This is a genomic window from Nocardiopsis metallicus (genome assembly GCF_014201115.1).
Taxonomy (GTDB): Bacteria; Actinomycetota; Actinomycetes; order Streptosporangiales; family Streptosporangiaceae; genus Nocardiopsis; species Nocardiopsis metallicus.
In genome coordinates this window covers 4299683-4355753 of the sequence record NZ_JACHDO010000001.1, presented here as the reverse complement: position 1 = coordinate 4355753, position 56071 = coordinate 4299683, and the positions used below count along the sequence as shown (strand labels likewise).

Here is a 56071-nt window from a genome sequence, read left to right as displayed (position 1 = left end):
GAGCCGCCGCAGGGGTGGGGGCGGCCCCCGTAGGGCCCTGGGGCGGCGGGGCTACTCGTCGAAGTGGATGTCCCACTTGACGTCGCTGCCTTCGACGGAGGTCACCGTGACGGTGATGTGCTGGGTGGTGCCGTTCTCGATGAACTGGCAGCCCAACTGGGCCCCGACCTCCGCGAGCAGGTGGGTGTCACTGCAGACGAAGTTCTCGGGGGAGTGGCCGGCTGCCTCCAGTGCCGGGGTCGACTGGTTGATGACCTCCGTGTTGCTCACCTGGCCGTTGTTCGCCACGGCGGAGGAGCCGTCCTGGACTTCGGCGGCGTCGCCAGTCGGGGCGTCGTCGACCTTGACGTCCCAGTTGACGTCGGAACCGTCGACCTCGGTCGTCGTGACGGTCACGCCGAGGCTTTCGCCGCCGTGGGTGAGTTCGCAGCGGATCTCGGCGCCCACCTCCGCGGGCAGGTCCTCGGAGCAGGTGAAGTCGTCGGGGGTCTCGCCGACCTGTTCGGCCAGCATCGCGCTCGACTTCTCGGCGACCTCCGCGGCATCGACGGCCCCGACGGCGTCGACGGCGTCGGCGGTGTCGACGGCCTCAAGGTCCCCGACGCTGAAGTCGAAGGAGCAGCCGGTCGCCAGCAGGAGGGGAAGCGCTCCCAGTGCCAACCCGGCGATGATTCCATGGCGTCTGAACTGCTGCATTGCGGGCTCCTAGTGTTGGTGGACTGTTGCCGCAAGGATGGACGCGGGTCATGGTGCGCGGGTTCCGAAGACCGAGGAGCTGAGATGTTTTTGTGGCTTTATGTCTTATTTGTTCACTCGGTGTCCGTGAAGGAACCGCCTGCGTCACGGGTCTTCCGTTCACAGGCCCCGCGAGGAGACCCAGGCGGGGCGCCGCCGGGCGGCGGCGGTTCCCGTGCGCCGCCGCCCGTTGCCGTTCAGACCGCTCAGACCACCCCGAAGACGAAGCCGCCGGGGGAGTCCAGGTCGTCGCCGAACAGGAACTGGCGGGCGGAGAGCACGAACTCCTCGCGGCTGATGTAGCCGTCACCATCGGTGTCCACGTGCGAGAACCGCTTGCGCGCGTCCTCCTCACGGGCTCCCAGGGCGTTCGTGTACACCAGGAACTCCTCCTGGCTGATCCGGCCGTCCCTGGCCTCGTCCAAAAGGTCGAACACGGCCTCCGCCACGGCCTCGGCCGCGTTCGAGCGGCTCCTGTCCTCCGCAGCCGAGTGCATGGCCGCCACGAACCGGTCCCGGTCCAATGGCTCGTCCTGCGAGGCCTGGGCCAGCTTCTGCCATAGGGACTCGTACGCCTCCCGGACGGCCTGGGCCCTGGGCTCGGACGCGGCCAGGCCGTAGCCGGACAGGTAGCGGTCCACGAGGCGCTGGTAGTCAGCCCAGGTCACCGTCTTGTCGCCGTCAGTGTCCAAGGCGTCGAAGAGATCGCCGAACCTGGCGGCGATCTGGGGGTTGGTGCTCACGCGGTCCTCCTGGAATCGGGGCGGGCCCTTCCCGCCCCCAGACTTCAGAGTCCCAGGTCCCGGAAAAGGTTCCCTTTCAACCATTGCTAGCGAGGAATCCCGGTCGTTCACGGCTGGGAGGAATCGCTCCGCCCCTTGGCCTGTAAAGCTTCAGCGCCAATGGTGTTGCGGACTGTGGGGAGTTTTCTAGTTCTGCCACACCCGCCGGGGTGGTTCGTTAACGTGTTCGATCATGAAGGTCGTTACACAGGTGAAGCTGATCCCCGACGCCGCTCAGGAGGCGGCTTTGTGGGAGACGCTGAAGCTGTGCAACCAGGCAGCCAACCACGCTTCCCGACGCGCCCACAAGAGCGGCGTGAAGGCCAAGGCGCCGTTGCAGCGCCTGGTCTACGGCGAGCTCAAAGCGATGGGGTTGTCGGCCCAGCCCGCGATCCACTGCGTACGCAAGGTCGCTGGGGCCTGTGCCACGTCGAAGGCCAACCTCAAGGCCGGGAACCACGGCCCTGAGGGGTCCAAGCGCCGCACTCGGGTGGAGAACTCGCCGGTGCGGTTCCGCAAGGACGCCGCGCAGCCCTTCGACGACCGGTCGCTGTCCTGGCAGATGGACGCGCGCACCGTCTCGATCTGGACGGTGCGGGGGCGGATGAAGGGTGTGCTGTTCACCGGTTCCCCGGAGCAGGTGAAGTTGCTTGCCGAGTACCGGCAGGGTGAGTCCGACCTGGTCCGACGCGGTGGCAACTGGTATGTGTACGCCACGTGCGAGGTTCCCGAGGCCGATGAGTACACCCCCGAGGGGTTCCTCGGCGTCGACCTGGGCATCGCCAACATCGCCACCACCTCCGACGGGACCCTCTACTCCGGTAAGCGCATCAATCATGTCCGGCACCGGCACCGTCATCTGCGCCGAAGGTAGCGGCACAAGGGCACCAAGTCGGCCAAACGGGTGCTGCGCCGGTTGTCGGGCCGGGAGAGGCGGTTCGCGGCCGATACCAATCACCGCATCGCCAAACGCATCGTGACCGAGGCTCAACGCACCTGTCGCGGCATCGCCCTGGAGGATTTGGGTGGTATCCGCGAGAGGGCACGGCTACGCAAGCCCCAGCGGGTCACGCTGCACTCCTGGTCCTTCGCCCAGCTCGGGTCCTATATCGCCTACAAGGCGAAACGGGCCGGGGTTCCGGTGGTGTACGTGGATGCGGCCTACACCTCGCAGGGGTGCAGCGAGTGCGACCACGTCGACAAGAGGAACCGGACCAACCAGGCCACCTTTGTGTGCACGTCGTGCGGCTTCGCTGAGCACGCCGACGTCAACGCAGCCCGCAACGTCGCCAAGCGCGGTGTGGTGGGTTGGGCAGTGAGTCACGCTGCCGACGACGCGGCCTGAGACGTACCCGCCAGGTAGGTGTTAGAGCTGCAAGCTCGGTCCTTCAGGACCAATGCCGCGTAGTTAGGCGGTGGACTGAGAGGGCAAATCATGGGTTCCTGCTGGTAGGCGCCATTCCGGTGCGAGTCTGTACAGGCCCCGGCCAACTTTGCTAAGAAGACCGTCCTTCGCCCACTGGCCCAGTTGCGCGCAGAAACTGCGGTAGTGATCGATGCTGAGACTGCGCGCGATCTCCTTCGAACTCCAGGTGCGCTGACCGGCTGTTCGTAGGAGCTGCAGGGTGCGGTCTCGACGGCCCTGCCTGCGCCCGCCAGGCGAAGGCGGCGTGGAAGCGCAGGTAAGACCCCTGGGGTCCGCGCCGGTCTGCGCGGTGTGGACCGTGATAGCCAGATGGATGATGTTCCGGCTGCTCAGTGGGCGTTCCTCAGTAGAGTTGCCTCGGTAGCGGGAGGTGTAGGCCTTCACCCGGCGGGCGCTGAGGCGGGCACGACGTCTGGGCAAAAGACCGGTCATGACCGCGTGGGTGATTGTTGCGGTGCCGGGAAGGCAGGACAGGACGCCCTGTGCGGTGATGACCTGGTTGCGGGCGGCCTCAAGGGCGACGGTGAAACTCGCACGGTCTGGATCGATGGAGGCATCGGTGTCAGTGGCCTCGACCATCGCGCGTCGTAGCGCCTGGTAGAGAGCGAGTTGGGCCCAGATCTCCTGCTGCAGACCAAAGGGGTCCTGCGAGCGCAGGACGAGTCCGTCGAGCAGAGTGTGCCGCAAGGCGTAGAAGGCAGACTCCACTTCCCAACGCTCGTGGTACAGGCGGATCAGGGTGGTGGCAGGATCGTGTCGGTGGTCTAGCAACGTGGTGGCCAGCCGGTACCTGCTGGCGATTCGTTGCCCGTCCTGGCAGGTGGCGGTGATGTCCGCTTCGATGACACGCAGGGTCAGACCGTTGATCCGCGTCAGGTAGGAGCCGTCGGGCAGGGGTGTCATCACTGCGGGGGTACGGCGCCCGTTGAGGCGGATCAGTAGTTGGGCCCGGGTACCGGCGACCTGGGTGAGGAAGTCATCGGAGTCGAAGCCGCGATCGGCCAGCAAGAGCATGCTCGCGTCGAGAAGGGGCAGCAGGCGTCTGGCATAGCCGCGTTCACCGCAGCTGGTGGGGCCAAAGACCGCACCCAGCAGGCTGCGGGTACCGGTCTCACACAGGGCCATCAGCCGGAGCATGGGGTAGCCGTCCCAGCCGTTGGGGCGTAGTACCTTGCCCAGCCAGCCTCGCACGCGTAGCTGGTCAGGGGCTTTGATGGATGAACAGCCGTCCAGGGCCACGGTGCGCCAGTGGCGGTAGCTGATCCCGGGTGTGCGTGGTCGGCCGACAGGTCCGGCCAGTGTCTCAAAGAGCAGTTTCAACGGGGCTGGGCTCAGCCGTCGGCGCAGGTCCCGCAGCCCTTTTTCCGAGGGGCGGGCGGTGCCCGCAGACTGTATTCCGGCCACCAGTTTGTCCCAGACCCTGGCGTATCCCAGTGAGGGGAAGAGCGCCAGCGCGAGCAGGAAGTACACGCCAACTCGTGAGGGGAGCTGCCGGAGCCGCTGTTGGAGGTGGTTGGTTCGTGCTAGCACGTCATCGACGAGTTCGAAGGGGATGTGCTGGGTCAACTCGCCCAGATGCCCTGGCGCGAAGATGCCCTCGGCTGTTTCAACGACACGGGTGGACACAGAGATGGCAGACTGGTGTGGCAACGGGACCTCTTGTGTGAGCGGTGATGACCTTGGTCGGTATCACTGCGTCTATCAGGGGGTCCCGTTCCTGGTGTAGAGGGGGTGCTCTGGCGGTGGGTGTCCGAGTTGCTTTGATGGATGATCGCCTAACTACGCGGCATTGCCTTCAGGACCGAGAAGTTGACATCCCCAGGTGACCCGGTTCTCTGAGGGCTCTGGTCTCCCGGGTGACCCGAATCGGGTGGAACCAGATCGAACCGGGGCGATGGCGGGGCGACCGGGCTCTCGGTGCCCGGTGGCGCTGCGCGTGAGGGCCGGGCGTTCACGCGGGTAGGGGACAATGTCGGGCGTGTCGGTGACCGGAATCCCTCAGGACGGCGGGGCGCCCGTGCGCGCGGGTGTGCCCGAACACGGGCGCGTGCCCAAGTACTACGCGGTGCGCATACGGCTCACCGAGCTGGTGGACGGCCTGCCCGAAGGGCGTGTCCTGCCCACCGAGCGCGAGCTGGCCGAACGCTTCGGCGCGGCCCGGGAGACCGTCCGCCAGGCACTGCGGGACCTGTTCCTGGAGGGCCGCCTTCGCCGCCGGGGGCGGGGGACGGTCGTGGCCGGGCCCAAGCTCGAACAGCCCCTCTCCCTCACCAGCTACACCGAGGGGGTGCGCCGCCAGGGCCGGTCCCCGGGACGGACCCTGGTCGACCTGCGCAGGTGGCCGTGCCCGGCTGGACTCGCGGCCGAGCTTGACCTGGCCGAAGGGGAGCCGGTCTGGCACATGGAGCGGGTGCTGTGGGCCGACGACGAACGCGTGGGGTTGGAGTCCACCTACGTGGCCGTGGAGCGCGCGCCCCGGTTGGACACCGACTTCGACCCCGACTCCAGTTTCTACGCCTACCTGCGGGAGCAGGCGGGCGACGGCTTCGCCAGCGCCGACGAGCGCCTGGAGACGGTCCTGGCCACCCCGCGCGAGGCCCTGCTCGTCGGAACCCCGCCCGCGCTGCCCATGCTGCTCATCCACCGCCTGTCCCGGGACGCTCAGGGCCGTCCGCTCGAACGCGTGCGCTCCCTGTACCGGGGGGACCGGTTCAGTTTCACCACGCGTCTCACCGCTGAGTGAACCAGGAGGCCTGGGCGTGATCTTTGATAACGAATGAATAACGTGTCTGGTCCAAAGTTTGAGGGCGGTTCACCCGCGCTTCCCTCCCGGGCACCGGTCGCTCCACCCTTCCCCACCAGGCTCGAAGACATGAGAGTGATCATCGTCGGCGCCGGGGTGCTCGGCACCATGCACGCCTGGCAGGCCGTTTCCCGAGGGCACGAGGTCGTCCACCTCGAACGCGAGGCCGCCGCGCGGGGCGCCTCCGTCCGCAACTTCGGCCTGGTCTGGGTCAGCGGCCGCTCCAGTGGTCCGGAGCTGGAGACCGCGCTGCGCTCCCGCGAGCTCTGGGAGGGGATCGCCGAGCGCGTTCCCGACCTGGGCTTCCGCCCCTCCGGTTCGCTCACCGCCCTGACCACCGAAGCCGAGCTGGCCGTCGCGAAGGCCGCCGTCCAGGGCCCCGACGCCCAGCCGCGTGACCTCCGACTCCTCGAACCCGAACGCGTCCGCGAGGTGAACCCGGCCCTGCGCGGCGAACTCCTCGGCGCCCTGTGGTGCCGCCGCGACGCCCAGGTCGAACCCCGGGTGGCCCAGAACGCCCTTCAGGCCGAGCTCGCCCGCAGCGGCCGCTACACCCTGCTCACCGGCCGCGAGGTCCGCGACCTGCCCGCGCCCGGAGCCGTCCGCGACGACAACGGCCAGACCCATCAGGGAGACCAGGTCGTGCTGTGCACCGGAGCCTGGCTCGGCGGACTGGTCCGCGAACTCGTTCCCGAGCTGCCGGTGCGCCGGGTCCGCCTGCAGATGATGCAGACCGGGCCCCTGGGCGAGGCCCTGACCACTTCCGTCGCCGACGCCGACAGCTTCCGCTACTACCCGGCCTACCAGGGCCCCGAGTTGGACGCCCTCAACGCCGGACAGCCCCAGCCGCCCACCGCCCGTGAGCACGCCATGCAGCTGCTCATGGTCCAGCGCGCCGACGGCTCCCTCACCATCGGCGACACCCACGAGTACGAGCACCCCTTCTCCTTCGACACCGTCGAGGACCCCTACGAGCACCTCGCCCAGGTGGCCGAAGGCCTCCTCGGCCGCCCGCTGCCGTCGGTCCGCCGCCGCTGGGCCGGGGTCTACGCCCAGTGCACGGGCACCTCGAACGTCGTGCACCGTGCCCCCGTCGCCGACTCCGCCTGGCTGGTCACCGGCCCCGGCGGACGCGGCATGACCTGTTCCCCCGCCATCGCCGAGACCACCGCAGACGAACTGGACTGGTGACCATGACCGCGAACCCCGCCGCCTCCGAGAACCCCACGAACCCCGTGACCACCGAACTCGTGGTGCTGGACATGGCCGGGACCACCGTCGCCGACGGCGGCCTGGTCGAGCGCGCCTTCCAGGCCGCCCTGCCCGACTTCACCACGGCCCAGCTCGACTACGTGCGCGCCACCATGGGCGAATCCAAGATCACCGTCTTCCGCCACCTCACCGACCACGACGAGAACCGTGCCCAGCAGGCGAACATCGCTTTCGAAGCCGCCTACGCGCGCCTGGTCGACGAGGGCCACTGCGCCCCGCTGCCCGGCGCGGAGGACGCCCTGCGCGGCCTCCGGGACCAGGGCCGCACCATCGCCCTGACCACCGGTTTCGCCCGCGACACCCAGGACCGCATCCTCGCTGCCCTGGGCTGGGAGAACCTGGTCGACTTCACCCTCTGCCCCGCCGACGTCGGCGGACGCGGCCGCCCCCACCCGGACATGGTCCTCGCGGCCGCTCTGCGCGCCCAGGTTTCCTCGGTGGCTGCCGTCGCCGTCGCCGGTGACACCGCCTCGGACGTGCGCACCGGCCGCAACGCCGGAGCTGGGACCGTCGCGGGTGTCCTCACCGGAGCCCACGACACCGCCGCTCTGAGGGCCGCCGGGGCCACCCACGTCCTGGACTCGGTGGCTGCCCTGCCCGACCTGCTCGCGGCGCAGGAAACCCCCTAACCGCGCAGGAACGCCTTTACCCGACGGTTGATGTCCGCGTCCCCGTGGGCGAGGCCGAGCTTGGCCATGATGCTCGCGGTGTGCTGGGCACGGGGAGTCACCCCCGTCCTTTGGTAGCGGCAGCCTTGCCTTCCGTCCACCTCCGGCCCGGATGGCACCTCTGGCGTACCGTCCTGTTCGTCCAGGTTCTAAGGTCGATCCTGACAAGGATGTCTAGGACAAGGACGGCTGATGGACGCGCGTGCCTACATCGAGGCCCACGGGGACGAGTTCCTCACCTCGCTCAAGGAATGGCTGGCGATCCCCTCGATCTCCGCCGACCCCGAGCGCCACGACGACGTGCGCCGCTCGGCCCGCTGGCTGGCGGACCACCTCACCGAGACCGGCTTCCCCACGGTCGAGGTCTGGGAGACCCCCGGGCTGCCCGCCGTGTTCGCCGAGTGGCGCGCCGCCGACCCCGCGGCGCCCACGGTGCTGGTCTACGGCCACCACGACGTGCAGCCGGTGGACCCGCTGGAGGAGTGGGAGACAGAGCCCTTCGTCCCCACCGAGCGTGGCACCTCCCTCTACGCGCGCGGGTCCTCCGACGACAAGGGCCAGGTCCTCTTCCACGCCCTCGGTGTGCGGGCCGCCCTGGCCGCCTCCGGTGCGGACGCCCCGCCGGTCACCGTCAAGCTGCTGGTGGAGGGTGAGGAGGAGTCCGGGTCCGTCCACTTCGCTGAGCTGATGAAGGCCAACCGCGAGCGCCTGGCCTGCGACGTCGCGGTCATCTCCGACACCACCATGTGGGCGCCCGACACCCCCTCCATGTGCGTGGGCATGCGCGGCGTCACCGACGTGGAGATCAACCTCTTCGGTCCCGGGCGCGACCTGCACAGCGGTTCCTTCGGCGGTGCGGTGCCCAACCCGCTCAAGATCATGAGCGACCTGCTCTCCGGTCTGCACGACGCCGACGACCGCGTCGCGATCCCCGGTTTCTACGACGGGGTCGTCGAGGCCAGCGCGCAGGAGCGCGAGCTCATCGCGCGGCTGCCCTTCGACGAGGAGGAGTGGCTGGCCACCGCCGCCTCCACCGCCGCGCGCGGGGAGAAGGGGTACAGCACCCTGGAGCGCGTCTGGCTGCGGCCCACCGCCGAGATCAACGGCATGTGGGGCGGGCACACCGGCGCGGGCGGCAAGACCATCGTGCCCCGCTCCGCGCACGCCAAGATCAGCTTCCGCCTCGTGCCCGGCCAGGAGCCCTTGGAGATCCAGGACCGGGTCCGCGAGTACGTGGAGGCCAACACCCCGGACGGCATCACCGCCGAGCTGGAGTTCGGCGGCCCGGGCGTGCGCGCCTGCGCCTCCGACCTGTCCTCCACCGCCCTGAAGGCCGCCCGCTCCGCCATGGGCCGCGCCTTCGGCAAGGAGGTCCTGTTCACCCGTGAGGGCGGCAGCGGCCCCGAGGCCGACATCGCCGACATCCTCGAAGCCCCGCTGGTGTTCGTGGCCGTGGGACTCAACGAGGACCGCATCCACGCCCCCAACGAGAAGGTGGAGATGCCGCTGCTGCTCAAGGGCGCCGAGAGCGCGGCCTACCTGTGGGAGGAACTGGGCGCCGCCAAGGACGCCTGATCCCGCACATCCGGTACCGTCGCCTACCGCTCGCGGCCGCCGTACGCTGGCGGCGGCCGCGCCGGTTCCGGGAACGGGAGTGCGCGAGGGCCCCGCGGGCGTTAGACCTTGAGGAGAACCTCAGAACCGGAAGGTCGCATGGAATCCGAAGCCACACCCCTGCTCGCCCGCTCGACCGTCAACCCCGCCGGACACCGGCGCGGTGACGACGACTGGCTGGCCGCGGCCTGGGCGGACCCGAACACCAGGGTCCTGGTCCTGGAGGGCGGTGAACCCGGCAGCTACGGCTGGAAGGCCCTCATGGCCAAGCAGTCCCGCGCGCTGGTCACCACCGGTCAGACCCGGGAGCTCGTCCTGCTCGACCCCCACCACGCTCCTGCGGGCGAGCGGTACCTGCTGGGCAGCGACGGCGAGCGCGCCTACTTCGCGGTCCGCTCGCACCAGGACCTGGAGCCCAACCCCGTCGCCGAACCCGCCTCCCTGCGCGAGGTCGGCGCGGTCCTCAACGACCACGACACCGGCCTGTTCACCCGGGCGGTCGCCCTCGCGAACTGGAACGCCAGCCACGGCTTCTGCCCGCGCTGCGGTGCCCGCACCCGGATCGAGAAGGCCGGCCACGTGCGCGTCTGCGAGGAGGAGGGCACCGAACAGTTCCCCCGGATGGACCCGGCGGTGATCATGCTGGTGCACCGCGAGCGCGACGGTCAGGAGGAGTGCCTGCTCGGCAACAACCCCAACTGGGACGCGCACCGCTTCTCCGTGCTGGCCGGGTTCGTGGACGCGGGGGAGTCCCTGGAACAGGCGGTGATCCGCGAGGTGGCGGAGGAGGCGGGCGTGGTCGTCGAGGACCCCCGCTACCTGTCCTCGCAGCCCTGGCCGTTCCCGCGCAGCCTCATGATGGGCTACACCGCCCGTGCGGTGGGCGAGACCGAGCGGACCGACGACGAGATCGCCGAGACCCGCTGGTTCACCCGGGCCGAGCTGGCCGAGGCCGTGCACTCCGAGGAGGTCGTCCTGCCGGGGCGGCTCTCCATCGCCCGCACCCTGATCGAGCACTGGTACGGCGCGGAGCTCCCGGGAGGCTGGTAGACCGAACCCGGAGCCGTCACCGCCCGGGGCCCGCGTGGCCCGGGCGCGCCCGAACCGCGGGTCGTCCGTCCCCCCCGAACCGGACGTCCCGCGGTGCGTACCGGTCCTGCCGCCGACCGGGATCGGCCGGCCCGGCCCCGGTCCTATCCCGTGGTCAGCTCGTCCGGGAGGACGGTCAGGGGGCTGGTGCTGCTCTCCACCACGTCCTGGGCCAGTTCGGCGACCTTGCGCCCCCGGGACCTGGCCGAGGAGCGAAGTCTCTCGAACGCCTCGCGGGGCGGCATCGTGTGCCGTTCCGCGAGCACCCCGATGGCCTGCTCCACCACGACCCTCGAGTGCAGCGCGTGCTCCAGCTGCGTGATCGTGTGCCGCAGCCGCTCCACTTCCGACGCCCCCTCCGGGGCGCGGCCCGGAGCCTGGGTGCGGGGTCTGCCGGTCCCCGCCTCGGCGGTGAGCAGGTCCGCCAGGACCATCGCACTGACCAGGTCCGGCGTCTCGTGCCCGTTCTGGTCGGTGCCCACACGCCACCCGTTCGGGGTGCGGCGCACCACTTCGACGTCCACCGTGTCGGTGACCGCTACGTCATGAGACCTCACGTCGTCCCCCAACTCAACACTCCCCGTCATCGTCCGAGCTACGGTGTCGGCCGCGCCGCCGGTCGGAACCCGGGGGTGTCCGCCCCCTGGGGGGGAGGGGACCCGCCGCGCGGACCGCAACCGTGTGCGGTCCGCGCCGTTCGTCCTAGGACAGCTCGGCCAACTTCTTCTTCACCTGAGCGAGCGACGGGTTGGTCATCGCCGTTTCGTCACTGAAGACCACCGTGGGGACCGTCTGGTTCCCGCCGTTCACCTTCATCACGTACTCCGCGGCCTCCGGGTTCTCCTCGATGTTCACCTCGCGAATCGCGATCCCCTCGCGGGAGAGCTGGCTCTTGAGGCGTCTGCAGTACCCGCACCAGGGGGTGCTGTACATCGTGAAAAGTTCGGTGCCCGTACTCGTCATCTCGCTCACGTCTTTCAGGTCGACGGTCATGGTGGGGGGTCGGTTCCCCAACTCTCAACACCAAGGGGGCCTCACCGCTTCCCATGACCGTGCGACACAACGTGGGACGCCTCACAGGGGCGACTGGTTCTGGAATGTCTCGCTCAGCTCGTTCGCCCAGCTCGCGCACCCCGCGTGCCCACGCTTGTCCACAGCCTGGCGCATCCGCTCCCGGTAAAGACCGATACTTGAGAGACTGTGCGCCCACGGCCTGACAAGAGTCCCAGAGTGGCACGACGGTCCAGGGCCGTTCCAGACCGTTGTGGTCGTCTTGGCCGATTTCGGCCGTCTGGCCGATCGCAGCCGAAACACCGATCACACCCGCCCCGACCAGATGCAGGAGCACCATGGACCCCGACCGCGTCCTGGAGGGACTGGACCCGGAACAGACCGAGGCGGCGCGCGCCCTACGCGGCCCCGTGTGCATTCTGGCCGGTGCCGGAACGGGGAAGACCAGGGCCATCACGCACCGGATCGCGCACGCCGTGGCCAGCGGGGTCGTCTCCGAACAGCAGATCCTCGCGGTCACCTTCACCGCCCGCGCGGCCGGGGAGATGCGCGGACGCCTGCGCTCCCTGGGCGCCCCCCGGGTGCAGGCCCGCACCTTCCACGCGGCCGCGCTGCGCCAGTTGGGCTTCTTCTGGCCACAAGTGGTCGGCGGAGAGAAACCCACCCTCATCGACAGCAAGCTCTCGGTGGTGGCCCGCGCCGCCAACGCGGTGGGGCTGCAACCGGACCGGCTCGGGCTGCGCGACCTCGCCAGTGAGATCGAGTGGGCCAAGGTCACCCAGGTACGCCCCAGCGACTACGACAAGGCCGTGGCCAAGGCGGGCCGCCAGGCGCCGATGACCACCGGCGAGGTCGCCCGGGTCTTCGAGGCCTACGAGGAGCTGCGCAGCGAGCACAACCTCCTCGACTTCGAGTCCATGCTGGAGCTCACCGCCGGGATGATCAACGAGTACCCGGCCGTGGCCCAACGGGTCCGCGACCAGTACCGGTACTTCGTCGTGGACGAGTTCCAGGACGTCAACCCGCTGCAGAAACTCCTCCTGGACGCCTGGCTCGGCGACCGCGACGACCTGTGCGTGGTCGGCGACCCCAGCCAGACCATCTACTCCTTCGCCGGGGCCACCCCGGGCTACCTGACCGGGTTCGCCAACCGCTACCCGCACGCCACGGTGGTCCGGCTGGTCCGCGACTACCGCTCCACCCCGCAGGTGGTGCGGGTGGCCAACCACGTCATCGCGCAGGCCAAGGGCACCACCTCCGCCAACCACCTCACCCTCCAGGCGCAGCGCCCGGACGGGCCGGACCCGCTCTACCAGGAGTACGAGGACGAACCGGGGGAGGCCACCGGCGTCGCGCGCAAGATCAGCGTGCTGCTGGAGGACGGCACCCCCGCGAGCGAGATCGCGGTGCTGCTGCGCACCAACTCGCAGTCGGCCGCCTACGAGCAGGCCCTGGCCGACGAGGGCGTCCCCTTCACGGTGCGCGGCACCACCCGTTTCTTCGAGCGCCCCGAGATCAAGCAGGCCGTGCACACCCTGCGCGGGGCCCGGCACGGCGCGGCGGGGGAGACGGCCGAACCCCTGGTCGCGACCGTGCGGAGCCTGCTCTCCCAGATGGGGCTGACCGACACCGCCCCCGAGGGCTGCCAGGCCCGGGAACGCTGGGAGTCGCTGTCGGCTCTGGCCCAGCTCGCCGAGGACATGGCGGCCAAGCCCGGCCCGGACGGCGGCCAGGCCACCATGGCCGCCTTCGTCGAGGAGCTCGAGACGCGCATGGCCACCGAGCACGCGCCCGGGTTCGAGGGGGTGACCATCGCCTCCCTGCACTCCGCCAAGGGTCTGGAGTGGGACGCGGTGTTCCTGGTCGGCCTCACCGAGGGCATGATGCCGATCATCTACGCCGAGACCGACGAGCAGGTCGAGGAGGAGCGCAGGCTCTTCTACGTGGGGGTCACCCGCGCCCGGTCCAGCCTCGCGATGTCCTGGTCCCTGGCGAGGTCACCGGGGGGAAGGAAGACCCGCAAGCCCTCGCGCTTCCTGGACGGGCTGCGCCCCGCCTCGCCCTCCACCGCCAACCGCCGTGACCGACGCAAGGGCGGGGTCGTGCGCTGCCGGGTCTGCTCGGACGTGCTCTCCGACACCACCGAGCGCAAGCTGGGACGCTGCCTGGACTGCCCGTCGAACTACGACGAAGCCCTGCTGGAGCGGCTGCGCGACTGGCGCAGGCAGACCGCCCAGGAAGCGAAGATGCCCGCCTACGTGATCTTCACCGACGCCACCCTCCAGGCCATCGCCGAGCAGGAGCCCTCCAGCGTCTCCCAGCTCACGGCCGTGTCCGGGGTGGGCCCGGCGAAGCTGGACCGTTACGGTGAGGCGGTACTCGCGCTGGTCGCGGGGCGGGACCCCGCGGAGGCGGCCGCCGGTGAGACGGACGCCGGTGACGGAGAGGACGAGGATGAGTGAACACGACGCCGAGCGCAGCGGGCAGTCCCTGTCCGACCTGCTGAGGGTGCTGGACCTGGAACAGATCGAGGTCAACATCTTCCGCGGGATCAGTCCGGCGGAGGGGCCCCAGCGGGTCTTCGGCGGCCTGGTGGCGGGGCAGGCACTCGTCGCCGCGGGCCGGACCGTGCCCACGGACCGGTACGTGCACTCCCTGCACGCCTACTTCATCCGGCCGGGCGACCCGACGGTGCCGATCGTCTACGAGGTCGACCGGGTCCGTGACGGGCGTTCGTTCACCACCCGCCGGGTCGTGGCGATCCAGCACGGCAAGGCGATCTTCACCCTGTCGGCCTCCTTCCACAAGGAGGAGCCGGGGCTGGACCACCAGACCCCGATGCCGGACGTACCGCCGCCCGAGGACCTGCTCAGCACGCGCCAGCGGCTGCGCGAGGCGTTCGGGAAGGTACCGAACTTCGTCCAGTGGCACCCGATCGAGATGCGTCCGGTGGGTGCGATGTCGTTCGAGGCCGAACGCGATCCCGACCTGCGCACCTCCACCAACCCGGTGTGGTTCAAGGTGGACGGCAAGCTGCCCGACGACCGTCTCACACAGGTGTGTCTGATGACCTACGCCTCGGACATGACCCTGCTGGACACGGTGCTGCTCCGGCACGGCCGGTCCTTCGCGGGCATCGCGATGGCCAGCCTGGACCACGCCATGTGGTTCCACCGCCCGTTCCGCGCCGACGAGTGGCTGCTCTACGCGCAGGAGTCCCCGACCGCCCAGGGCGCCAGGGGACTGGCCCGGGGTCTGGTCTACACGCGTGACGGACAGCTCGTCTGCTCCGTGGTGCAGGAGGGCATGATCCGCGTGGTGGACGCCGAGGGCTGGGCCTAGGCAGGACGTCCTGGGAGTCCGCCGGGGGTTTCACCAGGCAGGACACCGAGCAGCCGTTCGGGGAGGGTCCGGCAGTGGGTTGGCGAACACTGCCGGGCCCTTCGCCATTCCCGGAAAGTTTTGGCCGGATGCGGACGTTTTCGCAGGTCAAAAATAGGTTGCCGATTTTCGTGGCCGCCCCGTAGTGTGTACCTCGTCGAAGTGACCGCTCTCGGTGCAGGTGCAAGACCCTGTGCCCGACTTTGAAGGAGGTGCCCGATCAAATGAACACGACGGAGATGAACCAGATGAACTCGTTGAAGCCAAGGAACCACGGTTTCGCGTCTGCCGCTGCCGCTGCCTGGCAGCTGTTCCCGACCCGTGTCGTCCCGGGTGCCGACCTGAGCGGCATCACCACCATCGGCAGTCGCCCGAGCACCGAAGGCGGCACCTGTGTCCTCGGCATGGTCCGGCTCGTCGGAGCGGGCTTCGTGTCCCAGGGGACCGGTGTGTCCACCGCTGGTGTGATCGGCGGACTGCGTCACGAGTCCGAGCTTGCCCTTGATCGCGGCAAGTTCACCGGTGGCGTCAACGAGGCATCGCACGAAACCCCGCGCCGCTATGGCGCATCGGGGGAGTGTCCACGGAGGATTCCGGCCTAGAGCTACACAGGCCGAGATTTTCAACCGTGGCCGCGGACCCCGACACAGGGGCCGCGGCTTTCTTTGTATCTCCGCAGGCTCTCCGTCCCCCAGGGACGAGGGAGAAGGCGGCGGCATCGCAAGTCCAGGTCCCGCACCGGGCCTGATCCGGTGACTGAACACCGACCGCGTTGTACGAACGATCAAAGATCTTGGAGGGCACCGATGCTTGCGTCGGTCCTGGAAACGCCTCAGCTGGGCGAGGCCGAAATCCCCTGCCGTATGGAGCCGGACCTGTTCTTCGCGGAGTCCCCCGCGGAGGTCGAGGAGGCCAAGGCGATCTGTGGGGCCTGCCCGATCAGGGAGCAGTGCCTGGCGGACGCGCTCGAGCGGCGCGAGCCGTGGGGCGTCTGGGGCGGGCAGCTGCTCGTCTCCGGTCAGGTCGTGGCGCGCAAGCGCCCGCGTGGCCGTCCCCGCAAGAACCCGGCCCCGGTCGCGGCCTGACCGCCCGGAACAACCTGAAGCCCCCGAAGCACCCACGAACCGAAGGACTCGAAGAACGATGATGCAGGAACTCATGCAGATGGTGGAACGCTCCGACGAGGAGCCGCGCGAGCGTCAGATCAGACGGCTCGGCGCCCGACAGCTCCGAGCCCGCCAGCGCGAGGAGCGCCGTGCGGAGCAGGCGATCATGGAAATCGCGTGGTCACGGCTGTGTTGACCGGGCCTGAGCGCCAAATGACGCGTGCTGGGTGAACACTCGAGGCCGGACGGCGGTCTCCTCCCGACGGGGGGCTCGCCGTCCGGTCTCGTTTGTGTAACCAAAAATGCGGGAAGAGGTCGAATCAGGCCCCGATACGGCCCCTCTCACCAGGCAAAAAACCGCCCTGGTCAGAGCTGAATCCGCTACACAGGGGAGTTTCCCGTCCTGAGAGCACTCCTCGGACACCGCGCTAGACAGATGACATTTCGGGACAACGCACACCTGTTCGTGAGAGCTTCGCTCGGCTACCGTAAAGTTCGTGCCCTCGAACACCAAAATCGAGGTACGACGCAGTCCTCGTCGCCGCCGCACCGTGTCGGCCTACAGGGACGGGGACACCACGGTCGTCCTCGTGCCCGCGACGTTCTCCCGCGCAGAGGAAAAGCGCTGGGTGGACCAGATGCTGCAAAAACTCGAGGCGCGCGAGGGCCGCAGACGCCCCGGCGACCGTGAGCTCCACGAGCGCGCGGTGGAACTGGCCGAACGCTACCTGGGCGGTACCCACCTGCCGGACAGCGTCCGCTGGGTCGACAACCAGAACTCCCGCTGGGGCTCGTGCACCCCGGACACCCGCACGATCCGCATCTCCCGCCGCGTCGCCGGGATGCCCGCCTGGGTGGTGGACTACGTCCTGGTCCACGAACTCGCCCACCTGCAGATCCCGCACCACGGCCGCGACTTCTGGGACCTGGTCCGCCGCTACCCCAAGGCCGACCGCGCCCGCGGCTACCTGGAGGGCTACAGCGCCGGAAGCCGCTCCGAATGCGACCACTCCGGCTCCGAAGAGGAACTCGAAGCCGACGAAGTAGCCCTCGAAGAGTAGCCCTCCACCCGGTCAGGTCCTGTTCTGCCCCGGTTCCGGATTCGAGCCGCCTGACGGCTTCGTGCGGGCGTTGTGCGTTCGCCGGGCCGCGGAGCAGGTAGTCGGTCTCGTCGTGGGACTCGCGCTCGGACAGGACACCCACCACCAGGACTCGCTGTGCGCGCGAGCGGGTAGGTCTGCGAAGAATCAGTGGCCGGGCCGGCCGAGTTCGTTCTTGGCCTCGTTGGCCTCGGCGGCGACCCTGCTCAGGGTGAAGGCGCTGACCAGCAGCAGCACGACGACGAGGACCGCGTAGTAGAGGGTGGTCCCGCCCCACTCACCCGTGACCGCCGCGCGGCCCAGGACCGCGAGGAGCAGCAGGCCCAGGAAGGCGCAGACGCCCTTGCCCAGGCGCAGGGAGCGTTCCTTCTGCTGGACCTTGGCCCGGGCGACCTCGTCCGGGCCGATCAGGCCCGCACGCTGGTCGGCGAGCAGGCGCTCGGCGGCCTTGCGCCCCCTACGGGCGAGGAGGAACACGGCCAGGCCGCCGAGCATGCCCGCCACGGTGATCAGGGACACTACGCGGGCCTCGGGTCGCTCTGCCCGGCTCTGTCGGCGCGGACCGCCCGTGCGGCGGTGCGGACCAGGTCGCGCACGACGTCGTCGCTGGGTTCGGGCAGCTCGTCCACCGGGAACCAGTCGAGCCCTGCGGACTCGGCGGGGTCCACGACCAGCACCGCGTCGGCCGGGGCCAGGGCCGCGTACTGCACGTCCAGATGGAAGCTGCCGCCGCCGCACGGTACCGCGTGGCGGTCCAGCCGCACCGGTGCGGGCAGCAGGGTCAGCCCCCGGATGCCGGACTCCTCAGTGGCCTCGCGCAGCGCGGCAGCGGCCAGGGTGGCGTCCTCGGTCTCGCAGTGGCCGCCGGTCTGCAGCCACATCCGGTGGACGCGGTGCAGCACGAGGGCCACCTTGGAGCCGTCGGCGGAGATGATCGCCGAGCTCGCGGTCAGGTGCCCGGGCAGGCACGTGCGCCACATGGCGTCCGGGTGGGCGTCGAGGTGGTCCAGGTAGGAACGGCGGAGTTCCTCCTGCCCGGCGTCGGGCGCGGTCCACGCGCCCAGCACCGCCCGGGCGTCCGCGTGCAGTGTCACCTAATCGCCGTCCTTCTTGTCCTCACCGGACTTGCCTTCGGCCTCGCCGGGCTTGGGCTTCTCCGAGCCGTCGGGTTCGGTCAGTGACGAGATGTCGAAGTCCGCGCCCTCGAACTCGCTCCGCCCGTGCACGAAACCGTCCGGGTCGTCGAGGTCGTCGCCGGTGGGCATCAGGTCCGGGTGCTGCCAGACGGCGTCCCGGCCCTCCACGCCCCGGGCCTCCTCCAGCGCGGACCACAGGGCTCCGGCCTCGCGCAGGCGGCGCGGGCGCAGTTCCAGGCCGACCAGGGCGGCGAAGGTGTGTTCGGCGGGACCACCGGTGGCGCGGCGGCGACGGGTGGTCTCGGCCAGGGCGCCGGACTGCGGCAGCCGTTCGGAGACCGCCTTGGCCACCACGGTCGCCACCCAGCCCTCGATCAGGGCGAGGGTGGTCTCCAGGCGGGCCAGCGCGGCCTTCTGCTGCGGGGTGTCCTCCGGCTGGAGCAGGCCCTCGGGGCCCATACCGCCGGACATCGCCTCCTGGAGGGCCTCGGGGTTGGTGAGATCGATCTCGCCGAGCTTGTCCTCCAGACCGCTGACGTCGAAGGACATCCCGGCCGCGTACTCCTCGACCAGGCGCGAGACGTGCGAACGCAGCCACGGCACGTGCGAGTACAGGCGGTGCACGGCGGCCTCGCGGGCGGCCAGGTACAGCCGCACCTCGTCGTCGGGGATCTCCAGGCCCTCACTGAAGCGGGCCACCCCCGAGGGCAGCAGCGCGGCATTGCCCTCACCGGCGAGCGGCAGGCCGATGTCGGTGGTACCGATCACTTCCCGGGCGAGCTCGCCGATGGCCTGACCGGCCTGCTGGCCGACCATCATGCCGCCCATCTGCTGGATCATGCCCAGCAGCGGACCGGCCATGGAGGCCATCTCCTCGGGCAGGTTCTGCCCCATGGCCTGGACGGTCTTGGCGGTCAGCGGGTCGCACAGCTGCGCCCACGAGTCCATCGTCTTCTCGATCCACTCCGACCGGCTCCAGGCCTGGGCGGTCTGGAGTCCCGAAGGCAGGTCGGTAGCCTGGTCGAGCCACAGGTCGGCGAGGCGCAGCGCCTCCTCGATCCGTGCGTAGTCGGCGGGCGGCACACTCGGGTCCCCCTTCTGGGACACCGCGTGCCGCGCGATGTTCTTGGCCATGTCCCAGTTGATGCCGGACGCCGAGGACGTCTGGCCGGCCTCGGACGCACCGGGGGCGGGCTGGGACGACATCATGTCCGCGAACTGGCGGAGCATGTTGGCCATCTGTTGCGGATCGCCGAACGGGAAACCGTCCGGCATTCCGGAGTCCCCCCCGCCCGGGCGGCCGCTGCCGGCACCCGAGCCGGAGTCGCCAGAACGGCGGCCGGACTCGTCGTCGGGATCGTTCGGCATGCTGAAACCGAAAGGCAGGTCGCTCACAATCAGACCTCAGGCAGGATTAGGTTTGGTCTCCACTGTCACGTTAGCTGGGAGTCGCCCGGAGTGAATACCGAAAGCAGCCAGGTTCGCCCAGAGCACAGCCCCCCGGATCCGGCGGGCATGGTGGTGGCGGTCACCGGTGCCGCCTCCGGAGTGGGCCGACTCCTCGTGCAACGCCTGGCCACGCCAGAAGGTTCCGTGGCCGCCCGCGAGGTCGTCGCGATCGACGAGGAGTTCGCTGACCTGCGCGGAGTCACCTGGCGGATCGCGGACGTCAGCGATCCGGGGCTGGTCTCCCGCCTGGGCGGGATCGACGTCCTCGTGCACACCGCGGACGACCGGTCCCTGGACAGCAAACCCTCGGAGCGCCGGGCGCACAACGTCCGGGCGGCCCAGACGGTCCTGACCGCCGCGGCGGCCTCCGGGGTCCCGCGGGTCATCCTCGTCACCAGCACGATGGTCTACGGCGCCGTCCCCGACAATCCGGTCCCGCTGCCGGAGAACGCCACCCGCGTCTCGGACAACAGCGAGGGCCTCATGGGTGACTTCGCCGAGGTGGAGGAGCTGGCCGAGCGCGCCCGCCGGGCCCATCCCGGGCTGAGCGTCACCGTGGTGCGGCCCGCCCCGCTCGTGGGGCCGGACCTGGACACGCTGCTGAGCCGGCACTTCTCCGCGCCGCGGCTGCTCACCGTCAAGGGCCACGAACAGCGCTGGCAGTTCTGCCACGAGGACGACCTCGCCTCCGCCCTGGCCTACTGCGCCCTGCACGGGGTCACCGGTACGGACGGCGTGGTCGCCGTGGCCAGCGAGGGCTCCCTGTCCCAGGGGGAGGTGGAGGAGATCGCGGGGATGAAGCACTTCGAGGTGCCCGCGAACCTCGCCTTCGGCGCCGTGCGCCGCCTGCACCAGGCCCGCATCACCCCGGCCGCCGCAGGTGAGATCAAGTTCCTGGTCTACCCGTGCGTGGTGGACTGCTCGGCCCTGCGCGACGCGGGCTGGAAGCCCGGCCACGACAACGAGTCGGCGCTGATCGCCCTGCTGGAGTCCAAGACCGGAAAGCACGCGATCGCCGGGCGCAGCCTGGGCCGCAAGGAGGTCACCATCACCGCCGCCGGCGCCGCCGGTGCGGCGGCCGCCGCCATCGGTACCGCGGCCGCCATCCGGCACCTGCGCAAACGCGGGAGGAGCTGAGCGGGCGATGCTGCGAGTCGCGAGGTCTATGCGGCTCTGAACTGCTCGAACATCAGAATTTTTGGATGATCGCACAGGTGGGGTTCACGTGCGGGAGTGTCGTGCACGGGGCGCCTTGATACGGTTCCCACGTGGAACAGATCACTCTCGCGGCCGTACGCGACACGCCCCTGTCCGTGGACGAGGTCCTCGCGGCGGTGACCGATCCCAGAGCCGGCGGTACCGCCGTCTTCATCGGTACCGTGCGCGACCACGACCACGGCCGGGACGTCTCGGCGCTGTCCTACTCGGCCCATCCGTCCGTGGAGGCGCAGCTGCGCGTCGTCATGGAGAAGGTGCTGAGCGACACCTCCGTCCCCGGGCGGCCGGTCGTGCGGATGGCCGCCACGCACCGCGTCGGCGACCTGGAGATCGGGGACATCGCCGTGGTCGTCGCGGCCTCCGCCGAGCACCGCGAGGAGGCCTTCGCCGCCTGCCGCAAGCTCATCGACGACCTCAAGGCCCAGGTGCCCATCTGGAAGAACCAGTCCTTCGAGGACGGCGACACGGAGTGGGTGGGCTCGCCCTGACCGGCCCCCGCCCGTGAGCCCGGGTGGGTCGCCGGGGGCTCTAAGGTGTCAGCATGGTTCGTCGTGTCATGACCCTTGTCGCCGCACTCGTCCTGCTTGCCGGGCTCGGGTACGGCAGTCTCTTCCTGCCCGTGCCCTACCTGGTGGCCTCCCCCGGCGTCACCCTGGACACCCTGGGCGAGCAGCAGGACGGCCAGCCCGTCATCGGTATCGAGGGTGCCGAGAACTACGAGCACGACGGATCGCTCTCCATGGTGACCGTTCAGTACGCCGGCGGCCCCGACCACCGGCTCAACCTCTTCACCCTGGTGACGGCGTGGCTCTCGCCGAGCCAGGCGGTGCTGCCCGAGGAACTCCTCTTCCCGGCCGGGCGCTCCCAGGAGGAGGTCACCGAGCGGCAGACCGTCCAGATGAACAGCTCGCAGACGGACGCCACCGCCGCCGCCCTCAACCAGCTCAACATCGACTACGAGGCGATTCCGCTGGTCGCCGAGGCCGTCGAGGGCATGCCCGCCGACGGTGTCGTGGAGGCGGGGGACCGCATCATCGAGGTCGACGGCGAGAAGGTGCCCACCAGCACCACCGGTGACGACCCCGAGGAGCTCGTCGGTAGCGCCTACGTGGTGGACAAGGTCGGTGCCCGCGAGGCCGGTGACCCCGTCGCCCTGGTCCTGGACCGCGACGGCGAGGAGGTGGAGGTCGCCCTCGACACCGTCGAGGGCGACGAGGGCAACGCCGCGGTGGGCGTGCTCATCGCCGACGACATGGACTTCCCCGTCGACGTCTCCATCTCCGTCGGCGAGATCGGCGGCCCCAGCGCGGGCATGATGTTCGCCCTCGGGATCATCGACCGCCTCAGCGAGGAGGGCATCACCGGCGGTGTCAGCGTCGCCGGTTCGGGCACCGTCAGCTCCGACGGCCGGGTCGGCGGGGTCAGCGGTATCCCGCAGAAGATGGTCAGCGCCCACCGCGACGGCGCGGAGTACTTCTTCGTGGCCGCCGACAGCTGCTCCCAGGTGAACCAGTCCGCCGCCGCCGACGACCTGGACGTGGTGCGCGTCGAGACGCTCACCGACGCCCTGGACGCCCTGGAGACCATCCGCGAGGGCGGCGCTGACCTCCCCCGCTGCGAAGGGGACTAGCGGAGCAGAAGCCAGGACGCGCGCGAGATGAAGGAACCCCGGGCCGCACGGTCCGGGGTTCCGTTGTGTCCAGGGCTTCAGCTCTCCTTGCCGGGGAGCTCCTCTTCGAGGTCGAGGGTGAGGGCCAGGGCCGAGGTCAGTGCCGGGATCAGGTCCGGGCCGTTGAGGACCTCGGTCTCGCTGTCGTGGCTGCGCATGCGCATGGCGCAGTGCCGCGAACCGTCGCGCAGCACACCCGCGACCATGCGGATCTCCTCGGTCTCCTTGCCGGAGGCGGTGGGGTCCTCGCCCGCGGCCAGGGTCTCGTCCGAGCCCTTCACCACCAGGCGCTCCATGACCAGCGCGCACCCGGCCACGCCCTCGGGCCACAGGATGCGGCCCAGGGCCTCCTCCAACGGGACGTCCGGGGACAGCGCCTCCTGCTCCACCGGGGTCAGCTCGTCGGGGCTGGCCGGGGAATCGATCCCCAGCAGGCCCGCGAGAGCGGGTTCCGCGGCCAGCAGCTCCGAGGTGGGGACCAGGGCGTACAGCCCCAGGGGGCGGTCCCAACCCTGCTCGGCCGCGTGGCGTTCCAGGTCCATGACTGCTTCGCGAATGTTCGACACGTTTCCATGGTGGCCGATGTGGGAACCCCGCCGGGCCCGTTCGGCGGCAGTAGGGTCGCATGGCGCCCTCCGGTTGCGACTCCGATACCCCAACGATGCAGCCTTGTCATCGGCTGGAGGGCGATTTCGGGAACCTGGCGGCCACCGATTAAGTTTTCAGTAATAAGGCGCACCACGCGCACCGACCGCACCTACCAAGCCAGAACGAGGGGGAGGCGTGAGCTTCCGATCGCCCGGCGCACCACCTGCGCGTATGCCTCGCCGATCAAGGTTGCTCGCGCCAGTCGCGGCGACCGTGGTCGTCATCATCGCGGGGTTGATGTTCGCCGCGAACTTCTGGACCGACTACAAGTGGTTCAATTCCGTCGGCTACACCAACGTCTTCCTGACCGAGCTGTGGACCCGAGTGCTGCTGTTCGCCGTAGCGGCGCTCGTCATGGCGGTCATCGTCGGCGCTAGCATCTTCTTCGCCTACCGGGCCCGCCCGGCCACCAGGCCCATGAGCCTGGAGCAGCAGGGCCTGGACCGCTACCGGCAGTCCATCGACCCGCACCGCAAGCTCTTCTTCTGGATCGCCGTGGGCGCCCTGGCGCTCTTGGCCGGTGCAGCGGCCAGCGGTGACTGGCGGGTCTACCTGCAGTTCGTGAACAGCGCCGACTTCGGGGTGGCCGACCCCGAGTTCGGTATGGACATCGCGTTCTTCGCGTTCACCTATCCGTTCATGCGCGTCCTGCTCGGTTACCTGTACGCGGCCGTCATCCTGGCGTTCATCGCCGCGGTGATCGTGCACTACCTGTACGGCGGCGTACGCCTGCAGAACGACTCCGGCCAGCGCGCCACCCCGGCCGCCCGGGTGCACCTGTCGGTCCTGCTGGGCCTGTTCGTGCTCCTGCGCGCCGCTTCGTACTGGCTGGACCGCTACGGGCTGGTCTTCTCCGACCGCGGTTACACGTTCGGTGCCTCCTACACGGACGTGAACGCGGTCAAGACCGCCCTGACCATCCTCACCGTCATCTCGGTGATCTGCGCGATCCTGTTCTTCGCCAACATCGCCTTCAAGAACACGATGATCCCGGTGGCCTCCCTCGGGCTGCTCGTGCTGTCCGGCGTGGTCGTCGGCGGAATCTACCCGGCGATCGTCCAGAACTTCCAGGTCGACCCGAACGAGCAGCGTCTGGAGAGCCCGTACATCGAGCGCAACATCGAGAGCACGCGCGAGGCGTACGGGATCGCGGACGCCGAGGTGGAGACCTACGACGCCACCACGGAGCTCACGCAGCAGGAGCTGGCGGCCGAGGCCGACACCATTCCCAGCGTCCGTCTGGCGGACCCGGCGGTCGTCTCACAGACCTTCCAGCAGATGCAGCAGGTCCGAGGCTTCTACCAGTTCCCGGACGTGCTGGAGGTCGACCGCTACCCGGACGCCGACGGCAACCTGATCGACACGCTCGTCGCCGTCCGCGAGCTCGACGGTCCGCCCGCGGACCAGGACAACTGGCTGAACCGGCACCTGATCTACACCCACGGTTTCGGCATGGTCGCCGCTGCGGGCAACCTGATCGACAACGAGGGCCGCCCGGTCTTCACCGAGTACAACATCCCGCCGCGCGGTGACCTCAGCGATGTCAGGGGCGAGTACGAGCCCCGCATCTACTACGGTCGCGAAGGCGCCGAGTACGTCATCGTCCAGGCCGAGGAGGAGTACGACTTCCCGCTCGACTCCGAGAACGACGAGCCTGACGTGCCCACCCTCGAGGACGCTGTGGACGCCAGCCCGGACGCGGACGACGCCCGCGTTCCCGCTGATGGCGACGAAGGGGCGGAGGAGGCCCCGGCCGAGGACGCCGAGGCCGTCGACGAGGGCGCCGAGGACGCGCCCACCAGCGGCTCCCAGGCCTACAACCGTTACGACGGTGACGGCGGAGTGGCGCTGAACAACTTCTTCGACCGCATCCTGTACGCGATCAAGTACCAGGAAACGAGCATCCTGCTCAACAGCGCGATCACCAGCGACTCGCGGATCATCTACGAGCGCGACCCGGTGGACCGCGTCGAGAAGGTCGCTCCCTTCCTGACCATGGACAGCCGCCCCTACCCGGCGGTCGTCGATGGCCGGATCGTGTGGATCGTCGACGGTTACACCACCTCCGACGGTTACCCGTACGCCAACCGGATCGACTTCACCCAGGCGGTGACCGACACCTTCACGGACGGTTCGATCCAGCAGGTCGGCGCGCTGCCCGGCAACGAGGTCAACTACATCCGCAACTCGGTGAAGGCCACCGTCGACGCCTACCACGGCACCGTCACCCTGTACCGCTGGGACGAGGAGGACCCCGTCCTCCAGACCTGGGAGGGCGCCTTCCCGGGCACCATCGTCGACCGGGACGAGATGAGCGAGGAGCTCCTCCAACACGTCCGCTACCCGGACGACCTGTTCAAGGTGCAGCGCGAGATCATGCGCGAGTACCACGTCACGGACGCCGCGTCCTACTACGGTGGTCAGGACTTCTGGTCGGTTCCCAACGACCCGACCCAGGAGGGGGACGTCCCCGAGCCGCCCTACCGCCAGACCATCAACTTCCCGGGCTCGGAGGAGGCCAGCTTCTCGCTGACCACCACGTTCGTGCCGCGAGGCCGTGAGAACCTGGCCGCGTTCATGGCCGTGGACAGCAACCCCGAATCCGAGGACTACGGTCAGCTGAAGCTGCTGGAGCTGCCCCGGAGCACGGTGATCTTCGGTCCCGGTCAGGTGCAGAACGCGTTCGACTCGGACGCCGACGTGCGTGAGGTCCTGCTCCCGCTGGAGCAGTCCAACGCCGAGGTGACCCGGGGCAACCTGCTGACCCTGCCCTTCGCCGGCGGTCTGCTGTACGTGGAGCCCCTCTACGTGCAGGCCGGTGGCGGCGGAGCCGCGTCCTTCCCGCTGCTCCAGCAGGTCATGGTCGGCTTCGGTGAGGAGGTCGCCATCGGCAGCAACCTCCAGGACGCCCTGAACAACCTGTTCGAGGGCGACGAGGCCCCCTTGCCCGAACCGGATGCCGAGGAGGGCACCGAGGACGACGAGGAGACCGCCGAGGCGGGTGCGGGTGAGGGCGACGCTGGCGACAGCGACGCCAACGACCTCACCGACGCCCTCAACGAGGCCGTCGAGGCCTGGGAAGAGGCACAGGAGGCCAACGAGGACGCCAACGAGCGCCTGCGTGAGGCTCTCGAGGCCCTCGAGGAGGCCGCGGGCAACTAGTCCGTAGTCCGAGAGGAAGTACCGCGCGCCGCCGAAGGCGCTGTGTACGACGGGGCGGGACCTTCCGGGTCCCGCCCCGTTCCTGTGGATGCTGTTGGCGAATCCGGTTGGGGCCCGCATCTGGTGTGCGGGGCTCCCTCGTTTCCCGCCGCGTGATGGTCGTTGTCTGCGCTGCGCGCGTCAAGGTCGTCGCCGTCGGAGCGCCAATGCCGTTTAGTTAAGGGACAGGCTGAGCTGTCAACCCCGAACTCGCCCACCGTGGCGCCAGGGTGTAACGGCCTCGAGCGATCCGTTGCAGGAACCCTTCCTGGACCCACACGCCCATCTGCGTGGCCAGACTCCGGTAATGGGGATAACCCAAAGCCCGAGCCACCTCGATCGGGCTCCAACCTCGGTCTGGACCAGAACCCAACAGGCGCATCGTGCGCTCCTTGGACCCACCAGGGCGGATTCCAGGTGCCAGCGGTTGAGCTGCGGACTGTTTGGGGCCCACCACGGCCCCAGGCGCAGGGGCCAAGATCTCCAACTCCACTTTCTGCACCTGGTGGGTGGCGAGCGGCCGCTCGGGATCGGCGTAGCCGTAACGCAACTGAGGACACTTGACCTTGCGCGCGCTGATCCGAGCACGGCGGGCCGGGAGCAGGTTGTCCAACACCGCCTGAACGATGCTTCCGCCCCGGCCGGGATCGTCATCGTCGGGCAGCACCTGCTGGGCAGTGATGACCTGACATCGGGCGGTGTTCAGGGCAGTGGTGAACCCAGCCCGATCGGCGTGGGTGCCCGGCCGGGACTCCACCGCCTCGACCATGGCCATGCGCAGCGCTTGGTAGAGCGCCAACAGGGCCCACACCTCCTGCTCCAGGCCGACCGGGTCCTGGGAGCGCAACACGCGACGGTGCAGCAGGGTATGGCGCAGGGAGTAGAAGGCCGATTCGATCTCCCAGCGTTCGTGGTAGAGGGCCAGCAGCTGTGGGGCGGGGTCGGTGCGGTGGTCGAGCAGGGTGGTGGCCAGCCGGTACACGCCCCTGGCCTGCTGCCCGTCCTGGGTGGTGGCGGTGATGCGGGCTTCGATGACGCGGAGTTTGAGCCCGTCCAGGTGGGTGAGGTAGGAGCCGTCCGGTAGCAGGGTTTCCACCCGGGGGCGGCGGCGTGGGTGCAAACGGATCAGGAGTTGGGCTCCGGTGGTGGCGAGCTCGCCCAGGAAGGTGTTGCCTTGGTAGGCCTGGTCGGCCAGGACCAGCATCTGGGGGGTGAGCAGGCCCAGCAGGGGGCGGGCCTGGTCGGGTTCGCCGCTGGGGGCTCGGGTCAGGGTGGCTCCCAGCAGGGAGCGGGTGCCGGTCTCGCACAGGGTGGTGATCTGCAGGCGGGGGTAGCCTTCCACGCCTTGCTGGTAGTGGATTTTGCGGAGCCAGGTGAGGTTGCGTTCGCTGTCAGGGGCTTTGATCGAGTGGCAGGCGTCAAAGGCCACGGTGCGCCAGTGCCGGTAGCGGGTGCCGGGGGTCGCGGGTTGGGCCAAAGGAACCGCGAGGGTCTCGAAGAGGGTTTTGAACGGGCCGGCTCCCAAACGTCGGCGTAGGTGGCTGAGGGCGGATTGGCTGGGGCGGGGCACGGGTAGGCCGTGCAGGCCTGCGACGAGGGTGTCCCAGACGCGGGCGTATCCCAGGTGGGGGAACAGGGTGAGGGCGAGCACGAAGTAGACGCCGACCCGTGAGGGCAGGCGGCGTAGTCGTTGTTGCTGGGTGCGGGTGTGTTCCAGGGCGGCGTCGATGAGGTCGAAGGGGAGGTAGCGGGTGAGCTCGCCCAGGTGGCCGGGGGCGTAGATTCCAGCGGCCACGGTGATCGTGCGGGTGGCAGAGGTTGTGGTGGTGGCATACTGGTCGGGCAACGGGGCCTCCGGGCGCAGGTGGATCTTGGTCGATTTCCTGCTTCTATCGGAGGTCCCGTTCTTTGTGCTGGGTGGTTGCGGGTGGTGTTACAGGCTTGACATCTGGCCTGAAGCGCTAACTAAACGGCATTGGTCGGAGCGCTTCGCTCTGTGGGGCGCTCCGCCTTGACCCGCTCCCCAGGCCAGACGGGGACCCCTACCCGGCCCGGTGGACAGACCGATCGAAGCGCCACCCCGGCCGGACCCGGACCGGTTTCGGCCCCTCCTTCCAGCGTGATCTTGCTACCAGGAGCGAGTTCGGCGCCGAACTCGCTCCTGGTAGCAAGATCACCGGGGACCTGACGGTTACGGACGCAACAGACACGTGCCAGCCCGGGTTTCGGGCACCTCCACCCACCCCCAAGCCCCCGAACCCACTGCGGAGAACCCTCCCCGGACCCCATCCGGATTCGCCAACAGCATCCGTTCCCGTGCCCCTGGTCCGCGTCCGGGGCGGTCCGCGAGGAAAGCCTGGTAGAGTAGCCAATAGGCCGGGTCGGGCAGCTGACCAGGGCGAACAGGTGGATCTCCGATCGGTTTCGTGCCAACAGAAACCGATTTGCCACCCGGGGTTCAAGGCCCTAAAGTAGAGATCACAACGACGCGGGGTGGAGCAGTTCGGTAGCTCGCTGGGCTCATAACCCAGAGGTCGCAGGTTCAAATCCTGTCCCCGCTACCAAGATCGGACCCGGGAAAAATCCCGGGTCCGGTGCTTTTCTCGGTTTCTTCGCCTTGGCGGTGAATTCGGGAAGCGCGTATCGGAGTCGATATTCGACGAGGATGCGCGTGCGCGGTGAGAATGCCGGGGCGGTCCGCGAGGAAAGCCTGGTAGAGTAGCCAATAGGCCGGGTCGGGCAGCTGACCAGGGCGAACAGGTGGATCTCCGATCGGTTTCGTGCCAACAGAAACCGATTTGCCACCCGGGGTTCAAGGCCCTAAAGTAGAGATCACAACGACGCGGGGTGGAGCAGTTCGGTAGCTCGCTGGGCTCATAACCCAGAGGTCGCAGGTTCAAATCCTGTCCCCGCTACCAAATCAGGCCCGGAACTCATTTGAGTTCCGGGCCTGTCGCATTTTTCGAGGTACTGTCCGGGGCACCGTGTTTCGTCGTGCCCCTCCACGGTTACTTGGCCGGGTCCGCCGGACAGGCCGGCTCTGGAGCCGGATCCGCGGGGCAGGCCGGGGGCGGCATCGGATCCGCACCGCGGCTCTCGTCTTCGCTGCCCTCCCCGCCGATGATCCGCTTCGGGGCGTCGGGGTCCAGCTTCGTCAGGATCGCGTAGGTGAGTTCGGTGAGCTGTGCCACCCCCCGCTCGTCGAGTCCGTCGAGGATCATGCGGCGTACGGCCGAGTCGTAGCGCGCACGACTGGATCGGTACACCCCCAGGCCCTCCTCGGTGAGCCGTGCGTTGGTGGCGCGCCCGTCCTCCGGGCACGGCGCCTTGCGTACGAGGCCCTTGCGTTCGAGGCCGGTCACCACGCGCGACAGCCGGGGCAGGGTCGCGTTGGTGCGCGAGGCCAGGGCGCTCAGCCGGAGCCGCTGCTCCTCGGCCTCGCTCAGCGCTTCGAGCAGGGTGAACTCGAAGGAGGTCAGGCCCGCGGGGGAGAGCTCCTTGTCCAGGGCCGTGGGGAGCAGCTCCAACAGGGCGTGCAGACGGGCGAGGGCGATGCGCTCCTCGTGCCGCAGTGTGGACTCAGCCATGCGGCCATCCTAGCAAATAGTTGTACTTACAATCTTTCTGCCCTAGGGTGATGGTTGTAGGTGCAAGCAAATGGCTGGGGGCGGGTACGCACCTCGGGCCGCAGGACCCGGGGAGGGCCCGAAATGACCGCACGCCCCAGCGAAGAAACCACCGCCGACGAGCGCGTCCTCAGCGCCGAGACGACCATGGACGCCGTGACCCTGCGCGTCGGGGACCTGGAGAACATGGCCTCGTACTATGCGAGCGCCCTGGCCCTGGAACCCATCGAGGAGCGCTCACACGGGCGCGAGGTCCGCCGGGTGCTCGGCCGCGGCGGCACCCCGATGATCCGGCTCATCTCCACCCCGGGGCTGCCCGGCGTCGACCCGGGGCAGGCCGGGCTGTTCCACACGGCCTTCCTCTTCGACGACGCCGCCGCCCTCGCCGCGACCGTCCACCGGTCGGCCGACGACCCGCGCAGCCGGTTCGTCGGTTCCTCGGACCACCTGGTCAGCGAGGCCTTCTACTTCACCGACCCGGAGGGCAACGGCATCGAGCTCTACACCGACCGCGACCGGGCGGACTGGAAGTACGACAACGGACAGCTCCGGATGAGCACCCTGTACCTCGACCCCAACGCCTACCTGCGCACCCACCTCGACGAGGCCGTCGTCGCTGAGGGGCCGCGGCGCGCCGGACGGGTGGGGCACGTGCACCTCCAGGTCGGTGACATCGCGACCGCCAGGGCCTTCTACGTCGACGCGCTCGGTTTCGAGACCACCGTCGCGACCTACCCGGGAGCGCTGTTCGCCGCGGCCGGCGGGTATCACCACCACGTCGCGATGAACACCTGGAACAGCGCGGGCGCGGGCCCGCGCGCCGCCGGGCTGGGGCTCGGCGACGTGGCGGTCACCGTGCCGGGGCGGGAGGACCTCGACGCGCTCGTGGCGCGTCTGAGGGCGCTCGGGGTGGCGCACGCCGACACCGGTCGGGCGGTGGTCACGGACGACCCCTGGGGCACCCAGGTGACCGTCGCGCTGCCCGGTACCGGCACCGAGGAACTCCTGGCGCGCTGACCGACCGCGCGGCCGGTGCCCGCCCTGCCGGGAACACGCGGTGCCGGAAACACGCGGTGCCCGGAGCCGCCCGCCAGGGCGGCTCCGGGCACCGCGTACTCACCGGGAGGGTCAGCGGGTACGGCCCTCCACCAGTTCCACGACCCGGTCGGCCCGCTCGGCCACCTTGGGGTCGTGGGTCACGACCACCACGGCCGCGTCACGCACCCGGGACTGGTCGAACAGCTGGTCCATGATCATGGTGCTGCTGGCGGCGTCCAGAGCGCCCGTGGGCTCGTCGGCGAGGATCAGCGCGGGTTCACGGCTCAGCGCGCGCGCCAGGGCCACTCGCTGCTGCTCACCGCCGGACAGCTGGTGCGGCTGGGAGCTGAGGCGGTGACCCAGCCCCACCGACTCCAGCAGTTCCTTGGCGCGGGCACGGCGGCGCAGCACCGGGACCCCGCCGAGCACCATCGGCACGCCCACGTTCGCCAGGGCCGTGCGCCGCTCCAGCAGGTGGAACTGCTGGAACACGAACCCGATCCCCTCGCCGCGCAGCCGCGACCTGCGGCCCTCGCGCAGGGGAGTGGTCTCCACCCCGTCGAAGACGTAGGAGCCGCTGCTGGGCTTGTCCAGCAGTCCCAGCACGTTCAGCAGGGTGGACTTGCCCGACCCCGACTGCCCGACGATGGCCACGACCTCGCCGCGGGAGACGTCGAAGGTGCAGTCGTGCAGGACGTCGATCCGGGTGCCGGAGACCATGAAGTGCCGGGTGATCCCCCGCACCCGGAGCAGCGGGGGACCGGGCTTGCGCATGGTGACGGCCACCGGGTAGGGGCCTTCGGCCGTCATCTAGCCACCCATCCCGTAGAAGTCGCCCTCGAACTCCTCGTCGTCATCGGCGTCACCGGGAACGTCGAAACGCGGGTCCAGCGGAACCGGGTCCATGATGGTCTCGCCGACCTCCAGCCCCTCGGTGACCTCGACGAGCTGACCGTCGGAGAGGCCGAGCGCGACCTCGCGGTTCTCCTCGCTGCCGTCCTCGCCGACCACGATCACCTCGCCCTCCTCGGCGGTGCCGCGCACGGCGGTCACCGGGACGACCACGACGTCCTCGACCTCGCCGGTGCTCACCGACATCTTGCCCCTGACCCCCTCGAAGACCTGGAGGTCCGAGGGCACCCGGCAGGAGATCTCCGCCCCGGAGCCGTCCCCTTCGGACTCACCGGTGAACGGGTCGAACTCCTCCTCGGCGGGGGCGGACCCCTCCTCGGCGGCGCCCACGCCGATGAACTCGCACTCGGCGGCGGGCGGCCCCTTGTCGATCTTGAGCATGATGTCCTCGGGGTTGTCGTAGAGCCGGTACAGGTCGTTGGCGGGGACGGTGGCCACGGCGCGGAACTGGTCCGGGGCGACCGTGGCCACGGTCGCCCCGGCCTCCAGGACGTCGCCGACCTGCACGTCGCCCATCCCCCTGATCGTCCCGGCGGTGGGCGCGTAGAGGGTGATCTCGGTGGTCGCGGGTCCGGACTCCTCGTCGTCCTCGCCCCCGCCCGCCGTGGGTTCGGCGGGCACGGAGACATTGAGGACCGGGGCCCCGTTCTCCACCGCGGCGCCGTTGTCCAGCCACAGGTGGGTGACGGTGCCGCCCTTGTTGGCCTTGAGCGCCTTGCCCGGTTCCGGCTGCACGGTGGCGTCGAGTACGAGCAGGGAACTGACCGTGCCCAGTCCGACCTCGACCGGGCCGCCGCCCACGTCCGCGGCCTGGCTGATGAACTCGTCCTCGTCCAGGTCGGCGCCGCCGAAGCTGGACAGCAGGAGGTAACCCGAACCGACCAGGCCCAGCATCAGGGTGAGGGCCGCGCCGATGATGATCCACTTCTTCACTTGTGTCTCCTATTCCCGCAGCCCGGCGACGACGGACGCGCGCAGCGCCCGGATCGCGGGGATGATCCCGGCCAAGAGTCCGACGAACGCCGCGCTGCCCAGCCCCACCAGGGCGGCGGAGGGCGGAACGGTCATGGCGATGTCGGGTGGCAGCCACATGAGTCGGCCGATGACGACCCCGCCGGCGGCCACCATCGCCCAGGACAGCGCCAGGGCGATGAGTCCGGCGACGACGGCCACCACCACCGCCTCCATCACCACGGCCACGAACAGGGTGAACCTGCTCGCCCCGAGCGCTCGGTAGGTGGCGAGTTCACGCCGTCGTTCGCGCACGGTGACCAGCCCGACGTTGAGGACGCCGAGCAGACCTGTGGTGAGGGTGATCACCGCGATGCCGATCAGGCCCAGGGACAGGTATCCGATGACCTCGTCGGTGGTCTCCGCGTAGTCGGAGCGGTAGGCCATGAGGCTGTCCTGGCTGTCGACCCCCCAGCGCCAGCTGGCCGAGGCCAGGCGCTCGGTGAACTCCTGACCGAAGTCCATCTCGTCGGCGGCGGAGTCGGAGGGGTCGATCCGCGCCAGGTAGGCGACCTGTGTGGCCGAGTTGTCCTCGGGGCTCCAGGAGGGGCCGAAGAGGAGTTCCCCGGAGGCGGGGGCGCGCAGCAGGTAGGCGCTGTACCAGTCGCCGTCGTACGCGGAGCTCTGCGAGACGCCCACGATCCGCACGTCGGCCCAGTGGTCGCTGCCGAGCTGGACGCCGGTGAAGTCGCCGAGTTCGGCGGCCAGGGCCTCGTTGACCACCAGCACCGGTGCCCGTGACTCCAGGTCGGCCTCGGTGAACCAGCGGCCCTGGGTCATGTTGATCCGGCGGATGTCGCCGAGGGCGGCGTCCACGCCGACGACTTCGACGTTCCGGAATACCTGGTCGCCCTTGCGGAGGGGCGGTTCGTTCTCGATCCGCTTGAGGACCGAGGTCTCGATGGCGCCGGCGCGGCCGAGGTCCTCCTCGAACGCGTCGAGGTCGGTGACACGGTCGAACGCGGAGACCTCCATGGTCGCCGCGCGTCCCGCGTTGGCCTCGCTGAAGGCGGTGGCGTAGCGCTGGCCCAGGTCGCCGGCGGTGACCACCATGATCAGGGCGCCGACACCGACGACGATGCCCGCGCAGGACAGGATGGTCCGGGCCACGTTGGCTCGGGAACCGGCGAAGGCCAGCACGATCCCAGCGGTGAGGGAACGCAGCATGGAGCCCCTTCCCGTATGTCTGTAGGGCCCGGCACGGTATCGGGGCGGCGCCGGGCTGCCCCGCGTCGGGCGGGGCGTCAACAGACCCATCGCGGGTACGGGGGGTTTCGGTTCATCCGGAGGAGACTGTTCTGGTGGCCGAACCCGGCCACACGGGGTTGCCCGGCGCTATCCGGGGGGACTGGCCGGGGCTCCCGGGGTCACTCCACCTCGAAGCCGTCGCAGGTGATGGGCGCCCCGCTCTCGGTGTCGGACCACACGACGGTGTACACGCCGGAGGCCAGCTCAGCCCCGTCGAAGGCGTCGGGGTAGTCCAGGTGGATCCACTCGCCCTCGCCGAGGTCGGCCTCGGCGGTGGCGGTCTCCCCGTCGGGACCGGTCACGGCGGCGGTGACGGTGCCGGAATGGCCTTGGGTGTCGGACAGTCCGAGTTCGACCGGCTCGCCGCCCCCGACCGCCGTGCGCGGGGCCTGGCTGCGCCAACCGCCGGGGAGTTCGGGGTCCACCGCGGGGGCGCAGGCGAAGCGGGCGGGGTCGAAGGCGGTGTCGGGTATGCCGAGGCCGAGCGAGTCGGGCCCGGCGGAGTCGCGCACGGTCTCGGCGATCATCTCGCTGAGCTGCTGCGGGGTGTGGCCGTGGCTCTGGCCACAGGCGGTGGCCAGGAGGAGGACCGCTCCGCAGAGCGCGACCGTGCGCCGTCGGTGGGTTGTCGTGGTCAGCACACAGCGCACGCTACTACTTAACGTGTTCGTCCAGGTGCTTTTCGTGTTGTTCAGGGGTGCCGAAGGTCGCCGCCGGACTCCGGGACTCCGAGGGCTACTCCGGGCGGCGCAGCGGGGTGGGGCCTCCGTTGAGCCAGGTGAGCACCTGGTCGTGCAGGACCCCGTTGGTGCACACCAGCGGACCGCCGTCCTCGAAGCCCTCGCCCCGCAGGTTGGTGGCGCGACCGCCCGCCTCCTCCAGGATGATCGGCAGCGGGGCCGCGTCCCACAGGGACAACTCCGGTTCGGCCCCGATGTCGACGGTCCCCTCGGCCACCATCACGTGCGACCAGAAGTCGCCGTAGGCCCGGGTCCGCCACACCGACCGGGTCAGCCCCAGGAACGACTCCAGGCGGCCCTGCTCCTCCCAGCCGGTCAACGACGAGAAGCTCAGCGAGGCGTCCGAGAGGTCCTGGACCTTGGAGACGTGGCAGCGGGTGGCCTTGGACAGGCTGCGGCCCGTCCAGGTGCCGCCGCCCTTGGAGGCCCACCAGCGCCGGTGCAGCGCGGGGGCCGACACCACGCCCACCACGGGGCGGTCGCCCTCCAGCAGGGCGATCAGCGTCGCCCACACCGGGACGCCGCGCACGTAGTTCTTCGTGCCGTCGATGGGGTCGATGACCCACACCCGGTTGCTGTTGCCGCTCTTGCCGTACTCCTCGCCGACCACCGCGTCACGGGGCCGGGCACGGGAGAGCACGCTGCGCAGGGTCTCCTCGACCATGCGGTCGGCCTCGGTGACCGGTGTCAGGTCCGGTTTGGTGTCGACAACCAGGTCAAGCGCACGGAAACGCTTGACCGCGATGTCGTCGGCAGCGTCGGCGAGCACGTGGGCCAGCCGCAGATCATCGTCAAAGGACGCCATGGCCGGTAACGCTACCGTCCCGGGCACGAACATGCCCAAACCGGAGCCCCCGCGTGATCAGAGTGTTAGAGGACTCGGGAAGGCACGGGTGCGAGGATGGGGAGATGGGTACCGTGAGCGGAGACAGACGGCCCGGGGAGGGCACCGGGGTGCGCGAACGGCTGATGGACGCCGCCTACGCCGAGGTCCTGGCGGGTGACTGGGGCGAGCGGCGGATGGTGGACATCGCCGCCACGGCACGGGTGTCCAGGCAGACCCTCTACAACGTCTTCGGGAGCAAGGAAGGGCTGCTCCAAGCAGTGGTGGTGCGTGAGGTCAACACGCTGCTGGACACCGTGATGGGGGTCCTGGATTCCGACGGCGACGACCCCGCGCACGCGGTGAGCCGGACGACCCGGATGGTCCTGCTCGCGGCCCGGGACAACCCTCTGCTGCGCGCGGTGGTCACCGGCGACGACCAGCTCCTGCCCGTGGTGACCACCAGGTCCGCCCCGCTCCTGGACGCCCTGCGCGAACGCATCTCCCTCACGCTTCGGGAACGCTGCCCGGACGTGGCCCCCGACACCACCGAGGCGGTCGCGGACGTGGCCCTGCGGCTCATCGTGTCCTACGCGCTCCAACCCATGGACCCGGACCAGGCCGCCCAGCGGGTGGAGATGGTCGTGCACGGCATGCTGCCGGTGGACCGTTGAGGAGGCCGTGGTGCCGGAGGAGCGCGGACCGAGAGAGCTGACCGAACACGAACGCGGTGAGGTACTGCGCACGTATATGCCACAGGGGCGGATCACCGCCGTCCCGGTCCGGCGCCCGGACCGCCTCGTCCTGCTCGACCAGGTCGCCCGGGCCTTCGAACCCGGCGTGCGCTACACCGGGGCGGAGGTCAACGCCGTCCTGTGCCGGTTCAGCGCCGATCTGGTGGTCCTGCGCCGCAGCCTGGTGGACGAGGGCTTCATGGAACAGGACCGGACCCACTACTGGCGCTGCGGCGGCACCGTCGACCTCTAGCGGCCTGTGGCGGGTCCGGCCCAGGGCTTCAGGGGCGCTTGACGAGCAGCTCCAGGGCCCCGGTACCGCCCTCCTCGTCGAAGCCCTGCGCAAGACGCTCCTCCAGCAACTCCGAGTACGGGGAGAGCAGCCGGTAGTCGACCCCCTGCTCCCGTGCCGCGGCCTCCAGGGTGCGGTTTCCGGAGACGAGCATGGGCAGGTTGGCCACCACGTCCCTGGTGTAGTCGCCGCTCTCGATCTGCTCGGCCATCGAGCCCGCTGTCGAGGCCATCGCGTTGAGCCAGGACACCAGGAGGCCCGAGAACTCCTTCAGCGGCATCTCCTCGTCGCGGACCAGGGCGAAGGCGTGCGTGACGCCCGCGAACAGGCCGTTCATGGCGCTGAGCAGGGCGATGTCGTACAGGGCGGCGGCGCCCGGGCGGGCCCCGGCCCAACGTGTGCCCAACGGCACCGCGAGGGTTGCCTCGTGCTCGGTCAGGACCTCACGGGTACCGCTGTAGAACACGTAGCCGCCCGCCTCGGGAACGCCGACCATGGGCGGGATCGCCATGATCCCGCCGCTGAGGAAGCGCGCGCCCCGCTGCCGCGCCCACTCCGCCCGGGCGTCGGCCTGGTCCGGGGTACCGGTGGTCAGCTCCACCAGGTCCCGACCGTCGAGGTCGGTCCCGGCCAGCGCCTCCCCGACCGAGGCGTCGTCGAACAGGCAGGTCACCACCAGCTCTCCCGAGGCCACTGCCTCGGCAGCGGTGACGGCGACGTCGGCGCCGAGCGCGCGCAGGGGCTCGGCCCGGGAGGCGGTCCGGTTCCAGACGGTGACGGGGTGCCCGGCGGCGAGCCAGGTGCGGGCCAGGGCTGAGCCCATGGCGCCCAGACCGAGCAGGACGACGCGGGGCTTGGTTGACTGTGTGGTGTCGTGTGTCATGGGCCCAGCCTCGGGCCGGGCCCGGCACGCGGACAAGTACGCACTTCGAAGTGGGTGCGCACTCCGGGGTAAGCATCCAGCTGGACGAGGCGGGAAGGGGCGGGGACGTTGGTCACCAGGCGCGGGACGAAGGACTACCACTGCGGCATCGACGCGGCGATGGACGTGGTGGGCGGGAAGTGGAAGGTGCTGATCCTCTGGGCCCTCGACGAACGCCCGCGCCGCTTCGGCGAGCTGCGCAGGGTGCTGCCGGGAGTGTCGGAGAAGGTCCTCGCCTCCCACCTGCGCGAGCTGGAAGACGACGGGATCGTGCTGCGTGAGGACTTCGCCGAGGTCCCGCCCCGGGTGGAGTACTCGCTTACGGAGCTCGGACGTGGCCTGAACCGCGCGCTGGAACCCCTGGGGCGTTGGGGACGTGAGCACGTCCTGGGCAAGGCCTCCCACAACGAGGCACCCGTGAGCCACGCCCCCTGACCGGCCGAGCGGCGCGCGGATGAATCAGTGGTGCGGGCCGGGTGGCGGCTGCTCCGGGTCGGTGTCGTCCTCGCCCTCGCGGCTGCTGAGCAGGCGCCGGAGCGAGGCCACGCGCTCGGCGTCGAGGCCGCCCCGGGCCTGGGCGGCCTCGACGGCGCACTCCGGGGCGTCGGGCTGGTGGGTGCAGCCGGGCGGGCACTCCTCGGCGATCTCGGCGAGGTCGTGGAAGCCCGCCACGATCTCCTCCGGGGAGATGTGCGCCAGACCGAAGCTGCGCACCCCCGGGGTGTCGATCAGCCAACCGCCCTCGAAGGGCAGGGCGAGCGCGGAGGTGGAGGTGTGCCGACCGCGGCCGGTGACCGCGTTGACGTGGCCCACCGCCCGGTCGGTGCCCGGCACGAGCCGGTTGACCAGGGTCGACTTGCCCACACCGGAGGAGCCCACGAACACCGTGCTCTTGCCGGCCAGGCGGGCGCGCAGTTCGTCGAGGCCACCGTCGGGGCTGAGCACCTCGTACGGCAGCCCCAGCGGCTTGTAGGTGCGCAGCATCTCGTCGGGGGAGGCCAGGTCGGCCTTGGTCAGGCACAGCAGCGGCTCCAGCCCGGCGTCGTAGGCGGCGACCAGGCACCGGTCCACGAAGCGCGGCTGCGGGGCGGGGTCGGCCAGGGCGCAGACGATGGCGAGCTGGTCGGCGTTGGCCACGATCACCCGCTCGACCGGGTCGGTGTCGTCCGCGGTCCGTCTGAGCACCGAGGCGCGCTCGCGTACCCGGACCACGCGGGCCAGGGTGTCGGGCCTGCCGGACAGGTCGCCGACCACGTCCACCCGGTCGCCGACCACGATGGAGCCGCGGCCGAGCTCGCGGGCCTTCATCGCGACCACCGGGACGTCGGCGACCAGGCACCGGTACCGGCCCCGGTCGACGGCGGTGACCAGGCCCTCCACGGCGTTCTCGTGCTTGGGCCGCTTGCGGGTGCGCGGCTTGGAGCCGCCCCGGGCGCGTACGCGGATGTCGTCCTCGTCCAGGTGGCGTCCTCCGCCCCGCGTGCGGCTCATGCCAGGACCTCCGACCACAGGCCGGGGAAGTCGGGCAGGGTCTTGCGTGTGGTGGCGATGTTCTCCACCTCCACCCCGGGCACCGCGAGCCCGATCACCGCGCCGGAGGTGGCCATCCGGTGGTCGTCGTAGGAGTGGAACACCCCGCCGTGCAGGGGTCGGGGCCGGATGACCAGCCCGTCGGGCAGCTCCTCCACGTCTCCGCCCAGGCGGTTGATCTCGGTGGCCAGCGCCGCGATGCGGTCGGTCTCGTGCCGGCGCAGGTGCGCGATCCCGGTCAGCCGGGAGGGTGAGTCGGCCAGGGCGGCCACGGCGGCGATGGTGGGGGTGAGTTCGCCCACGTCGCGCAGGTCGGCGGTGATCCCGTGGATCGCACCGGTACCGCGCAGGGTCAGGTCCGTGTCGTCCGCGCCGGACCGGAGGACCTCACCGCCCATCCGGGTGAACAGCTCGCGCAGGGCGTCTCCGGCCTGGGTGGTGCGCACCGGCCACCCCTGGACGGTCACCTCACCCTTACTGACCAGGGCGGCGGCCAGGAAGGGCGCGGCGTTGGACAGGTCCGGCTCGACGGTGAGTTCCGAAGCGGAGACCGGACCGGGCTCGACCTTCCACCAGTTCTCGCCGGTGGTGACGGCGACCCCCACCGCGCGCAGCATCTCGACGGTCATGTCCAGGTGCGGCTGGGAGGGGACCGGCGGGCCCTCGTGCCGGATGTGCACGCCCTCGGTGAAGCGGGCACCGCTGAGCAGCAGGGCGGAGACGAACTGGGAGGAGCCCGAGGCGTCCAGGGTGACCTCGCCGCCGCGCACGGCACCGGTCCCGCGGATGGTCAGGGGCAGGGCTCCGCGGCCGCCGTCGTCGATGTCGGCGCCCAGGGCGCGCAGGGCGCCGACCAGCTCGTCGATGGGCCGCTCCCGGGCGCGGGGGTCGCCGTCGAAGCGCACGTCACCGGTGGCCAGGGCGGCCAGCGGCGGTACGAACCGCATGACGGTACCGGCGTTGCCGACGTTCACGTCGGCCGGGCCGCGGAGGGCGGCCGGGGTGACGGAGAGGTCGGGGACCGAGGGGTCCTCGGAGGGGACCTCGGCCACTCCGACGCCGAGCGCGCGCAGGGCGCCCACCATGAGCTCGCTGTCCCTGCTGACCAGAGGGCGGCGCACCACGCACGGCGTCGCGGAGAGCGCCGCCAGCACCAGGGCCCGGTTGGTGACGGACTTGGACCCGGGCAGGGGGATCCGGGCGCGCACCGGCCGCTGGGCGGCGGGCGCGGGCCAGTGCTCCCCGGCGGGGGCGGTGGCGGTCGTGGCGGGCTGCGTGGACGCGGAGTCAGGCATGGTCCAAGGTTATCGGTCCGGACCGGGGAGCGGAGAAAGTCCGTGTCCGGCCTGTGGACAACGGGGGACGGTGGGTGAACCGGGATGTGGCCGGACGTATCCTGGAATGCGCCATGGTGTATCTGGATCACGCAGCCACGACCGATGTCCGCCCCGAGGTGATCGCCGATGTGGCGGCGGAGCTCGGTGCCCTCGGCAACCCCTCGTCCCTGCACGGCCACGGGCGGACCGCCCGGCGGACCGTCGAGGAGTCGCGCGAACGCGTCGCCGAGGCGGTGGGAGCCACCCCGCACGAGGTGGTCTTCACCGCGGGTGGGACCGAGTCGAACAACATCGCGCTCAAGGGCCTGTACTGGTCCCGCAACGCCGAGGACCCGGCGCGTACGCGGATCCTGGTCAGCGCCGTGGAGCACCACGCCGCGCTCGACCCCGTCCGTTGGATGGCCGACCACCAGGGCGCCGTCTGCGAGGAGCTTCCGGTGGACGCCCTGGGCAGGGTGAGTCCGCGGGTCCTGCGCGCGGCGATCGAGCGCGACCCCGCCTCGGTGGCCGTGGCCTCCGTGATGTGGGCCAACAACGAGATCGGCACCGTGCAGCCGGTGCGCGAGCTGGCCGGGGTCGCCGCCGAGTACGGCGTTCCCTTCCACACGGACGCGGTACAGGCGGTGGGGGCCGAGGAGGTCGACTTCGCCACTAGCGGGGTCAGCGCCCTGACGCTGAGCGGCCACAAACTCGGCGGCCCGGTGGGCAGCGGGGCACTGGTGGTCGCGCGGGGGCTCGCTCCGGTTCCGGTCCTGCACGGCGGCGGCCAGGAACGTGACATCCGCTCCGGAACGCTGTCCGCCCCGCTCACCCGGGGACTGGCGACCGCGGTGCACACGGCCGTGGCCGAACGCGAGGAACACGTCAAGCACCTGACCGCGCTCCGCGACGAACTGGAGTCGCGTGTACGCGGGGTCGTGCCGGACGTCGGGGTCAACGGCGATCCGGAGCTGCGGCTCCCCGGCATCGCCCACCTGTCGTTCCCCGGCTGCGAGGGCGACGCCCTGCTGATGCTGCTGGACGCCAGGGGCATCTCCTGCTCCACCGGCTCCGCCTGCTCGGCGGGGGTGGCCCAGCCCAGTCACGTACTGCTGGCCGCCGGGGCCGACCCGGACGTGGCGCTGAGCAGCCTGCGTCTGTCCCTGGGCCGCACCTCCACCGGGCAGGACGTGGACCGGCTGGTCGAGGCGATCGGCCCCGCGGTCGAACGCGCCCGCGCCGCCATGGCCAAACGGCGGCGCTGAGCGCGCTCGGGTCTCGGTCGTTGCGGGCCCGGGTCGGTTCGAGCCGGGGTCAGTCGTCCGCGTGCTTGATGGTGACGGACTCCAGCACGACATCGTTCGTGGGACGGTCGTTGTCGTCCGTCTCGGTGACCGCGATCGCGTCCACCACGGCCATGGACTCCTCGTCGGCGACCTTGCCGAAGATGGTGTGCAGCCCGTTCAGGTGCGGGGTGGGCGCCACCGTGATGAAGAACTGCGAGCCGTTGGTGTCGGGGCCCGAGTTGGCCATCGCCAGCAGGCCGGGCTCGTCGAAGCCCAGCCCCGAGTCGAACTCGTCCTCGAACTGGTAGCCGGGGCCGCCGCGGCCGGTGCCCGTGGGGTCACCGCCCTGGATCATGAAACTGTCGATCACGCGGTGGAAGATCGTGCCGTCGTAGAACTCCGCCTCACCCGTCTCCGGGTTCTCCGGGCCGTCGCCCTCGGCGAGTTCCACGAAGTTGGTGACGGTCAGCGGTGCTTCCTCGGCCAGGAGCTCCACCTCGATGTCGCCCTCACTGGTGTGGAGCGTGGCCCCGGTGACGTCGGGAACCTCGACCTCGGCCGCGGGTTCGGTCGCTTCGGGCGAGGTGGCCTCCGGCTCGGCCTCCTCCGCGTTCCCGCACGCCGCGGTGGCGAGCAGGGCGGTGGAGGCGAGGATCGCTACCGGCACAGTCAAGCGGTTCATCGGTTCACTTCCGGGATCAGATTCGCAGCGGGGCGGCACACAGGTTACTGGGAACCCGGGAGCCCCAGATCCCGGGGGCGTGCCCGACCGAAATACTGTGACCGAATCAGGATGTGGAACCGGTCGCGTCCTCGTCACCTTCGTGTTCGCGCCGCTCCTCGCCCTGACCTCGCTCCTGGCTCCGGTCCCGGTCCCCACCCTGGTCCAGAGCCCGGTGCTCCCGCTCCTGGCGCTCCCGCTCCTGGCGCTCCTGGAACTCCCGAGCGCGCTGGCGCTGCTCCTCGGCCCGCTCACGGCAGCGCCGAAGGAACGCCTCGTCCTCCTCCGGTGAGACGGCGCGGGCGCGACCGGGGTGCTCGTACTCGGGGAAGGGCGGCGGCGGGCCCGCCGGGCCGCTGGAGAGCGCGGGGTTCCGGGGCGGGCGGCCCAGCATGAACCACAGCGCGGGGCCGAACTTGGGCACCAGCAGGACGATCACGGCCCAAACGGGCTTGGGCAGCAGCCGGACCCGATCGGCGTCGGACCCGATGACGTCGAACAACACGTAGACCCAGAAGACGAGCGAGGCCACGGCGAGGAAGAGGGCGAGGTAGACCAACGGACCTTCCAATCGGGGGAAACACTCGACAGGCGTGGGCGACATCGTCGACTTTGTGCTGATTTATCACGGATGGCCGCACCCGCCCGGACGCTTGACCAGCCGCCCCGACCCAGGAGAAGGTCGGATCAAAGGGGCTGGGGTGTCACACTGAAGGGTACGTCACCGCAGGCCCCTAGAAGCGTCGCCCCGGGCGGCGCCCCGAGGTTCCGGGCGAGGACGGGAGAGGTTATGGGCGTGAACACCGCGTTGCCGTCGGCGATGTGGCTCCCCTTCGGAGCTCGGGTGCTGCGGGCCCGATCCGACCGGGGCCTCTCCCGCGCGGAGCTCGCCAGGAACGTCGGGGTCACCGACGACAAACTCCGCGAGGTCGAGGACGCGCACTGCCGCCCGGCCCGCTCCCTGGTGGAACGGGTCGACACCGTACTCGGCACCGAACACCAGTTGGTCGACGCCTGGGCGATCACCCTCCAGGCCGAGGCCTTCCCCAGCGAGTTCGGCGACATGAGCGAGCTGGGCACGCACGCCGCGCGCCTGTGGGAGCACCAGCCGATGGCGGTCCCGGTCTTCCTGCGCACCCGCGAGTACTCGCGGGCCGTCCTCGAGCCCCGCCACCCCAACCTGGAGCCCGAGGAGATCGAGGCGCTGGTGGAGGAGGAGATGGCTGAGCGGGCGGCGACGACCGGGCCGGAGGGCCCCGCGCTGCGGGTGGTCCTCAACGAGTCCGTGCTCCAACGGCCCCAGGGCGGCGCGGACGTCCTCAACGGCCAGCGCGACTTCCTCGCCGACCTCATCAAGGCGGGCATCGTCGACCTCGGGGTGATCCCCGAGGAGACACCGCACCACCCGGGCCTGGGCGGGGCCTTCAGAATCATGGAGTTCGCCGACCGGCCCAGCATGGTCTACGCCTTCGCCGCCCAGGGCGGTGAGCTCACCGGGGACAGCGAGGACGTCGGCCACTGCCGGATGGTGCGCGACTCCATCGAGGAGGCCAGCGTCCAGCTGACCCCGGAGTCCGAGCTCCTCACCGCCCGCTGGCCCGCCGGATGAGCGGCCTGCGGTCTGTCGGCTGACGGCCACCAGGCGGCCGACCGAAGGGTCAACGGTGCTGACCGGTGACCGATTCGTAGGGTGATCGGTCGTCGAACGGCCTTGGGAACGTGACCGTCCATGGGTTAGGTTGCCCGCCATGGATATCGCAATCACTTCCGGATACGTCGTTCCCGTCGACGGAGACCCCATCGACGGCGGCACGGTCCTCATCGCCGACGGGAAGATCGCCGCCGTCGGCGCGGCCGCCGACGTCACGGTCCCCGAGGGAGCCGAGATCGTCGACGCCGCTGGCCAGTGGGTTCTGCCCGGCTTCGTCGAGGCGCACGGCCACGTCGGCATCCACGAGGAGACCATCGGCTGGGCCGGTGACGACACCAACGAGATGACCGACCCCAACGGCGCCCGCATGCGCGCGATCGACGCCATCAACCCCGCCGACCAGGGGTTCGTCGACGCGCTCTCCGGCGGTGTCACCAGCTCGGTGATCAAGCCCGGCTCCGGCAACCCCATCGGCGGCCGCACCGTCGCCATCAAGATGTGGGGCCGCAGCGTGGAGGACCGGCTGCTCAAGGAGCCCGCCAGCGTCAAGAGCGCCCTGGGCGAGAACCCCAAGCGGGTCTACGGCAAGAAGGACACGCTCCCCTCCACGCGCCAGGGCGTGGCCGCGGTCATCCGCGACGCGTTCACCAAGGCCCAGGACTACAAGGCCAAGCGGGACCACGCCGCCGAGGAGGGCAACCCCTTCGACCGCGACAACACCCTGGAGACCCTCGTCCGGGTGTTGGACGGCGAGGTGCCCTGGTGCCAGCACGTGCACCGAGCCGACGACATGCACACCGCGATGCGCCTGGCCGACGAGTTCGGCTACCGGCTCATCATCAACCACTGCACCGAGGGCCACCTGCTGGCCGACGAGATCGCCGAGCGCGGCATCCCGGTCATCACCGGGCCGCTGATGACCGCCCGTTCCAAGGTCGAGGTGGGCAACAAGACCCTGGCCAACCCGGGCATCCTGGATCGTGCGGGGGTGAAGGTCGCGCTGACCACCGACGCCCCGGTCATCCCGATCGAGTTCCTCGTCTACCAGGCGATCCTGTGCGTCAAGGAGGGCATGGACCGTGATTCCGCGATCCGCGCGCTCACCGTCAACCCCGCCGAGATCATGGGCCTGGACGACCGGGTGGGCTCCCTCAGGCCCGGTCTGGACGCCGACATCGTGATCTGGTCCGGTGACCCGCTCGACATCATGAGCCGCGCCCAGCGCGTGTTCGTCGAGGGCCGCGAGGTGTACACCTACGACGAGGCCAAGCGCACGGGTACGGCCGCCGACCCGTACTACCGGGAGGCCTAGCCGCTTCTGCCGGTTGGGGTTCCTCAGCGGCCTCAGTGCCGCCGACGGGCCCTCTGAGGTACCTCAGCCGTCCGCACGCCGCGCCCCACGCCGTCTGAGGCGGGGCGCGGCGCAGGTGTCTGGTGAAGTCTCCCGATGTGCGGCCGGGGGCCTTATCGGAAGTCTGTGGGCAGCCGGGAGAGCAGACCCGGTGGACACGGACTCACCGAAACGGGGACACCATGCATCCGGATCTCGCCGCCCGGGCCGCCGACCTCTACCGCGCCGAGGCCGAACGCGCCGCCCGCGAGGAGCGCGCCGCCCGCCAGGCCCGGAAGGAGGCCCGTCGGAGGAACACCAGAGGGAAGGCCGGTGCCGGGGGCGGGGCGCGCGCCACGGAAGCGGAACGCGGCGGCGCCTGCCGCCGCGAATCGGCCGTGTGAGAAACCCGGAGGGGAAGCCGAGCCGGCAGGGCGACCGGTCAGAGGATGAACGCCAGCACCGAGCCGACGAGTACGAAGACCCCACCCACCACGAACGGCACCACGACCGGGATCCGCCCCGCGTTCGGGTGATCGGCCAGGGCGTAGTGCGGTGGATGGGCGGGGTCGTAGTCCACGCGCAGTTCCTGTTGGGGAACGGGGACGAAACGGCCGCTGGCGACGGAGTGCCGAACGTGGACCTCCCGCCCGTCGGCGGCCTGGAAGTAGACCGTGAACGGGTGCACCCGAATCGTGGTCCACCCCCTGTTCCGACGGCGTCCGCGCTTGGTCTCGGTCCAACAGTCGGTCACCGTTCCCGTGGTCGAGGCCCGCAGGTCGGGGCGCGTGCTCGTGTCCGTGAGCAGACGGTGCGCCGCGCTTGCCAGCACCCCCAGGCCCAGCACGACGAAGAGCGGCGGTATCAGGCCAAGGGCGGTATCGGCGCGGTTCGCCGCGACCAGGACAGCGATCACGAGGATGACCAGGCTCGCCGCCAGAGGGGACAGCGCCGCTGTGAGGGAGGGCGGGCCGGGGACCCCGTCGCGGTAGAGGGGGTAGTCCCCCCGGGAACGGTCCGGGAAGGCCGCACGCTCCACACGTACGTTCGACGGGTCCGCCGGGTCGTACAGCGCTGTGACCGGGGTGCCCTCCCGGAGGAGGTAGCCCCCGGTCCCCGACTCGTCGACCGCCTCCCAGGAACCTCTCCCGACGTCATGCAGCTGGACGGTGACCGCCTGCCGTCCGGAGGGGCGGCCCAGGGGGTGGACGGCGCGGACGACCCCGTGCGTGCGGACCCCAGACCTGGCCAGCCCCAGTTCGCGCCGACGCCGCGACAGAGCGAGAAGGGTTTTTCGGGCCCCCGTGTAAAGCAGGTATCCCGTCACGACCAGGAGCGGGACCAGGGGAGCGAGAGCGTCGGTGTTCACCGGAACGTTTTACCAAGCCGACATAACAGACGGAGCAACGCCCCCGGCTTCGCCCTGGCCTTCCTACGCTCAGACGACCCGGCGGAAGGGCAGGTCGCCCGCGGGCTCGGGCCCGTACAGCACGCTGACCCGCTCCGTGCCCATCCGGTCCAGGAACCGCTGGAGGTCGCCCTCGGCCGGGGGCGGGGTCAGCACCAGGGGCGCACCGGAGACCACCGCGGCGGTGAGCACGGACAGGTCCTCGCGGAGCGCGGTCAGCGGGGCGTCGGGGGCGACGACCACCGCGAGCCGGTCCTGCTCGCCCAGGTCCCACTCCTTGGCCAGGGCCCGCCCGGCCGCCGCCACGTCGGCGCCGGTGAGGGTACGCCCGGCGGACTCCAGGGCGGGTTCGGCGGCGTCCACCGGGTAGGCGGGGAAGTGGTCGCCGTGCCCGCGCACCTCGACGGTGTAGTCGGTGACCATCGGCGGAACCTCGCGCAGCGGCAGGCCCAACGGGTCCAGGGAGGTGCCCACGACCTCCTCCGCGCCGCTGTCCAGGGCGGCCTCCAGGCGGCCCGAAGCGGCCACCGCGACCTCCGTGTCCGGCGCCACCCCTTCGTCGGACAGCACCACCGCGGCCCCCACCGACCAGCTGGACAGGATCCACGCCAGGGACTGCCAGTGCGGCGGCAGGGCGAGCGCCACCCGGTCGCCCGGCTGGGTGCCGAAGCCGTCCACGAGCATGTTCGAGGTCTTGGACACCCAGTTGTCGAGGGTGGCCCGGGAGAGCTCGATCCGGTCGCCGAGTTCGTCGTAGGAGGTCACGAACGGGCGTGAGGGATCGGCGGAGACGAGGGCGCGCCAGAGCCGCGCGGGAGAGTCGGACATGGCGCCCATGTTAGGTGTTCCCGCTGGCCCGGACGGCCTCACCAGCGCGTTCTTCCGGGGTCCGGTTAGTCATGGTCGCGCCCGTGCTGGGATGCGGTGTGCGTACCGTGCCGCCAACTGCCAGAGTTGCCCCCATGCGCCTGCTTCCCGGACGGATCCTCGCCCGTGTGACCGCGCTCCCCGCGATCGCCCTCTCGGCCTGGCTCCTCGCCGCCTTCCCCCTCCTGGTCATCGGCCATTTCACCCCGCTGACCTCGCTCATCCTGGGGCTGCCCGCCGTCGTCGCGGCCTGCGCCCTGGTACCGCGGCTGATCCCGGACCCGCCGGACGGGGAGAGGGTGCCCTGGTGGCCGGTGATCGCGGTCCTGGTGATCGCGGTGGCCTTCGCCGCCGTCCAGATCGCCTTCCACGCCGAGGCCCTGGTGATCCGGCGCGACCCGGCCTCCTACGCCATGTACACGGCCTGGATCGCGGAGAACGGGTACCTGCCCATCCCGCAGCAGCGCGAGCTCATCGCGGGCGACGACCCGGCGCTGAGCTACCAGAGCCTGGCCTACTACCAGCGCGACGACGTCATCTGGCCGCAGTTCATGGCCGGGGCGCCGCTGGTCCTGTCGGTCGGCTACTGGCTCGGCGGGCTGGACGGCATGCTCGTGACCACCCCGGTCCTGGGCGCACTGGGCGTGCTCACCTTCGCCGGGCTCACCGCCCGTCTGGTGGGTGCCCGCTGGGCTCCGCTGGCCGCGCTGATCCTGGCGGTGTGCCTGCCGCAGCAGTGGGTCAGCCGGTTCACCTACAGCGAGCCCCTCGCCCAGATCCTGCTCCTGGGCGGCCTGCTCCTGGCCTTCGACGCCCTGGCCCGGAACCGGAGCATCACCGACCGCTGGGGAGGCCCGCAGACCCTGGCGGCCGTCGCCGGGCTGGTGTTCGGGCTGGGTGTGCTGGTGCGCATCGACGCCATCCGCGACCTCCTGCCGGTGGTCGGTTTCGTCGGCCTGCTGCTGGTCGCCCGGCGCGGTCAGGGGCTTCCGCTGGTCGGCGGGCTCGCCGTGGGGGTGATCTACGGGCTGGTCGCGGGGTACGGCTTCTCCTACCCCTACCTGGACTACCTCTCGGACTCCCTGAACCCCCTCCTCCTGATCAGCTCCGTGGTCGTCTTCGCCACCGTCGTGCTCACCGCCGCGCTGTGGCGGTACGGGCTGCCGCACACCGAACGCGTCCGGTGGCTGCCCAACACGATGGCGGCGCTCGCGCTGCTGACCATGGTCGGTTTCGCGATCCGCCCCCTGCTCTGGCCGGACTACGGGCACGGCAGCGACTTCACCGACCAGTGGGTCGCCGCCGTCCAGCAGATCGAGGGCCTGCCCGTCGAGGGCAGCCGCACCTACTACGACATGAGCCTGTACTGGGTGGGCTGGTACGTGGGGCTGGGCACCGTCCTGTTCGCCGCCCTGGGCGTCGCTCTCGTCCTGCGCAGGCTCACCCAGCGCCGCGACCTCCCGTGGCTGCTGCCCGCCATGCTGCTGGTCTGGACGGTCACCACCACCCTGCTCCGCCCGGCCATCACCCCTGACCACCCGTGGGCCAGCAGGCGGCTGATCGTGCTGGTGATCCCCGCGTTCATCCTGTTCGCGGTGTGGTTCCTGGCCTGGCTGACCCACTACTGCGAGCGCTCCGTCAGCTACACCAGGGGCGGTTCGATGGTCCGCTCACTGCCCGCCGTGGTCGCCGCCTGCGCCGCGGTGTCCCTGCTCGGACCAGCGGTGGCCACCTCTGCCGCGGGGATCATGGGGTACCGGCAGGACGTGGGAACGGTGGCCGAGACCGAGCGGCTCTGCGCGTCGCTGCCCCCTGACGCCTCGGTCATCGTGGTTGACTCCGCGATGGCGGGGAATTACATGCCGCTGCTGCGCAACGTGTGCGGGGCGCCCACCGCGGCCCTGGCCGACCCGAGCCCGGAGGTGGTCCAACGCGTGGTCTCGGCCGTGCACGAGCGCGGCCGGGACGCCGTGCTCGCCGCGCCGGAATGGGACCACCTCGACGGGCTCACCGACGGCTCGGTGGAGCCCGAACGGCACTTCCACGTCGTCGCCGAAATGGACCCGAGTACCCTCATGGAGCCCCCGACCGGACACTGGACCTTCAACGGAAGCGTGTGGACCGCCGTCCTGCCCGCCTCCGAATAGGGTCCGCGCCGCCCCCGACCACCCCGCTGAGAAGAAGCATGAGCCACACAGACTCCGAAGAGACCGCCGCGCAGATCACCGACGACCCGCCCGTACGGGTCACGATCGTGCTGCCCTGCTACAACGAGGAGGAGCACGTCGTCGACGAGATCAAGCGGATCTGCGCGGCGATGGACGCCTCCGGGTACGGGTACGAGCTGCTCGCCGTCGACGACGCCTCCACCGACGACACCCTCGCCCGGCTGCGCGAGGCCTCCGACGTCTTCCCGCACACGCGCGTGGTGGCCTTCGGGCACAACGGCGGCTCGGGCACGGTCCGGCGGATCGGCAGCCAGCGGGCGCGCGGCGAGTACGTGGTGTGGACCGACGCCGACATGAGCTACCCCAACGAGCGCATCCCCGAGCTCGTCGCGATGCTCGACGCCGACCCCGAGACCGACCAGGTCGTGGGTGCGCGCACCCAGGAGATGGGCACGCACAAGGTGCTGCGGGTCCCGGCCAAGTGGATGATCCGCAAGATCGCCGAACGCCTCACCAACACCCGCATCCCCGACCTCAACTCCGGGCTCAGGGTGTTCCGCAAGGACGTGGCCCGTCCCTACCTGCGCTTGCTGCCGCCCGGGTTCTCCTGTGTCACCACCATCACGCTGGCGTTCCTGTCCAACCAGCACACCGTGAAGTACGTGCCCATCGAGTACGCCAAGCGCGCGGGCACGTCCAAGTTCCACTTCGTGCGCGACGCCTACCGGTACATCCTCCAGGTGCTGCGCATGGTCATGTACTTCAACCCGCTCAAGGTCCTCATGCCGCCCGCGCTGTGGCTGCTGGGGATCGGTGCGGCCAAGTTCGTCTACGACCAGGTCCGCAACCCGCTCTACATGCCCAACAACACCGTCATGATCCTCATGACCGGGCTGATCATCGCGGCGATCGCGCTGCTGGCCGACCTCATCGTGCGTTCCAGGGAGCACCCGTGACCGACCACGCGGACCCGGGGGATGGCCGCGAGGCCCCGGCGGCCCGGCGGATCACCCTGGTCGGCCCCGCACACCCCTACAAGGGCGGCGGTGCCCGGCACACCACCGAACTCGCCCACCGGCTGCGCGACCTCGGCCACGAGGCGGGGATCGAGTCGTGGCGGGCGCAGTACCCGGCGGCGCTGTACCCGGGGCAGCAGACCATCACCGACCCCGAGGGCGAGCCGTTCCCGCGCACCCGGCACGAGCTGGCCTGGTACCGCCCGGACGGCTGGTGGCGGACCGGGCGGCGGCTGGCCGGGGAGAGCGACCTGGTGGTGCTCACCCTGTTCTCACCGGTGCAGGTGCCCGCCTACCTGGGCATCCTCGCCGGGATCCGCTCACTGGTCCGTGGCGGTGGCCGCAGCGGTGACCGGAATGGCGGGGCGGGGCCGCGCGTGGTGGTGCTGTGCCACAACGTCCTGCCGCACGAGCGGCGGGCGATCGACGTCTGCCTGGTCCGGGCCCTGCTGCGCAGGGTCGACGGGGTGCTCACCCACTCGGCCGAACAGGGCCGCCTCGCCGAAGGGCTCCTCGGCCCGGGGGCCCCGGCGCCGGTGGTCGCGGAGATGCCCCCGCACCTGCCCGACACCGGGGGAGTGCGTTCGGACGAGCACACCGGGGAGTGCCGCAGCCTGCTGTTCTTCGGGATCGTGCGGCCCTACAAGGGCGTGGACGTCCTGCTGCGGGCCCTGGCCGAGGGTGCGCCCGAGGACGTCACGCTCACCGTGGCGGGGGAGTTCTGGGGCGGCTACGGCGACCTGGCGGCCCTGGCCGGGGAGCTGGGGCTGGGCGACCGGGTCCGGTTCCGGGAGGGCTACGTGCCCGCCGACGAACTGCCCGAACTCCTGGCGGGTGCGGACGCCCTCGTACTGCCGTACCGATCGGCCACCGCCACCCAGAACGTGTGGCTGGCGCACGAGCACGGGCTTCCGGTCATCGCCACCCGGGCGGGCACCCTCGCCGACCACGTGCGCGAGGGGGTGGACGGCCTGCTCTGCGAACCCGGGGACGCGGCCGACCTGGCCCGGGCGCTGAGGGCGTTCTACCGGCCGGGCGAGCCCGCCCGACTCAGGGAGGGCGCCCGGCCGGTGGACGCCGAGCCGTACTGGAAGGCCTACACGGACCGCCTGCTCGGCACCTGATGCCGGGCAGTCCGCCGGTTCAGCAGGTCCGGCGGCGGCGCAGGTACAGCACGGCGGGCACCAGCAGGAAGACCAGTCCGAGCAGGCCCGCGCCCAGGATGATCCAGGGAAGAAGGGCCTGCGCCCCCGAGGAGGCCGCGGCGGCCTCCTCGGCGCCGTTCTCCCGCTGCTCCCGCTGTTCGTCGTCGTCGCCCACCTGAACGCTGGCCACAGCGGTCTCGGCGTTCACCGTGCAGTCGCCGAACCCGGGCAGGCTGAAGGACTCCGTGGCCACGCGGACCTCGTAGAAGCCCAGCGGGGGCTCCCAGCCCGCCCAGGCCACGCCGGGCGCCTCCTCGCCGGTCAACAGTCGGCCACCGGCACCGGACAGGGTGGCGGTCAGCGTTCCGGCGCGGTCGGCGGCCTCGTCCATCTCCTCGGCGGTGATCCCGGGGAGGGGCTCGGGGTGCGGCACCAGGACGAGTTCGAGGTCGATACCGCCCTCGGCGCCCTCCTCGCCCGGGTCCTCGTGAGCGAGTTCGGCGGCCAACGGCAGGGAGAGTCCGGGCTGGTCGTCGACTTCCTGGCTCAGGACGGGGAAGAGCTGCCCGATCACGGTGAGGGTGCCCGCGCCCTGGTCGCACTCGACCTCGGCGGGTTTGACGTAGGCGTGCGAGGGACCTTCGGGCGGGGGGTCGTCGGCGGCCGGGGCCGCGGCACCGAGCAGCGCCGGTGCCAGTAGCGACAGGACCACGGGGGCGGACAGGAAACGTGGGAAGCGGGGGGCCCAGTTCATGGGGCATGAGCATAGGCCGACCCGAATCAAAAAGAAAGGTTTCTTTCCTGTTCATGTTCGGGCGCCTTGGACACCAGGACCGCCAACCCCGCCCAGCCCACGTCCGCCACCGTCATGACCAGCCGGGACAGCACCGCCACCACCAGGGCCGCGCCCGCGTCCACCACCGGGGCCAGCGCCACCACCAGGACCACCTCACGCACCCCCAGCCCGGCGGGCGCGAACACCACCAGCAGCCCCAGCGTCCAGGCCAGCGCGTAGGCGCCCACCGCCGGCCCCGCCGATCTCAGCGCGTCGCCGCCCACCGCCCAGGTCAGCAGCCACACATGCGCGCCCAGCGGCACCCAGGCCACCAGGGTCCAACCCACGGACGCCGCGACCGCTCCCCCTCTGAGCTCCAGCGGTCCCGCCTCGGCCACCTCACGGAACCGAGCGAAGGGCCTGGCCGCCAGCCGCACACCCCAGCCGAGCACTCTCGGATGCAGGCAGGCCAACAGCAGGGGCGCGGCCGCCAACGCCCACCACCAGCGGCGCGCCGCCTCCGCGGAGGACAGCGGCAGCGCCACGGCGGCCACCGCCAGGCTGACGGCCACGGTCACGGCGATCGCCAACAGGGTCGCCGCCGCCCCCCGGGACCTGGGCACCTTCCAGTCCCGGGCCAGCTCCACCTGGGCCACGAACGCCCACACCGAGCCGGGCAGGTACTTGCCGAGCTGACCCACGAACATCACCCGAGCAGCGGCGGCCCTCGGTAGCGGCGAGCCCAGACCGGACAGCAGGGACCGCCACGCCAGCATCTGCGCGGCCAGCCCCAGCATCCCCGCCAGCACGGCGGCGGGCAGCACCCACAGCGGGAGTTCGGACACGGCGTCCCGTGCCTGCGTCCAGTTGGCGTACAGGGCCGCCCCCGCCCCCGCGCACACCAGCACGAGCAGGGCCAGTCGCACCCACGTGTTCCGTCGAAGCCGAGTCAGCACCATCTCAGCCTAGGCCCGCGCACCCACCCGCCTCCGGTCGTCCACAGGCCAGGCTCCATCCCGGCGTGACATGATTCCGAAGTTCGGAACTCCTGTCGGCCTGGTCCTGCGATCCCCGACAAGAAACAGACAGGGAACAGAGAAGATGCGCCCGAGACCCCTCGGCTCAGTGGCCATGACCGTCCTGCTGGCTACTGGATGCGCCGCTCCGGCCTCGGATCCCGTGCTCGGCCCCGAACCCCGGGCCGACCAGGAATCAGAGAGTGCCGAATCGGAGCGCACCCCCGAGCCACTGCCGGAGCGCACGCCTGGCGAGGTCTTCCCCCTGGGTGATTGGGACGTCACCGTCACGGGTTTCACTGAAGATGTCACCCTGACTTCGGCGGACGGCCGTCTGTCCGACCCCAGCAAGCAGTGGATCGAGGTCAGCTTCTCCGTGGCCTATCAGGGAGAGGGGGAGAACTTCTTCGGTGGTAACCACGCTGAGTTGGTGGACGAGGCCGGAACCTCCTACATCTCCGCGCTCGGTGTGGGGGTCTCGGAACCCACGGACTGGTTGGCGGCGGGGGAGGAGGAGACCGTCGCCGTGCACTTCGAGGTACCGCGTGACTTCCGGCCGGACCACGTCACGGTCGCCGGTGATCCTTACGCAGCCCAAACCGATCGGGTTCGCGTCGACCTGACCGAGGCGGGCTGACCAGATGTGGCTGCGCCGAAGACCGGGGCCTGGCATTAGCTGGTACCCGGACGGGTCAGGTTCCCTTCGGACCGGGCCCGCGCTCGCCCCCTCCGCTTGTCCACAGCTCGCGAGCTTCGCGGTGGCGGCGGATGGTGGACGTGGTGTCTCATCGATCTCGGGGGAGGTTTCGGCTCCGCCCGCTTCGGACTGCCCATGAGCCGAACCCTTCCGTTCTATTCCGCCTTCGCCGTGTGTTCCTTGTTGCAGGCCGCCACCGGGTGGCGGTCGTCACCCGGAAACGGCTGGCGCGTAGGGTGTGCCGGTATGAGTGGTGCGAAAGACCCTGCCCCCATCCCCACACCGACGGCGGCCGCCATGCGCAGGGCGCTGGCCCGGGCGCGGGACGGTAAGACCCTCGACGTCACCGAGGCCGAAGTACTGCTGCACGCCCGCGGCGAGGACCTCGAACAGCTCCTCGGCCACGCCGGAAGGGTCCGGGACGCGGGCCTGGAGGCGGCCGGGCGGCCGGGGGTGATCACCTACAGCCGCAAGGTCTTCGTGCCGCTGACCCGCCTGTGCCGGGACCGCTGCCACTACTGCACCTTCGCCACGGTTCCGGGCCGCCTGGACGCGCCCTTCATGTCCCCGGACGAGGTCCTGGAGATCGCCCGCGAGGGCGCGCGCATGGGCTGCAAGGAAGTCCTCATCACCCTGGGGGACCGCCCCGAGGACCGGTGGAAGCAGGCCGCCGAGTGGCTGAACTCGCGCGGCTACGACGACACCCTCTCGTACGTGCGCGCCATGTCGATCATGGTCCTGGAGGAGACCGGACTGCTCCCGCACCTCAACCCCGGGGTGCTGACCTGGTCGGACTTCCAGCGCCTCAAGCCGGTCTCCCCGTCCATGGGGATGATGCTGGAGACCACCTCGCGGCGGCTCTTCGAGGAGAAGGGCCAGCCGCACTACGGCAGCCCCGACAAGGACCCCGCGGTGCGGCTGCGCGCCATGGAGGACGCCGGGCGCTCCAGCGTCCCCTTCACCACCGGCATCCTGCTCGGGATCGGTGAGACGGTCGCCGACCGCGCGGAGTCGATCTTCGCGATGCGCGGGGTCTCCCGCCGCTACGGCGGCATCCAGGAGGTCATCGTGCAGAACTTCCGGGCCAAGCCGGACACCGCGATGATGCACCGGCCCGACGCCGAGCGCGACATGATGGCCGCGACCATCGCCGTCACCCGCCTGGTGATGGGCCCCAAGGCGCACATCCAGGCCCCGCCCAACCTCATCGGCGCGGACCGGGGCGGCGTGGACGAGTACGAGCTGATGATCCGCGCGGGCATCGACGACTGGGGCGGGGTCTCCCCGCTCACCGCCGACCACGTCAACCCCGAACGCCCCTGGCCGCAGATCGACGACCTCGCAGCCCGCACCGCCGCCCAGGGGTTCGCGCTGCGCGAGCGCCTCACCGTCTACCCGGAGTACATCCGGGCGGGCGAACCCTGGGTGGACCCGAGGCTGCGCGCGCACATCGACGCGATCGCGGACCCGGAGACCGGCCTGGCCCGCGAG

General features: G+C 70.5%; 53 protein-coding genes, 2 tRNA genes and 1 pseudogene (1 of these 56 only partly in view). 31 read left to right on the top strand and 25 right to left on the bottom strand.

Annotation, left to right across the window (positions count from 1 at the left end):
• Positions 1-51: 51 nt before the first annotated feature.
• Both HNR07_RS18975 and HNR07_RS18970 read right to left on the bottom strand, forming a co-directional pair.
• Positions 52-696, bottom strand: a complete 645-nt coding sequence (locus tag HNR07_RS18975; protein ID WP_184366134.1) for a DUF4333 domain-containing protein — start codon at positions 694-696, stop codon at positions 52-54.
• Positions 697-941: 245 nt separating this feature from the next.
• Entirely contained in the window at positions 942-1478 is a 537-nt protein-coding gene (locus HNR07_RS18970; RefSeq protein WP_184366133.1) for an EF-hand domain-containing protein, read from the bottom strand.
• A 232-nt stretch (positions 1479-1710) separates the two neighbouring features.
• On the opposite strand from HNR07_RS18970, the pseudogene HNR07_RS18965 reads away from it, so the two are divergent.
• Positions 1711-2862 (top strand): annotated as a pseudogene (locus tag HNR07_RS18965) (RNA-guided endonuclease InsQ/TnpB family protein).
• Positions 2863-2925: 63 nt separating this feature from the next.
• Here the strand turns inward: HNR07_RS18965 and HNR07_RS18960 are convergent.
• Positions 2926-4593 (bottom strand): IS4 family transposase, encoded by a 1668-nt coding sequence (locus HNR07_RS18960; RefSeq protein ID WP_184361138.1) that lies wholly within the window; start codon positions 4591-4593, stop codon positions 2926-2928.
• A gap of 319 nt (positions 4594-4912) precedes the next feature.
• Between HNR07_RS18960 and HNR07_RS18955 the strand changes: the two genes are divergently transcribed.
• The 5 genes from HNR07_RS18955 to nudC all read left to right on the top strand — a co-directional run bounded on the left by HNR07_RS18955 (position 4913) and on the right by nudC (position 10350).
• Positions 4913-5686, top strand: a complete 774-nt coding sequence (locus HNR07_RS18955) for a GntR family transcriptional regulator (protein WP_184366132.1) — start codon at positions 4913-4915, stop codon at positions 5684-5686.
• A 135-nt stretch (positions 5687-5821) separates the two neighbouring features.
• Positions 5822-6937 (top strand): TIGR03364 family FAD-dependent oxidoreductase, encoded by a 1116-nt coding sequence (locus tag HNR07_RS18950; RefSeq protein WP_425572571.1) that lies wholly within the window; start codon positions 5822-5824, stop codon positions 6935-6937.
• Between the two features lie 2 nt (positions 6938-6939).
• Positions 6940-7647, top strand: a complete 708-nt coding sequence (locus tag HNR07_RS18945) for a phosphonatase-like hydrolase (RefSeq protein WP_184366130.1) — start codon at positions 6940-6942, stop codon at positions 7645-7647.
• Between the two features lie 231 nt (positions 7648-7878).
• Positions 7879-9261, top strand: coding sequence for a dipeptidase (locus HNR07_RS18940; RefSeq protein ID WP_184366129.1), 1383 nt, complete (start codon positions 7879-7881; stop codon positions 9259-9261).
• Positions 9262-9399: 138 nt separating this feature from the next.
• Positions 9400-10350, top strand: coding sequence for an NAD(+) diphosphatase (nudC, locus tag HNR07_RS18935; RefSeq protein ID WP_184366128.1), 951 nt, complete (start codon positions 9400-9402; stop codon positions 10348-10350).
• A 143-nt stretch (positions 10351-10493) separates the two neighbouring features.
• Here the strand turns inward: nudC and HNR07_RS18930 are convergent, their stop codons facing one another.
• Together HNR07_RS18930 and HNR07_RS18925 are read right to left on the bottom strand one after the other, a co-directional pair.
• A complete protein-coding gene (locus HNR07_RS18930) occupies positions 10494-10976 on the bottom strand; it encodes an ANTAR domain-containing response regulator (RefSeq protein WP_184366127.1) in 483 nt (160 codons plus the stop codon).
• A 115-nt stretch (positions 10977-11091) separates the two neighbouring features.
• The gene (locus tag HNR07_RS18925; protein WP_246420386.1) at positions 11092-11382 is read right to left on the bottom strand and encodes a mycoredoxin; all 291 of its coding nucleotides are present in this window, start codon (positions 11380-11382) and stop codon (positions 11092-11094) included.
• A 356-nt stretch (positions 11383-11738) separates the two neighbouring features.
• Between HNR07_RS18925 and HNR07_RS18920 the strand changes: the two genes are divergently transcribed.
• The 6 genes from HNR07_RS18920 (at position 11739) to HNR07_RS18895 (ending at position 16948) form a co-directional block, all read left to right on the top strand.
• Positions 11739-13862 (top strand): ATP-dependent DNA helicase UvrD2, encoded by a 2124-nt coding sequence (locus HNR07_RS18920; protein ID WP_184366126.1) that lies wholly within the window; start codon positions 11739-11741, stop codon positions 13860-13862.
• Positions 13855-14742: an acyl-CoA thioesterase II gene (gene tesB / locus HNR07_RS18915; protein ID WP_184366125.1), complete on the top strand. Its 888-nt coding sequence runs from the start codon at positions 13855-13857 to the stop codon at positions 14740-14742. The genes HNR07_RS18920 and tesB overlap by 8 nt, the downstream gene beginning before the upstream one ends.
• Before the next feature lie 263 nt (positions 14743-15005).
• Entirely contained in the window at positions 15006-15383 is a 378-nt protein-coding gene (locus HNR07_RS18910) for a hypothetical protein (protein ID WP_184366124.1), read from the top strand.
• A 204-nt stretch (positions 15384-15587) separates the two neighbouring features.
• Positions 15588-15866, top strand: coding sequence for a WhiB family transcriptional regulator (locus tag HNR07_RS18905; protein ID WP_017584536.1), 279 nt, complete (start codon positions 15588-15590; stop codon positions 15864-15866).
• A 58-nt stretch (positions 15867-15924) separates the two neighbouring features.
• Positions 15925-16083 (top strand): hypothetical protein, encoded by a 159-nt coding sequence (locus HNR07_RS18900; RefSeq protein ID WP_017584537.1) that lies wholly within the window; start codon positions 15925-15927, stop codon positions 16081-16083.
• Between the two features lie 301 nt (positions 16084-16384).
• Positions 16385-16948 (top strand): M48 metallopeptidase family protein, encoded by a 564-nt coding sequence (locus HNR07_RS18895; protein ID WP_184366123.1) that lies wholly within the window; start codon positions 16385-16387, stop codon positions 16946-16948.
• A 186-nt stretch (positions 16949-17134) separates the two neighbouring features.
• Here HNR07_RS18895 and HNR07_RS18890 read toward each other — a convergent pair whose 3' ends face one another.
• Genes HNR07_RS18890 through HNR07_RS18880 form a run of 3 tightly spaced genes read right to left on the bottom strand, consistent with a single transcriptional unit; the run spans position 17135 to position 19518 of the window.
• Positions 17135-17506: a hypothetical protein gene (locus tag HNR07_RS18890; RefSeq protein ID WP_184366122.1), complete on the bottom strand. Its 372-nt coding sequence runs from the start codon at positions 17504-17506 to the stop codon at positions 17135-17137.
• Entirely contained in the window at positions 17506-18081 is a 576-nt protein-coding gene (locus HNR07_RS18885; RefSeq protein WP_184366121.1) for an NUDIX hydrolase, read from the bottom strand. Before HNR07_RS18885 ends, HNR07_RS18890 begins: the two co-directional genes overlap by 1 nt.
• Complete coding sequence (locus HNR07_RS18880; protein ID WP_184366120.1) at positions 18082-19518, bottom strand: zinc-dependent metalloprotease; 1437 nt, start codon at positions 19516-19518, stop codon at positions 18082-18084.
• A gap of 123 nt (positions 19519-19641) precedes the next feature.
• Between HNR07_RS18880 and HNR07_RS18875 the strand changes: the two genes are divergently transcribed.
• From HNR07_RS18875 to HNR07_RS18865, 3 genes are all read left to right on the top strand, one after another.
• The gene (locus HNR07_RS18875; protein WP_184372294.1) at positions 19642-20709 is read left to right on the top strand and encodes an NAD-dependent epimerase/dehydratase family protein; all 1068 of its coding nucleotides are present in this window, start codon (positions 19642-19644) and stop codon (positions 20707-20709) included.
• A gap of 131 nt (positions 20710-20840) precedes the next feature.
• The gene (locus HNR07_RS18870) at positions 20841-21278 is read left to right on the top strand and encodes a molybdenum cofactor biosynthesis protein MoaE (RefSeq protein ID WP_017584543.1); all 438 of its coding nucleotides are present in this window, start codon (positions 20841-20843) and stop codon (positions 21276-21278) included.
• Between the two features lie 68 nt (positions 21279-21346).
• Positions 21347-22420 (top strand): YlbL family protein, encoded by a 1074-nt coding sequence (locus HNR07_RS18865; RefSeq protein ID WP_184372291.1) that lies wholly within the window; start codon positions 21347-21349, stop codon positions 22418-22420.
• Between the two features lie 77 nt (positions 22421-22497).
• On the opposite strand, the gene HNR07_RS18860 is transcribed toward HNR07_RS18865, so the two are convergent.
• Complete coding sequence (locus tag HNR07_RS18860; RefSeq protein ID WP_239646266.1) at positions 22498-23025, bottom strand: PPA1309 family protein; 528 nt, start codon at positions 23023-23025, stop codon at positions 22498-22500.
• Between the two features lie 253 nt (positions 23026-23278).
• On the opposite strand from HNR07_RS18860, the gene HNR07_RS18855 reads away from it, so the two are divergent.
• Positions 23279-26269: a UPF0182 family membrane protein gene (locus tag HNR07_RS18855; RefSeq protein ID WP_221318871.1), complete on the top strand. Its 2991-nt coding sequence runs from the start codon at positions 23279-23281 to the stop codon at positions 26267-26269.
• A 217-nt stretch (positions 26270-26486) separates the two neighbouring features.
• Here HNR07_RS18855 and HNR07_RS18850 read toward each other — a convergent pair whose 3' ends face one another.
• On the bottom strand, positions 26487-28154 hold the full coding sequence (locus HNR07_RS18850; RefSeq protein WP_184360216.1) for an IS4 family transposase: 1668 nt from the start codon (positions 28152-28154) through the stop codon (positions 26487-26489).
• 641 nt (positions 28155-28795) lie between these two features.
• On the opposite strand from HNR07_RS18850, the gene HNR07_RS18845 reads away from it, so the two are divergent.
• Positions 28796-28872 (top strand) — tRNA-Met (locus HNR07_RS18845).
• A gap of 277 nt (positions 28873-29149) precedes the next feature.
• A tRNA-Met gene (locus HNR07_RS18840) sits at positions 29150-29226 on the top strand.
• Positions 29227-29316: 90 nt separating this feature from the next.
• Here HNR07_RS18840 and HNR07_RS18835 read toward each other — a convergent pair.
• Complete coding sequence (locus tag HNR07_RS18835; RefSeq protein ID WP_184366119.1) at positions 29317-29895, bottom strand: MarR family winged helix-turn-helix transcriptional regulator; 579 nt, start codon at positions 29893-29895, stop codon at positions 29317-29319.
• Positions 29896-30018: 123 nt separating this feature from the next.
• Between HNR07_RS18835 and HNR07_RS18830 the strand changes: the two genes are divergently transcribed.
• On the top strand, positions 30019-30951 hold the full coding sequence (locus HNR07_RS18830; protein ID WP_184366118.1) for a VOC family protein: 933 nt from the start codon (positions 30019-30021) through the stop codon (positions 30949-30951).
• Positions 30952-31062: 111 nt separating this feature from the next.
• Here the strand turns inward: HNR07_RS18830 and HNR07_RS18825 are convergent, their stop codons facing one another.
• The 5 genes from HNR07_RS18825 to hisN all read right to left on the bottom strand — a co-directional run bounded on the left by HNR07_RS18825 (position 31063) and on the right by hisN (position 35688).
• Positions 31063-31782, bottom strand: coding sequence for an ABC transporter ATP-binding protein (locus HNR07_RS18825; protein WP_184366117.1), 720 nt, complete (start codon positions 31780-31782; stop codon positions 31063-31065).
• Positions 31783-32817: an HlyD family efflux transporter periplasmic adaptor subunit gene (locus tag HNR07_RS18820; protein WP_184366116.1), complete on the bottom strand. Its 1035-nt coding sequence runs from the start codon at positions 32815-32817 to the stop codon at positions 31783-31785.
• 9 nt (positions 32818-32826) lie between these two features.
• Positions 32827-34062 (bottom strand): ABC transporter permease, encoded by a 1236-nt coding sequence (locus HNR07_RS18815; protein ID WP_184366115.1) that lies wholly within the window; start codon positions 34060-34062, stop codon positions 32827-32829.
• A 200-nt stretch (positions 34063-34262) separates the two neighbouring features.
• Positions 34263-34784 carry a hypothetical protein gene (locus HNR07_RS18810; protein ID WP_376769930.1) on the bottom strand — a complete coding sequence of 174 codons (522 nt, stop codon included), beginning with the start codon at positions 34782-34784 and terminating at the stop codon, positions 34263-34265.
• A gap of 94 nt (positions 34785-34878) precedes the next feature.
• Positions 34879-35688, bottom strand: a complete 810-nt coding sequence (gene hisN / locus HNR07_RS18805; protein WP_184366113.1) for a histidinol-phosphatase — start codon at positions 35686-35688, stop codon at positions 34879-34881.
• A gap of 104 nt (positions 35689-35792) precedes the next feature.
• On the opposite strand from hisN, the gene HNR07_RS18800 reads away from it, so the two are divergent.
• Positions 35793-36380 (top strand): TetR/AcrR family transcriptional regulator, encoded by a 588-nt coding sequence (locus HNR07_RS18800; RefSeq protein WP_184366112.1) that lies wholly within the window; start codon positions 35793-35795, stop codon positions 36378-36380.
• Positions 36381-36387: 7 nt separating this feature from the next.
• Positions 36388-36693: a DUF2087 domain-containing protein gene (locus HNR07_RS18795; protein ID WP_312893888.1), complete on the top strand. Its 306-nt coding sequence runs from the start codon at positions 36388-36390 to the stop codon at positions 36691-36693.
• 28 nt (positions 36694-36721) lie between these two features.
• Here the strand turns inward: HNR07_RS18795 and HNR07_RS18790 are convergent, their stop codons facing one another.
• Positions 36722-37615: an NAD(P)-dependent oxidoreductase gene (locus tag HNR07_RS18790; RefSeq protein ID WP_184366111.1), complete on the bottom strand. Its 894-nt coding sequence runs from the start codon at positions 37613-37615 to the stop codon at positions 36722-36724.
• Positions 37616-37774: 159 nt separating this feature from the next.
• Here HNR07_RS18790 and HNR07_RS18785 point away from each other — a divergent pair, with 159 nt between their 5' ends.
• A complete protein-coding gene (locus HNR07_RS18785) occupies positions 37775-38089 on the top strand; it encodes a winged helix-turn-helix transcriptional regulator (protein WP_184372282.1) in 315 nt (104 codons plus the stop codon).
• A 24-nt stretch (positions 38090-38113) separates the two neighbouring features.
• Here HNR07_RS18785 and rsgA read toward each other — a convergent pair whose 3' ends face one another.
• Positions 38114-39145, bottom strand: coding sequence for a ribosome small subunit-dependent GTPase A (gene rsgA, locus HNR07_RS18780; protein WP_184366110.1), 1032 nt, complete (start codon positions 39143-39145; stop codon positions 38114-38116).
• A complete protein-coding gene (gene aroA, locus HNR07_RS18775; RefSeq protein WP_184366109.1) occupies positions 39142-40479 on the bottom strand; it encodes a 3-phosphoshikimate 1-carboxyvinyltransferase in 1338 nt (445 codons plus the stop codon). Before aroA ends, rsgA begins: the two co-directional genes overlap by 4 nt.
• Before the next feature lie 113 nt (positions 40480-40592).
• On the opposite strand from aroA, the gene HNR07_RS18770 reads away from it, so the two are divergent.
• Positions 40593-41765, top strand: a complete 1173-nt coding sequence (locus tag HNR07_RS18770; protein WP_184366108.1) for a cysteine desulfurase family protein — start codon at positions 40593-40595, stop codon at positions 41763-41765.
• A gap of 49 nt (positions 41766-41814) precedes the next feature.
• Here the strand turns inward: HNR07_RS18770 and HNR07_RS18765 are convergent, their stop codons facing one another.
• Both HNR07_RS18765 and HNR07_RS18760 read right to left on the bottom strand, forming a co-directional pair.
• A complete protein-coding gene (locus HNR07_RS18765) occupies positions 41815-42468 on the bottom strand; it encodes a peptidylprolyl isomerase (protein WP_184366107.1) in 654 nt (217 codons plus the stop codon).
• A gap of 106 nt (positions 42469-42574) precedes the next feature.
• Entirely contained in the window at positions 42575-43066 is a 492-nt protein-coding gene (locus HNR07_RS18760; protein ID WP_184366106.1) for a PLD nuclease N-terminal domain-containing protein, read from the bottom strand.
• 231 nt (positions 43067-43297) lie between these two features.
• On the opposite strand from HNR07_RS18760, the gene HNR07_RS18755 reads away from it, so the two are divergent.
• The 3 genes from HNR07_RS18755 to HNR07_RS18745 all read left to right on the top strand — a co-directional run bounded on the left by HNR07_RS18755 (position 43298) and on the right by HNR07_RS18745 (position 45892).
• Positions 43298-44116 (top strand): helix-turn-helix domain-containing protein, encoded by an 819-nt coding sequence (locus HNR07_RS18755; protein WP_184366105.1) that lies wholly within the window; start codon positions 43298-43300, stop codon positions 44114-44116.
• 139 nt (positions 44117-44255) lie between these two features.
• Positions 44256-45470 carry an amidohydrolase gene (locus HNR07_RS18750; protein WP_184366104.1) on the top strand — a complete coding sequence of 405 codons (1215 nt, stop codon included), beginning with the start codon at positions 44256-44258 and terminating at the stop codon, positions 45468-45470.
• 221 nt (positions 45471-45691) lie between these two features.
• Positions 45692-45892 carry a hypothetical protein gene (locus tag HNR07_RS18745; RefSeq protein WP_184373105.1) on the top strand — a complete coding sequence of 67 codons (201 nt, stop codon included), beginning with the start codon at positions 45692-45694 and terminating at the stop codon, positions 45890-45892.
• A gap of 38 nt (positions 45893-45930) precedes the next feature.
• On the opposite strand, the gene HNR07_RS18740 is transcribed toward HNR07_RS18745, so the two are convergent.
• Positions 45931-46857, bottom strand: coding sequence for a DUF3592 domain-containing protein (locus HNR07_RS18740; protein ID WP_184366103.1), 927 nt, complete (start codon positions 46855-46857; stop codon positions 45931-45933).
• A 69-nt stretch (positions 46858-46926) separates the two neighbouring features.
• Positions 46927-47733, bottom strand: a complete 807-nt coding sequence (locus tag HNR07_RS18735) for a TIGR03089 family protein (RefSeq protein ID WP_184366102.1) — start codon at positions 47731-47733, stop codon at positions 46927-46929.
• A gap of 125 nt (positions 47734-47858) precedes the next feature.
• Between HNR07_RS18735 and HNR07_RS18730 the strand changes: the two genes are divergently transcribed.
• Genes HNR07_RS18730 through HNR07_RS18720 form a run of 3 tightly spaced genes read left to right on the top strand, consistent with a single transcriptional unit; the run spans position 47859 to position 52071 of the window.
• Positions 47859-49910 (top strand): hypothetical protein, encoded by a 2052-nt coding sequence (locus HNR07_RS18730; protein ID WP_184366101.1) that lies wholly within the window; start codon positions 47859-47861, stop codon positions 49908-49910.
• Between the two features lie 38 nt (positions 49911-49948).
• Entirely contained in the window at positions 49949-50887 is a 939-nt protein-coding gene (locus HNR07_RS18725) for a glycosyltransferase family 2 protein (protein WP_184366100.1), read from the top strand.
• Positions 50884-52071, top strand: a complete 1188-nt coding sequence (locus tag HNR07_RS18720) for a glycosyltransferase family 4 protein (RefSeq protein ID WP_184366099.1) — start codon at positions 50884-50886, stop codon at positions 52069-52071. The genes HNR07_RS18725 and HNR07_RS18720 overlap by 4 nt, the downstream gene beginning before the upstream one ends.
• Before the next feature lie 19 nt (positions 52072-52090).
• Here the strand turns inward: HNR07_RS18720 and HNR07_RS18715 are convergent, their stop codons facing one another.
• Positions 52091-52846: a hypothetical protein gene (locus tag HNR07_RS18715; RefSeq protein WP_184366098.1), complete on the bottom strand. Its 756-nt coding sequence runs from the start codon at positions 52844-52846 to the stop codon at positions 52091-52093.
• Positions 52847-52872: 26 nt separating this feature from the next.
• Entirely contained in the window at positions 52873-53826 is a 954-nt protein-coding gene (locus HNR07_RS18710) for a lysylphosphatidylglycerol synthase domain-containing protein (RefSeq protein ID WP_184366097.1), read from the bottom strand.
• A 142-nt stretch (positions 53827-53968) separates the two neighbouring features.
• On the opposite strand from HNR07_RS18710, the gene HNR07_RS18705 reads away from it, so the two are divergent.
• Together HNR07_RS18705 and HNR07_RS18700 are read left to right on the top strand one after the other, a co-directional pair.
• The gene (locus tag HNR07_RS18705) at positions 53969-54520 is read left to right on the top strand and encodes a hypothetical protein (protein ID WP_184366096.1); all 552 of its coding nucleotides are present in this window, start codon (positions 53969-53971) and stop codon (positions 54518-54520) included.
• A 306-nt stretch (positions 54521-54826) separates the two neighbouring features.
• Positions 54827-56071, top strand: the 5' portion of a protein-coding gene (locus HNR07_RS18700) for a bifunctional FO biosynthesis protein CofGH (protein WP_184366095.1). It continues 1383 nt past the right edge of the window; only the first 1245 of its 2628 coding nucleotides appear in the window; it begins with the start codon at positions 54827-54829; its stop codon lies beyond the right edge, outside the window.

Excerpts from the sequence above, each read along its gene's own strand:
- HNR07_RS18975 (WP_184366134.1), bottom strand. The coding sequence starts at position 696 with ATGCAGCAGTTCAGACGCCATGGAATCATCGCCGGGTTGGCACTGGGA.
- HNR07_RS18955 (WP_184366132.1), top strand. The coding sequence starts at position 4,913 with ATGTCGGGCGTGTCGGTGACCGGAATCCCTCAGGACGGCGGGGCGCCC.
- HNR07_RS18945 (WP_184366130.1), top strand. The coding sequence starts at position 6,940 with ATGACCGCGAACCCCGCCGCCTCCGAGAACCCCACGAACCCCGTGACC.
- HNR07_RS18940 (WP_184366129.1), top strand. The coding sequence starts at position 7,879 with ATGGACGCGCGTGCCTACATCGAGGCCCACGGGGACGAGTTCCTCACC.
- nudC (WP_184366128.1), top strand. The coding sequence starts at position 9,400 with ATGGAATCCGAAGCCACACCCCTGCTCGCCCGCTCGACCGTCAACCCC.
- HNR07_RS18930 (WP_184366127.1), bottom strand. The coding sequence starts at position 10,976 with ATGACGGGGAGTGTTGAGTTGGGGGACGACGTGAGGTCTCATGACGTA.
- HNR07_RS18925 (WP_246420386.1), bottom strand. The coding sequence starts at position 11,382 with ATGACCGTCGACCTGAAAGACGTGAGCGAGATGACGAGTACGGGCACC.
- HNR07_RS18920 (WP_184366126.1), top strand. The coding sequence starts at position 11,739 with ATGGACCCCGACCGCGTCCTGGAGGGACTGGACCCGGAACAGACCGAG.
- tesB (WP_184366125.1), top strand. The coding sequence starts at position 13,855 with ATGAGTGAACACGACGCCGAGCGCAGCGGGCAGTCCCTGTCCGACCTG.
- HNR07_RS18910 (WP_184366124.1), top strand. The coding sequence starts at position 15,006 with ATGAACACGACGGAGATGAACCAGATGAACTCGTTGAAGCCAAGGAAC.
- HNR07_RS18905 (WP_017584536.1), top strand. The coding sequence starts at position 15,588 with ATGCTTGCGTCGGTCCTGGAAACGCCTCAGCTGGGCGAGGCCGAAATC.
- HNR07_RS18900 (WP_017584537.1), top strand. The coding sequence starts at position 15,925 with ATGATGCAGGAACTCATGCAGATGGTGGAACGCTCCGACGAGGAGCCG.
- HNR07_RS18865 (WP_184372291.1), top strand. The coding sequence starts at position 21,347 with ATGACCCTTGTCGCCGCACTCGTCCTGCTTGCCGGGCTCGGGTACGGC.
- HNR07_RS18855 (WP_221318871.1), top strand. The coding sequence starts at position 23,279 with ATGCCTCGCCGATCAAGGTTGCTCGCGCCAGTCGCGGCGACCGTGGTC.
- HNR07_RS18835 (WP_184366119.1), bottom strand. The coding sequence starts at position 29,895 with ATGGCTGAGTCCACACTGCGGCACGAGGAGCGCATCGCCCTCGCCCGT.
- HNR07_RS18830 (WP_184366118.1), top strand. The coding sequence starts at position 30,019 with ATGACCGCACGCCCCAGCGAAGAAACCACCGCCGACGAGCGCGTCCTC.
- HNR07_RS18825 (WP_184366117.1), bottom strand. The coding sequence starts at position 31,782 with ATGACGGCCGAAGGCCCCTACCCGGTGGCCGTCACCATGCGCAAGCCC.
- HNR07_RS18815 (WP_184366115.1), bottom strand. The coding sequence starts at position 34,062 with ATGCTGCGTTCCCTCACCGCTGGGATCGTGCTGGCCTTCGCCGGTTCC.
- hisN (WP_184366113.1), bottom strand. The coding sequence starts at position 35,688 with ATGGCGTCCTTTGACGATGATCTGCGGCTGGCCCACGTGCTCGCCGAC.
- HNR07_RS18800 (WP_184366112.1), top strand. The coding sequence starts at position 35,793 with ATGGGTACCGTGAGCGGAGACAGACGGCCCGGGGAGGGCACCGGGGTG.
- HNR07_RS18790 (WP_184366111.1), bottom strand. The coding sequence starts at position 37,615 with ATGACACACGACACCACACAGTCAACCAAGCCCCGCGTCGTCCTGCTC.
- HNR07_RS18785 (WP_184372282.1), top strand. The coding sequence starts at position 37,775 with ATGGACGTGGTGGGCGGGAAGTGGAAGGTGCTGATCCTCTGGGCCCTC.
- rsgA (WP_184366110.1), bottom strand. The coding sequence starts at position 39,145 with ATGAGCCGCACGCGGGGCGGAGGACGCCACCTGGACGAGGACGACATC.
- aroA (WP_184366109.1), bottom strand. The coding sequence starts at position 40,479 with ATGCCTGACTCCGCGTCCACGCAGCCCGCCACGACCGCCACCGCCCCC.
- HNR07_RS18770 (WP_184366108.1), top strand. The coding sequence starts at position 40,593 with ATGGTGTATCTGGATCACGCAGCCACGACCGATGTCCGCCCCGAGGTG.
- HNR07_RS18765 (WP_184366107.1), bottom strand. The coding sequence starts at position 42,468 with ATGAACCGCTTGACTGTGCCGGTAGCGATCCTCGCCTCCACCGCCCTG.
- HNR07_RS18755 (WP_184366105.1), top strand. The coding sequence starts at position 43,298 with ATGGGCGTGAACACCGCGTTGCCGTCGGCGATGTGGCTCCCCTTCGGA.
- HNR07_RS18750 (WP_184366104.1), top strand. The coding sequence starts at position 44,256 with ATGGATATCGCAATCACTTCCGGATACGTCGTTCCCGTCGACGGAGAC.
- HNR07_RS18745 (WP_184373105.1), top strand. The coding sequence starts at position 45,692 with ATGCATCCGGATCTCGCCGCCCGGGCCGCCGACCTCTACCGCGCCGAG.
- HNR07_RS18735 (WP_184366102.1), bottom strand. The coding sequence starts at position 47,733 with ATGGGCGCCATGTCCGACTCTCCCGCGCGGCTCTGGCGCGCCCTCGTC.
- HNR07_RS18730 (WP_184366101.1), top strand. The coding sequence starts at position 47,859 with ATGCGCCTGCTTCCCGGACGGATCCTCGCCCGTGTGACCGCGCTCCCC.
- HNR07_RS18725 (WP_184366100.1), top strand. The coding sequence starts at position 49,949 with ATGAGCCACACAGACTCCGAAGAGACCGCCGCGCAGATCACCGACGAC.
- HNR07_RS18715 (WP_184366098.1), bottom strand. The coding sequence starts at position 52,846 with ATGAACTGGGCCCCCCGCTTCCCACGTTTCCTGTCCGCCCCCGTGGTC.
- HNR07_RS18710 (WP_184366097.1), bottom strand. The coding sequence starts at position 53,826 with ATGGTGCTGACTCGGCTTCGACGGAACACGTGGGTGCGACTGGCCCTG.
- HNR07_RS18705 (WP_184366096.1), top strand. The coding sequence starts at position 53,969 with ATGCGCCCGAGACCCCTCGGCTCAGTGGCCATGACCGTCCTGCTGGCT.